The organism is Streptomyces sp. NPDC056452 (assembly GCF_042796085.1).
GTDB lineage: Bacteria > Actinomycetota > Actinomycetes > Streptomycetales > Streptomycetaceae > Streptomyces.
Window position 1 is genome coordinate 246,712 of record NZ_JBHTRI010000002.1, and the last position, 56,393, is coordinate 303,104.

Genomic DNA, 56,393 nt, shown 5'->3' on the forward strand with positions numbered 1-56,393 from the left:
GGCAACGGCCAGGTCCGCCCAGCGGTCGGCGACGCCGAGCGCCCCCATGTCCACGTGACCGGACCAGGTGCCGTCCTCGTGGAGCAGCGTGTTCGGTGCGCACGGGTCGCCGTGGCACACGACGAGGCGGTCGACGGGCGGGGGCGCGGACAGGTCCGAGGGCACCTGGATGCCTGCGCGCCGGGCGCGCGTCAGGCGGTCCTCGACGGACCAGCCGAAGGGGCAGTCGGCCACGGGCAGCCGTTCGTGCAGGGCCCGCAGCCCCGCACCCAGCGCGCGCACGGCGGTGCCGGGATCTGCCTTCCAGCGGTCGGTGACGGCGTTCTCGCCGGGAAGCCCGTGGGTGACGAGCCAGGCTCCGTCCCGGTCCGCTCCGTACTCGGCCACGCGGGGCACGGTCGTGAAACGGCGGGCCCACCGCAGGCGTTCCGCCTCGGCGGTCAGGTCCAGCCCGGAGCCCGCCGGAGCCCACTTGGCGAAGAGCCGGCCGTCCCCGTTGCCGATACGGAAGGTCAGCCCGCCCAACTCGTTCTGCCACACGGGCAGCAGGGGCCGGTCCCCGGCCAGGCCGGCGATGCGTGCAGGTACCCGAACGGGGGAGGGGGGTGGTCCTGAAAAGGCCATGACCCGATGGTCTCCTCCACCGCGCGGTCCGAGCGAGTGGATTTCCGGGAGCGGTGTCACCGGCGTGACCGCGGTGTGAGCACGTTCCTTCGCGCAACGCATTCCGAAAGAATTCGAAACTTTCGAAAATGAAGATCTTTGATTCTGATCCAGCAATGACGTCCTGCGTGACCATCATGAAATCGATGGACGTGATAGTGGCTATGACCTGGCAATACGATCACCGTACAAACTCCTCGGCCGATCGACTGTTTCGTAACTCATGCCGAAACTATTGACAGTTGACGAGGTCAGATCAACACTGAGCGCCGTCGGCAGACCTCAGATCGCTGTCGATCCGGGTCGACCACGACCCGTCACCGGGGCCGGGCCGCCGAACACGCAACGACCGGCCCCGTGTTCGGCCGGGCTGCGCGACACCGACGCGCACGTGCCGCCGTCGCCCGTTCACCGGCACCTGCGCGAGACGTGTCGTGCCGCCCGGCCCCAACGGCCTTACGAGGACGAGGAGGAAGTACGCACATGAACGACGCACCCGCACATGCGACGAGCCGCGCAAGCGGCCGCACCAGGTCATTCGGCCGCTTCAGGCTTTTCATCCGCAGTGCCTTCGCCGTGGCGATGGCCTGCGTGGCCGCGATCGCGCTGCCCGGCACCGCCAGTGCCGACACGGTCATCAACTCGAATCAGACCGGAACCAACAACGGCTACTACTACTCGTTCTGGACGGACAGTTCCGGCACGGTCTCGATGAACCTGGGATCCGGCGGTACCTACGGCACGTCGTGGAGCAACACCGGGAACTTCGTGGCCGGTAAGGGCTGGAGCACCGGCGGGCGCCGGAGCGTGACCTACTCGGGCACCTTCAACCCGTCCGGCAACGCGTACCTGACGCTCTACGGCTGGTCGACGAACCCGCTCGTCGAGTACTACATCGTCGACAACTGGGGCACCTACCGGCCCACGGGAACGTTCAAGGGCACCGTCTCCAGCGACGGCGGAACGTACGACATCTACGAGACGACGCGGACCAACGCCCCCTCCATCGAAGGCACCAAGACGTTCAAGCAGTTCTGGAGCGTCAGGCAGGCGAAGAGAACCGGCGGAACCATCACCACCGGCAACCACTTCGACGCCTGGGCCCAGAAGGGGATGAACCTGGGCACCTTCAACTACATGATCATGGCCACCGAGGGCTACCAGAGCAGCGGGAGTTCCAACATCACGCTGGGCAGCTCCTCCGGTGGTGGCGGTGGCGGCGGCGGTGGCGGTGGCTGCACCGCCGCCCTGTCCGCAGGTGAGAAGTGGAGCGACCGCTACAACCTCAACGTCGCGGTCTCGGGCTCCAGCAACTGGACCGTGACGATGAACGTCCCGTCCCCGCAGAAGGTCCTCTCCACCTGGAACACGACCGCCAGTTACCCGAGCGCCCAGGTACTGACGGCCAAATCCAACGGCAGCGGCAACAACTTCGGGGTCACCCTCCAGGCCAACGGATCCTGGACCTGGCCGACGGTCTCCTGCAGCGCCGGCTGACCTTCGGCAGAGCACACCCGTAACACCGCACCGGCGGGGCGGCGGCACCCGGCCGCCGCCCCGACCGGCGCACGCGGAGGGCGCCCGGGCACACTGCCCGCATGCGCATAGCCATGGTTGTGATGACGGTGCTCTTCGTGCTCAGCTCGGCCTCCGCGGTCAACTTCGCGCTCAGGGCACGTCGGTGGGCGGCCGCCGGGGTCCTCCTGCCGTCCGTCGGCCTCGCGGCCATCCTGCTCGGCGGAGTGGAGCGGCAGAGCATGTCTTTCTTCTGGCTGGGATGCCTGCTCGTCGTTGCCGGCTTCGGCGCGGAGGCCCTGGACCACCGGCGAACCCGGACCCCCGCGAAGTAGCGGCGGTCAATCCTGGGAGGCCGGGGCGGACAGGTGCGCGAGCTGGTGGTGGACGGCGGCGGTGGTGCGGGCTTCGTCGTCGGTGGCGAGGAGATCGAGCAGCGCGCCGCGGAGCACGGCCAGGGCCAGGGTGCGGCGGGTGACGCCGTCCCCGGTGCGGCGTTCGGATGCGGGCTGGCAGGCGGCCAGGACGTCGAGCCAGTCGTTCACGGTGGCGCGCGCGAAGCCGGCCCACGCGCCCTCGGGCTCGACGAGGGACCGGGCGTACGCCTCGGCCCACAACCGCAGCAGCGGACGGTGGTCCCCGGCGGCGAGCCAGGACCAGATCCGCTCCGCCGCTGCAGCCAGGCCGATGGGTTGCTCGGCGTCCCCGAGCTGCTCCAGAGCCGTCAGCTCGTCCTGGCGCGCCCGTGCCAGCAGTGCCCTGACCAGGCCGTCCTTGTTGCCGAACAGGAACATCAGGACGCGGGGGCTGGAGCCGACAGCCGCAGCGAGCGGGCGCAGGGAAAGGTCGGACAGACCGTGCGCGAGCGCGTACCGGTAGGCGGCTTCCAGCAGCTCGACCTGCCGGGCGGAGGGAACTGTCGCTTCCTGGGGCATGGAGGTAGCCTATCGTTACTGAAACAGTTGTGTCAGTGGCCCGGGTGCCGCCCTGTGGCCAGGAGAGGAAAGCCCATGTCGCAGCGGGACCATCAGCCGCACGTCGTTGTACGCCGCGCCGACCGCCCCGGGGATCTGGGCTGGGTGGTGATGACCCACGGTGAGGTCTACGACCGGCAGTTCGGCTGGAACAGCGACTTCGAGGCCCTCGTCGCCAAGATCGTGGCCGACTACGGCACCGGCCACGACCCGGCGAAGGAGGCCGCGTGGATCGCCGAGGTCGACGGCGAGCGCGCCGGCTGCGTCTTCCTCGTCGCCGGCGACGAACCCGGGATCGCCAGACTGCGCATCCTGCTGGTCACCGTGAAGGCCAGGGGCCTCGGCCTCGGTACCCGCCTGGCCGAGGAGTGCCTCGCCTTCGCGCGCGGGGCCGGCTACCGGCAGGTGACGCTGTGGACGAACGACGTCCTGGTGGCCGCGCGAAAGATCTACCAGGGCCTCGGCTTCACCCTCACCGACGAGGAGCCTCACCACAGCTTCGGCCACGACCTCGTCGGCCAGAACTGGACCCTCGACCTGCGCGCCCCGGCGGCCCGCTGAACCGTGGGGCGGACCGGTGCCGGCCCGGCGCGCCCGGCCGTCATCGGCGGGCTGCCGCCTCCGCGTAGCGGCTGGTGGGGCGCGGCAGTCCCAGGTGGCCGCGCAGGGTCGTGGCCTCGTACGCGGTACGGAACACACCGCGCCGCTGGAGTTCCGGGACCAGGCCGCGGGTGATCGCGGTGAGGTCGTGCGGCAGCGTGCCGGGCCGCAGCCGGAAGCCGTCGAGGCCGGCGGTGCGCCAGTCGAGCAGCAGGTCGGCGAGCTCGCCGGGCGTGCCGGTGAAGATCTCGGCGTCGGAGGCGAGTTCGGCGCCGGCCAGGTCGTCCAGGCGGGCCTTGCGGTCCGCGGCCGCGCCAGGCTCCTCGTCCAGGAAGACCAGGAGTTCCGCGAACCTGCGCAGAGGCCGGTCCCGGATGTCCCTGCCGGTGCGCTCCACCGCCTCGTCGACCTGCGCGAGGACCGCCGCGGTGCCCGCACGGTCGTGCGGGGTGACGTGGACGAGGTCGGAGCCGAGCGCCGCGAACTCGTACGGGGTGGAGGCGTGCGCGAGGCTCACCACCACGGGTTGCCCCTGCGGGGTCCGCGGCGTGATCGAGGGGCCCTTCACGCTGAACCGCGTTCCCCGGAAGTCGACGTGGTGCACCTTGTCGCGGTCGATGAAGCGGCCGGTGGGTGCGTCCCGTATCTCCGCGTCGTCCTCCCAGCTGTCCCACAGCCGCCGTGCCGCCTCCACCACCTCGGCGCCCTCCGCGAAGAGTTCGCGCAGCCGGGCGGCGATCAGCTCCGGGTCGCGTACGTCGTCGTCGGTGAGCCGAGGTGTGGTGCGGCGGCCGAAGTGGGAGGCGTCGGCGGCGCGTGAGGAGATCTGCGGGCGCCAGCCGGCACGGCCCTTGCTCGCGTGGTCGAGCGTGGCGATGCCGATGGCGAGGTGGAACGGTTCGGTGTGCGTGACGTTCGTCGTCGGGACCAGGCCGATGCGCTCGGTGAGGGGGGCGAGGTGGGCGGCGAGGAGCACCGCGTCCACGCTGCCCCTGACCTGGTCGGTGCGGTCGTCCGGCAGGTGGAAGGCGGCGGTCTGCAGTCCGAGGGCGTCCTCGAAGGTGACGAAGTCCAGGAGGCCGCGCTCGGCCTCGGCGACCAGGCCGGCCCAGTACGCGGGCGTGAGCAGCTCACCGGGCCGGGCGTCCGCCGCCCGCCAGGCGGCCGGGTGCCACCCCGCGCCGTCGAGGGCGACGGCGAGGTGGAGCGGGGTGCTGCCGGTCGTGCCGGTCACGAGGCCTCCTTCTCGTTGTCCACGGGCTTCCGGTCCGCGGGCCGTTCGGAGCGGTCGGGGGTGCTCAGGCCCAGGTGGTCCCTGAGCGTCGTCCCCGCGTAGTCCTCGCGGAACACGCCCTTCTCCTGGAGCAGCGGCACCACCCGGTCCACCAGGTCGTCGAGCCCGCCGGGGGTCAGATGGGGGACGAGGACGAAGCCGTCGGCGCCCTCGGTCTGCACGAAGTGGTCGATGGCGTCGGCGACCGTCCGCGGGCTGCCGACGAACGTCTGGCGGCCACCGACCTCGATGACCAGTTCGCGGATGCTCAGGTTGCGTTCCTCGGCGAGCTTCCGCCACTGCCGGGCCGTCTCGGCGCGGCCCTTGCGGAACACCGAGTGGCCCTTCAGGAAATGGGCGTCGTCCTCGGGCTCGATGACGGGCAGCGGCCCGTCCGGGTCGTACCCCGACAGGTCGCGGCCCCAGACCGCCTCCAGGTGGGCGATCGCGGTCTGCGGGCTCACCAGGTCGCGACTGACCTCGGCGGCGTACGCGACGGCCTCCTCGTCGGTGTCGGCGATGACGGCGTTGGCGGTGGGCATGATCTTCAGCTCGTCCGGGGTGCGCCCGTACCGGGCCAGGCGCCGCTTCACATCCCGGTAGAAGTCACGGGCCGCGTCGAGCTGGTTGTGCTTGCTGAAGATCACGTCCGCGTCGGACGCGGCGAACTCGCGGCCCGCGTCGGACTCGCCCGACTGGATGATCACGGGGTGTCCCTGCGGACCGGGCGGTGTCGTGAACCGGCCCGAGATGTCGAAGTGCGCCCCGTGATGGGCGAACCGGCCGGCCCCGGGACGTACGAACTCTCCCGCAGCCGCGTCGGCGCGAAGATCCCCGTCCGCCCAGCTGTTCCACAACTCACGTGTGGTGGCCAGGAATTCGGCTGCCCGGGTGTAGCGGTCGGCCTCGTCGAGGAAGCCGCCGCGGCGGAAGTTCTCGCCGGTGAAGGCGTCGTAGCTGGTGACCACGTTCCAGGCCGACCGCCCGGAGCTGAGGTGGTCGAGCGTCGCGAGCCGGCGCGCCACCTCGTACGGCTCGTTGAAGGTGGCGTTGACGGTCGCGGCGAGGCCGAGGCGCGTGGTGACGGCGGCCAGCGCGCTGAGCACGGTCAGGTTCTCCGGGCGTCCCGCGATGTCCAGGTCGTATACCTGCCCCTTGTGCTCGCGCAGCCGCAGCCCCTCGGCGAGGAAGAAGAAGTCGAACCTGCCGCGTTCGACGGTCTGCGCGAGCCGGATGAAGGAGTCGATGGAGATCTGGCTCCCGGACCGGGGGTCCGACCAGACGGTCACGTTGTGGATGCCGGGCAGCTGCGCGGCGAGGTGCACCTGCTTCTTTCCGGTGACGGGCACGGTGCGGTCTCCTCCTGCGAAGGTCCGGCTGTGGGTGGGGCCCTCAGAGCGTGCACGGGCCGGTGGCGGCGTGGACAGGCCAACAGGCCTTACTTCATGAGCTGTTCACGCCGTCGGGGCTGCCGCGGGTGTCACGGACGGCGTGGCGGGAGGGGCCGGGGAGACGTACCGCACCGTGTTCTCGAAGGCCACGCCGTGGCTCTTCACGTCGATGGCGATGCGGTCGCCGTCGGCGATCCGGAACCCGTCGTGGAAACTGGCCTCGTCGGCGCCCAGGAGCACGTAGTTGACCTGTCCGGGCCGCCGTACCGCGGGGAACGAGAACAGGTGTGACGCCATGTCCTGCACCCGGTAGTACAGGGCGTCGGCGCCGCAGTCGAAACTGCCCTCCCAGGCCGTCGCGCCGTCCCGCACGATGGTGACCCGCCCGGTGACCGTGCGCGGCGGCGGGCCGAGGAACAGCCACGGGGTGAGCGCGGTGTCGCACAGCTTGCAGTACGGGTTGTAGCCGGGGTCCTGGCGGTGCAGGCCGATGTCGCACAGGTCGTTGCCGAAGGTGTAGCCGGCGTAGTGGGGCGTGCCGTCGTCGTCGTTGACGTAGACCAGCGTGACCTCCGGCTCCTCGATCAGGGCGACCGGGGCTGCGGGCACGTCCAAGGTCTCGCCCGGCAGCCGCACCCAGTCGCCGAACCCCTTGAAGAACCACTTGGGCGGGGTGAACTCCCCGCCCTCGGGGGCGGTTTCGCCGTTCCACTTCTTCTTGTGCGTGCCCATGAAACCGCTCAGCAGCGCGTTGCCCGTGGCCGTCGGCAGCAGCGGCGGCAGCAGCCTCAGCTCCGGGTCGCCGACGGTGACGGTGACGGTTTCCGCGCCCTCGGTGAGGGTGGCCTTCAGGGCGGTCTCCGAACCGTCGGTCGAGAGGAAGGCGGCGGCGACCTGCCCGTCGGCCACCCGGTACAGGGTCTGCGGCGTGCCGTCCTCGGGCCTGCCGAAACCGACATGGCGTCCGCCGGCGTACGTGGCCTCGAACAGGACGGGGAGAACAGGGAGAGCGGGGGGAACGGACTGGGACATGGGGAATTCCTCCAGGGCTGAAATGGCCGATGTGGGCCGATGTGGGTGATGCGGGCTGACGCGTGTCAGGACCGAGGGGCGGCCGCGGGGGCCGGAGCGTCCGCGCCCGTCAGGTCGGCCAGGACCTCACCGACCCGGTCGACCGCCTCCCGTATCCACGGCAGGGCGAGCGGATCCGGCGCCGTCAGGGCGGCCCTGCGCCGCTCGTCGGAGTCGCCGTAGAAGCTGCTGGTCGCGGCTCGGATCCGCAGGGCGCGGCCGGGCTCCCCGAACGCGCTCGCCGGGAGGACGCCGACTCCGTACCGCTCGGAGAGCAGCCGGGCCAGGTCGTCGCCGCCGCGCACGCCGTGCCGCCGCGCCAGCCGGTCCCGCAGGGGCTCGAAGTCCGGGTAGAGGTAGCAGGTCGCGACGACGGGGGCCGGCTGTGCGCCCACGGCGGTGAACCGGCCGGCGACCGCGCGCACCACCGTCCCGTGCAGCCGACGGCTCGCCGCGATGTGCGCGGTGACCTCCGCCGGCTCCCCGAACGCGTACGCGGCCGCGCTCTGTACGGGCGCCGGCGGACTGGACCAGATCTGGCTGGCGACGGCGACGAGGCGGGTGTGCAGGGCGTGCCCGAGGTCGCTGTCCGGCAGCCGGGCCACGCCCGTACGCCAGCCGCCGAGCGCCAGGTTCTTCGTGAGGCCGGTGGTGACGACGGTCCGCTCGGGTGCGTGCGCCGCCGGGGACACGGCGGGCCGGGAGGTGTCGTACACGAGATCGCGGTAGATCTCGTCGGACACGATGACCAGGTCGAGCGCGCGGGCCGCGTCCGCCAGCCGCCGCACCGTGGCGTCCGACGCCACCGTGCCGGTCGGGTTGTCCGGCACCGTCACGACCACGGACCGGGGGTTCAGCCCGGCGGCCCGTGCGTCGGCGACCGCCTCGCGCAGCCGGTCCGGATCGGGTACGCCGCCCTGCCCCGGCAGGATGGGTACGGGGAGGGGGCACGCCCCGACGAGGCGGGCCTGCGCCGCGTAGCTGACCCAGCTCGGTACGGGCACGACCACGTCGCCGCCGATGGCGAGCAGCAGTCCGAACAGCAGCGCCTTGCTGCCCGGTCCGGCCACCACCAGCTCCGGGTCGATGCCCAGGCCGCGCCGCTCCCAGTACCCGGCGACGGCGGTGCGCAGCGCGGGACTTCCGGCGACGGAGCCGTACGCGTTCTCGCCCGCCGCCGCGGCCAGCCGGTCCCTCAGCGTGGCGAGGACGGGCAGGCCGATCTCGCCGCTCGCCATCGGCAGCACCCGTTCCCCGGCCCGGCGGCGCCGGGCCAGGGCCTCGTCGGCGGCGAGGGTCGCCGACATGGAGACCGGTGCGGGTTCGGGCATGACAGCTCCAGCGGTCGGGGTGGTGGGGTGAGGGGCCGGGGTGCGGGGCCGGTTCAGGGCGTCGCCGTGGCGTACCGCTGCCGGAGCTCCGCCTTGCGGACCTTGCCGGTCAGGGTCTTCGGGAGGGCGGTGACCAGCTCCACGCGGTCCGGCAGGAAGCGGGGGTCGTGGCCCGCCTCCCCGATGCGGGAACGGAGTGCGCCGAGCGACGGACCCGCCCCGCCGCGCGGGACCACGACGGCGCAGATCACCGTCTCGGCGCCCTCCCGGTCGGGCGGCAGGCCCACCAGCGCCGCTTCGACGGCGTTCGGGTGGCCGCCGATGACCGCCTCCAGTTCCGTCACCGGCGCGACCAGGCCACCGCGCAGGATCGCGTCGCGGGCCCGCCCGATGATGCGGATGCCGCCGCGGCCGTCGTCCCGTGCGAGGTCCCCGGTGTCGAACCAGCGGTCCGCGTCCAGCTCCGCCCGGAACGCGTCGTCGCGCCGGTGGTAGCCGAGCGCCAGCGACGCACCGCGCACCTTGAGGCGGCCGACGGAGCCGCTCCCGCCGCCGGCGCCGGACGTGTCGATGCGGGTCTCCATGGAGTCGATGGCGCTGCCGTTGCTGTGGGCCGCCCAGTTCTCGGGGTCCTGGGGCCGGGTGGTGGTCACGGGGCCGTTCTCGGACATGCCCCACAGCGAGTAGGTGCGCGCGCCCAGAGTCTCGTGGACCTCGTCGGCCAGTTCCTGAAGGACCTGGGCCGAGCCGATGACCACGTGCCGCAGGGTGCTCGTGTCGCGTTTCTCCGCCCGCTGCGACGCGGCCACGTCGGCGAGCGTGGCGGGCGGCCCGTACAGCAGGGTGGCGCCGTACCGCTCCACCAGGTCGAGCAGCGCCTCGTTGCGGCGTACGTCCTGGAAGGCGACGGTGCCGCCGAGCAGGACACCCGCGAGGACGCCCTGCGCGAACCCCGAGTAGTGGACGAGCGGTGTGGACACGGCCGCCACCCAGTCGTCCCCGGCCCCGAAGGCGTCGACGTATCCGCGTACCGCCGAGTGGACCGTGTTCTGACTGTGCAGGACGCCCTTGGACGCTCCGGTGGTGCCGGAGGTGAACAGGACCACGAACGGCTCGTCGGGGCCGAGTGCCCGGCCGTCCGGGACGGCGGCTCCCTCCTGCTCCTCCCGCGCCTCGGCCACGAAGTGGTCGTGGAAGGACCGCGCGCCCTCGGGCGCCGGGCCGTCGACCACCACCACGTGCTCGAGCGAGGGGAGGTCGTCCTTGAGCCGCGTGACGATCTCCGCCAGGGGCGTTCCCGACCACTCGGGGAGGGTGACGCAGACCCGGGCCCCGGTGAGGCCGAGGCGGTGGCGCAACTCGTCCGCGGGGCAGACGGGCGAGATCGGGCAGATGACGGCGCCGGTCCGGATGCAGGCGAAGATCAGCGGCACCATCTCCCACCGGTTGGGGAGCTGTACGGCCACGAAGTCGCCGCGCCGTACGCCCAGGTCGAGCAGTGCGTGGGCGAAGCGGTCCGTCAGGGCGTCCAGTTCCGCGTAGTCGAGGGTGTCGGTGCGGGACTCGGCGACGCGTCGGCCCGCGACGGCCAGCCGGTGCGGGTGCAGGCGCGCCTGCCGGTGCAGGTCGTCGAGGAAGGTCTCGTCCCGCCACCAGCCGCGGCGGCGGTACTCGGCCGCCCGCTCCTCGGCCGAGGAGGCGGCGGCCGAGGGCGGCGACGGTTCCGCAGCCGCTGCGGTCGTCGCAGCTGCCGTCGTCGCCGCGGCCGCCGGTCGTGTGGCCGCCGTGCTCATCGGAGGTCCTTCCGGCGGGCCGCGAGCAGCTCGGGCAGCGGGTTGCCCGCCCGGGCGGCCGCGATGTCCAGCAGGTCCCGGGTGTTCTGCCGTACCCGGTCGCCGACCCAGTCGAACACCCACGCCTTGCGTGCCTCGGCCGCGAGGTCGAACGGGACGACGCGGGTGACCGCCAGGGCGGCCGACGCGGCCCCGCCGATGTTGGCGATCACACCGGGGACCAGGGCGGCTCCCGAGGCGGCCACCTTCTCCTTCGCCGCGTCGCTGGAGGCGAGGTTGGCGCCCTCGACCACCAGGCCGGCCCGGAGACGGTGCGTGTTCTCGGCGGTGAGCGCGTACTTCTGCGCCGCCAGGACCAGCAGGTCCGCATCCACGTCCAGCCAGGCCTCCGGCTCGCCGGAGACGGTGACGTGCTGCGGCAGCCGGGAGCGGTCGATCCGCCCGAACTCGTCGGTCACGGCGACGAGATCGGCCACCGGCAGCCGGTCCGCGCTGATGGTGCCCTGCACGTCGGCGATGCCCACGACGATGTGCCCGCGCTCCTCCAGGAACCGCGCGACCGCCCGGCCCACCGCGCCGAAGCCCTGCACCACCACCCGGGCGGGCTCCGTACGGCCGCTCGCCTCCAGGGCGGTGATCGCGGCGACCCCGACACCGTGGCCGGTGGCGTCGATCAGGGGCTCGTAGTAGGTGCGCCAGTCGATCGGCATGTCCGGGGCGCCCAGCCGGTAGCGCGGGTCGTAGCCGGCCTCGGCGAAGAAGACGGCCCGGTCGGCGGGGGTGACGCCCATGTCGATGCCGAGGTGGATGCCGCCGTGCAGGAGCGGCTTGACGGTGCGGCCGAAGGTGCGGAAGGTCTCCTCCCGGTTCGTGCCGTCGGAGACGATGCCGGCCTTCGCGCCGCCGATGCGCAGGCCGGCGAGCGTGAACTTCTCCGTCATGTCGCGGGCGAGACCCGCCACTTCTTCCTCGCTGACCCCGGTCGTCATCCGGGTTCCGCCCATGGCCAGGCCGTCGACGAGCGTGTCGACGACGACCCAGCCCTTGATCGTGCCGCCGCTCCCGTTCAGGTGGACGGTGAACGCGGGAGCCTGCGGGTCTTCCAGAGCACTCATTGCCAAGTCCTTGTGGCCGTAGGTGGGAGGGGGAAGTCGGTGCGGAAGGGGCGGGTCACCGGTAGAGCTGCGCGAAGCCGCGCAGGATCTCCAGGCCGTCCTTGCGGAACTCCAGGTGGGCCTGGGAGCCGAGGATCCGCCCGTCGTCGGAGCGCAGGAACTCCACGGGCGCGTGCGCGGAGCGGCCGATGGCGCGGAAGCCGGGCGGGGCTTCCCGCAGGTAGAGGGTGTGCCGGTGGAAGACGGTGACCGTCGGTTTCACGTAGGTGAAGAGCGGCTCCTCCGTGTCGACCTGCGCCTCGTGGCCGCCGACCCGCTGAGGCCCCTCCGCGAGGTGTCCGCCGGCTGCGACGGCGATGATCTGCATGCCGCCGCAGATGCCGAGGACGGGGACGTCCGCGCTCCTGACGAGGTCGATGAGGGGCTTGTAGTGGTCACGGTCGTAGGCGCGCACCTTGGTGCCGCTCAGTACGATCGCCCGGTAGCGCCCGTCCAGCCGGGCGGGCACGGACGCCACGTCGACAGCCTCGGTCTGTGACCCCAACTCCTCCAGGCGGGACCGGAGTTGTTTCAGGGACAGGGTTCCGTTGTTGACGACGAGCACACGGGACCGCGTCATGTGTTCGCTCCTTGGGCTCGGGTGATGACGGTTCCGGTGCGGGCGTCGAGCAGGTGGGAGACGGGTGCGCTGCCGATGACGACCCGTTCCACACCGTGCTCCAGGGCCTCGCCCGCGGCCCGCAGCTTCTTGCGCATGCCGCCCTTCGCGCCCTTGTCGCGGAAGGCCGCCGCGGCCTGCGCGGTGATCCGGCGCACCGGCTCCCCGTCGATGAGCAGGTGCGCGACGTCGGTGACCAGGACCAGGTCGGTGGCGCCGGTGGCGCCGGCGATCGCGGCGGCGGCCCGGTCGGCGTCGGTGTTGACTTCCCGGCCCGCCCCGTTCCGGGCGAGCGGCGTGACGAGGTAGGCGTGGCGCGGCTGCAGGTTCTTCAGCGGTGCCGGGTCCACCCCGGTGATCGGGCCGACGAGGTTCTCCAGCTCGACGAGCTGCTTCTCCCGCCACCACCACTTCTCGCCCTCGCCGGCGTCCACCAGGCCGTCGCTGCCCAGCAGCCGCTCCGCGGTGATACCGCGCCGCTCCAGCCGCCCCAGGACGTCCTCGGCCAGCTCCGCGCTGACGGTCTTGATGTCCTCGATGACCTCGGGCGTGGTCCACCGGCTCTGGTTGCCGTACCGGTCGCGCAGGATCGCGGACGGTTCGCTGTAGCGGGGTCCGAGCTTCTTCAGGGGCTTGGACCAGCCGTGTACGAGGATCAGCGGCCGCTCCTGCCCGTGCCGGGCGAGATCGTCCCACCACGCGCCGTCGAGGTCGTCGAGGCAGCTGCCGCCGAGCTTCACCACGGTCGGGACACGGTTGTGGTGCTGCGCGCTCATGCGGGCATCACCGGCTGCATCGTCAGCCCCGTCTCCTCGGGCAGCCCGAACCGCAGGTTCACGGCCTGCACCGCCTGGCCGGCGGCGCCCTTGACGAGGTTGTCGAGTGCGGCGAGCACGACGATCCGGCCGCCCTCCTCGTCGTGCAGGGCCGTCACGTCGCAGAAGTTGGAGCCGAGTACGGCCTGCGGGTCGGGTACCGGGATCAGCGTCTCGTCGTGCCGCCGCACCCGGACGAAGGGGCGTCCCTTGTAGAAGCGCAGATAGGCCCGCGACAGCTCGCGCTGGTCGACCTTCTCGTCGGTGAAGACGTACGAGCTGGTGAGCAGGCCGCGCACATGGGAGACGCCGTACGCGGACATGGACAGGGACTCGATGGCGCCGGGCTTGCTCCGCTCCAGGAAGTCCCGGACCTCGGCGGCGTGCCGGTGGCCGGTCGGGGAGTACGGGGCGATGGCCCCGCTGCGGAACGGGTGCAGGTTGGAGGTGCGCAGGTGCAGGCCGCCGCCGCTGGATCCGCTCTTGCCGTCCACCACGACCGTCTTCAGGTCCAGGCCGAGGCCGAGTGTGAGCGGCGCCAGGCCCAGGGTGATCGCGGTGGCGTAGCAGCCGGGCAGCGAGATCAGCGCGGCGTCCTTCAGCTGGTCGCCGATCAGCTCCGGAACCCCGTACACGAAGCGGTCCGCGAGGTCGGTACGCCGTTTCACCTTCGGGTACCAGCGGTCGTGGAGCTCCGGGGTGCGGATGCGGAAGGCGCCGCTGAGGTCGACGACGGCCGGGATCCGGTCGGCGAACAGCGCGGCCAGCTCGGCCGAGACCGGTGCCGGGGTGGCCAGGAAGAGGACGTCGACCTGGTCGGCCACGGCCTCGGTCACGGGCTGCACGGTCAGGCCCTGGTCGATGCGCAGACCGGGGTGGAGCTGGGACAGCCGCCTGCCGATGTGGGAGGAGCCGCCGAGGAAGGCCAGCTCCAGGTCGGGGTGCTGAGTGATCAGCCGGATGAGATCGCCGCCGGCTAGCCCGGAGGCGCCGACGACTCCTGCACGGATCATGCGAGTAGCTCCTGAACGTAACGGCCGATGGCCGACGGGATGTCCGCACCGGTCGCCGAGGCGACCGCCCGGAAGCCGGGGGCGTGGTTGACCTCGTTGACGACGTAGCCGTCGGGGGTGCGGAAGAGGTCGACCCCGTAGATTCCGGGGCCGAGCACGGACACCACACCGTCGATGATCTTCGTGACATCGGGGTCGTGGGCGACGGCGCGGTTCTTGTTGCCGAGCGCGGCGTTGTTGCGCCAGTCGGTCCCGCCGCTCTCGAACTCCGCGGCGCCGATCAGCTCGCGCCCGACGACGAGGCAGCGCACCGAGCTGCCGCCGAGGTACGGCTCGACCACACAGGCCTGCTCGAAGGCGTGCCCGAGGTCCTCGACGTAGTCGTACACGGACTGGGCGGTGTCGGCGTGCCGGATCAGCGTGACCCGCTTGCCCATGCCGCCGAAGACGGGCTTGAGGACCACCGGCAGGGGCAGCTCGTCGAGGGCCTTCTCGAAGTCCTTGCGGGAGAGCACGAGCCGGTGGTCCGGCACGGGCACGCCCGCGGTGTGCAGGAGGGCGCGCAGGGCGGCCTTGTTCTCACAGGCGTGGATCGCGCGGGCGGTGTTCAGGGCGGGGACGCCGGCCGCCTCGGCGAGCGTGGCGATCAGTCCGCCGCGGGTGTAGCTGCGGCTGCGTACCAGCAGGGCGTCGTAGCCCTTGACGGACGGGGCGTCCGGATGGCCGAGGCACAGGGACTCGTCGTTGACCCAGTCGAGGCGGAGGCCGAAGGCCGGGGCCGCCTCGATCAGCAGGCGTTCCTCCCAGCTGACGCGGTCGGCGACGAGGGCGACGCTGCCGCCCATGTCACTGCCCCCAGTCGCGGAGCTGTACCTCGACCATGACCAGCGTCAGGTGGCCGTCCTTGATGTCCTCGACGCGGAGCGTGAGGATGCATTCGGGGCAGGAAAGGGTCTCGCCCTTCACGACCGGCGGCACGGTCAGGTCGGTCTCGCACTCGGGGCAGATGCCGGTGAGTGTGGCGGTGGACATGGTTCAACTCCGTAGGTCGTACGCGGGTGTCGGCTTTCGGGGGACCGGGCCGGACGGCCCGGGTGGGAGGGGGGCTCGCACCCCTGCGGGTGATGCGGTTCAGGCGGGCTGGAAGTCGATGGCGGCCTTGCGGATCGCGTCCCGGTCCAGCAGCGGGCGGCCGTTCCGCTCCTGCTGCTCGGCCAGCCAGGGCGTGAAGGCGGCGACGTCGACGAGGAGGCCCGAGTCGGCCAGCGCCCAGGTGACGAGGGCCGGTGTCAGGCGGCTGCGTACCCGCAGCTCGCGGGTGTTGCCCACAAGTTCGGCCGGGAGGGTCTCGTACGCTGCCGGGTGGCTGAGCTGGCCCGGCAGCTCGTACGCGAAGGCGTGCGGTGTGGTCGGCCCCGACTGGAAGGCGTCGCCGAGGCCGGCGCCCCTGAGCGCGACCCGCGACAGTTCGGTGAGGTGGCTCAGATCGAAGCGGGTGTCGCCATGGATGACGCGCAGTGAGGTGAGGAGCTCGGCCAGCGGAGCGTTGCCGCCGCGCTCGCCGATGCCACCTACGGTCGCAGAGACCCATTGGGCGCCCGCGCGGACGGCGGCGAGGGAGTTGGCGACGGCCATGCCGAGCATGTTGTGCGAGTGGATCTCGATCTCGGAGCCGTCGATCGCGACGAGGTCCGCGATCACCTCCTCCATCTGCCAGGGCGACAGGTACGCGACGGTCTCGGCGAGCCGGAACCGGTCGGCGCCGGCCTCGAAGCCCGCGGTGACGTAGGGGACGAGCCGCTCCTTGGGGGTGCGGGCGCCGTCCTCGCCGCTGAAGGTGACGTGGAAGCCGCGCTCCTTGGCCTGGGAGACCGCCGAACGGGCCAGCTTCTCGACGTACTTGGGGCTGTGCGAGTCGAGCTTCAGCCGGGCGTGCTGCTCGGAGGTGGGGATGGAGTACATGATGTGGCGCACGCCCAGGCGCTCGGCCTCGTCGAGGGCCCGCGCGACCTGCCGGCGGTCGCGTACGACGACGAGCGTCATGCTGCGCTCGGGGCCGACGGCCTCGTGGGTGGCGAGGACGAGTCCGGCGTCCTTGGAGTCCGGCCCGGACACCATGCCGACCTCGACGAGTTCGACGCCGGTGCGCACCAGCAGGTCCGCGATGACGGCGGCGTCCGCGGGGCCGAATTCGACACCTGCCATGTGTGCCGAGTCACGCAGGGTCGCGTCGGATATTCGGGGCAGCCTCGGCACTTTCTCAAGGCTTTCTGCTGCTGCCATTTCTTCACTCCTTGTTCCCGACAGGGTCTGTTTGTTCCCGACAGGGTCTGTTTGTTCCCGACAGGGTCTGTGATTCCGGCACGGATTGTGTTGTCGACAGAGCCTGTGGGTCGAATTCCTGGGGATTCGGCAGGCGCTGCTCCATACCCTCCGCCGCACGGCCGGAAAGGGCAAGATCGTTTGTGTCAGGGCTGTGTGGGGGACTGTCAGGGAATGTCAGGAGGGCAAGGGAGTGCAAGACCGTTGTGCGGCCGTCGACAAATCGGCGGCACAGGACAGCCATTGATGTGACCGGCGTCCTACTGTGCGGCCATGGATATCTTCTCGCTGCCCCGGCTCGGGGTCGTCGTGCCGCCGGAGAACCCCACCGCGGAACCCGAGTTCAACCACCTGCTCGGATCCGGAATGAACGTGTACACGTCCCGGTTCCCGGTGACTCCGGGAGTCGGCCTCAGGGCCATGCTGGAGACGTACAACGACGTGCTCCCCGGCATCCTCAAAAGCTTCGGCGGCATGCGCCTGGACGCCGCCGTGGTGGCGTGCAGCGCCTCGCACTACCTGTTGGACCCCGACGGCGACCGCGCGTTCTGCGCCGAGCTGTCCGAGCGTGCGGGCTTCCCCGTGCAGTCGTCGACCCAGGCCATCCTCGCGGCGTGCGATGCGCTCGGGGTGAACCGGCTGACGCTCGTCTCGCCGTACGAACCGTGGCTCACCGACACCTCCCGCGCGTTCTGGGAGCGGGCGGGGCTGGTCGTCGACGATGTCGTGCTCGTGCCGGCGGCGACGGGTCCGGACGGGGGCGGCCACTACGACCCGTACGAGGTGACGACGGGGACGGTCCTTGGGCACATACGGGAGCGGGAGATCCCGGCCGGCACCGCCCTGCTGTTCACCGGTACGGGCATGGGCACGCTGGGCGCCCTCGCCGAGCTCGCCCGGGAGCAGCCCCACCGGACCCTGCTGACCTCGAACCTGGCGTCGGCCTGGTGGGCACGGCGCGCGGTGGGGGGCGTGCCCGGTGCGGCGCACCCGCTGCTGCGGCTGCTGGAGCCCGCGGCCGCGTGACGCCGAGGGCCCCGGGTGACGCCGAGGGCCCCGGGGGCGGCGTCACCGCCCTCCCCGGGGCCCCTCGTGCAGGCGCCGACGGCTCAGCCGGTGGACGCCTCGGGCATGCGCCAGGCGTGCCCCATCCGATAGCCGACACCCCGGACCGTGTGAATCCAGCAGGGGTGGCCGAGTTTCGCTCGCAGGCTGCTCACATGCGTGTCGATGGTGCGGCTGGGGTGCCCCCAGCTGCTTCCCCAGACCCTTTCCATCAACTCCCTCCTCGTCACCACGGTTTCGGGGGTCGCGGCCAGGGTGTACAGCAGCTCGAATTCCTTCGACGTGACATCGATGAGCCGGTTGTGCAGACGCACTTCCCGGGTTCGCGGATCGATATGGAGAGGACGCAGGGAAATGGCGTCGAGAAGGGACGGTCTGGGGCGGGACCGGCGCAGCACCGCTTCGATGCGGGCGCTGATTTCCCGGAATCCCCAGGTTTTCACCACACAGTCGTCCGCGCCCGCCTTCAGGGCGAGAACACGCTCCAGTTCGTCGTCGGCATCGGTTATCGCAATCAGGGCTGTGTCATTGTCTTTCCGCAGGGACCGGCACAACTCCAGTCCGTCGATGTCGGGCAGGTCCAGGGAGAGCAGCACCAGGTCCGCGTCGGCGCAGGCTCGCAGGGCCCGCGCTCCTGTGCCGACGCCGCGGGCGGTGTATCCCTGCCGCCGCAGGTCGCTGACCATGGCTTCGGCCGCGGAGGCGTTCCGCTCCACCACGAGTACGTTCGTCACGAGTACCAACCCCTTCTCCCCGGCCCGTTGTCAGCTCGCGGCACCGGCGAGCTCGCCCGACGGCTCGGCCGGTTCGGGGGGCGGCGCGCCCGGAGCGGCGTACAGGTGCTGGTAGGCGTACGCGGCCGAGGCCATGGTCATGTGGTGGTGCCAGCCGGGGAAGGAGCGGCCCTCGAAGTCCAGGACGCCGAACCGTTTCTGTAGCGTGGCGACGGTCGACAGGGCCGCGGCGCGGCTGCGCGCGAGCCGCAGGACCTCCTCCACCCGCCGGTCCGTGAGCGTGGTGATCCAGTACCGGGCGGGCTGCCGGCCGTCCGGGTCGGGCCGCTCGAGGACGCGGTACGTGCGGGAGCCGCTCTCGTCACCGGCTCCGAGTCCCGGCAGCCGCACCGTGCCCGCGTACGCGTGGATCGGCACCGCTTCGGTGCGGCCCTGCGCGGTCCGCCGGACCAGTACATGGGTCTGCCGCGCGTGCCGCAGCTCCATCAGCTCGCCCACGGTGCTCACGGTGGGCGTGTGCTGGCCGGTGAGCACCAGCCGGTCCGGGTCCACCTCGCACACCACGTCCAGCCGTAGCCGGGCGAGCCCCGCGAGCACCCTGCACGCGTCGTCCCACCGTGTCAGGTCGAGTACCCAGGGGATACGGGGCAGTTGGGGCTGCGCGGACACGTCGGCGGCGTAGCCGAGGACGTAGGCGCCGGCGGGGCGTCCGGTCTCGGTCGCCGGTATGCGGGCGCGGCGTCTGCGTTCCCTGTCCGAGTCCCAGGCTCCGTCGAGCACGATGCTCCAGTCCACCGGGAAGCAGTGGGTGGCGGTGTCCAGGAAGAGGCCCATGGCGCGCTGGCAGTTGACGGTCTGTCCGGTTGCCGTGTCCACGCGCCGGTGCACGCCCACCGAGTGCTCGCCGCGTTTGGGGATGATGAGTTCGGCGACGGTCCAGGCGTGCGGTGTCGCACTCGCCGCGATCCGCCGGGCGAGCCTGCGGCGCACCGGCTCCCAGTCCCACGGGCTGGCGTTGATGAACCGGTGCAGCCCGTGTGCCGCGGCCGAGGGCAACGGCTTCGCCAGCGCCATGCGCCGCGGGGTCTTCTTGCCGGAGACATGGATCAGGGCCCACAGGTACAACTGCGCCCAACGGCGTTGCTCCGCCCGGCGGAACGGCCGGAAGATCTCGTCCATGAACGTCTGCATGCGCGCCCCATCGCCCGGCACGGCTGTGCGTAACTCCCTTGACGGCATGTAGCGCTACGCCCCTTCGATACTCGTATTCGCTCGCACCCAAGTGGATACATGGCACGTACGTACGAGGCGAAAGTACCGTCCGGGGAGTCGATTTCCTGGGTCGGCCGCCTATTCTGCAACTTCGCGCCCTGACCAGCGAAAACGCGGCCCGGAAGGGCGTGCGGGAGGGATTCGGGCGGGCAGCGGAAACGGCTCCACCAGTGGTGGAGCCATGACCCGAACCCGGTCGGTGAAGTGTCAAAACATCATGAACATCCGGGCGGCGGGGGACCGGCCCCGCGCGGGGCGGATCAGCTCGGGTCCGGGCCGACGTCCTGGGGCACCTGGCGCCTGGCGGGGAAGCCGGCGCCGCGTGCGTAGAGGACGACCGCGATCACCGGCAGCAGGAGCAGCAGGACGGTCCAGGGGAAGGATTCGCTGCCGGCCACGTCGAGCAGGACGCCGCCGATGATGCCGCCGGCCGCCATCGCGACGTTCCAGAGGGTGACGAGCATGGCCTGGGCCGCGTCGGCGGATTCACCGCCCGCGTCACCGACCGCGGTCTGCAGCAGGGTGGGAACCCCGCCCCAGCCCAGGCCCCACAGGACGGCCGCGACGTACACGAGTGCGGTCGTGTCGGAGACGACGGCCAGGAGTGCGGCGGCCACGGCGACGAGCAGGGCGCCGGCGATCGTGAGGCTGCGCAGCCGGTGCTGGATCTGGGCGCCGACGATCCAGATGCTCGCCAGCGAGGCGGCGCCGAAGACGAGGAGGACCAGGCCGGTGCTGTCGTCCAGGCCCAGGTCGTCGAGGAACGCGGCGATGTACGCGTACAGGATGGTGTGGGCCAGCACGAAGACGAGCGTGACGAACAGGACCGGGGTCACGCCGGGGATGCGCAGGGTGCGCAGCATCTTCGGCCGCTCGCCGCGTTCCTGCCCCGGGTGGTCCGGCACGGCCGCGAAGATCCACAGCAGGAGCACCACCGTGAGCGCGGTCATCGAGAGGAACGCCACGCGCCAGCCGAGCGCCTCGCCGAGGAAGGTCCCGGCGGGTACGCCGATGGAGAGCGCGACGGGAATGCCCGCCATGGCGATGGCGATCGCCCTGCCCTGCAGATGGACGGGCGCGAGACGCCGCGCGTAGCCGGCGAGCAGGGCCCAGGCCAGACCGGCCGCGACACCCGCGACGAACCGGGCCACCATCGTCAGCTCGTAGACGGACGAGACCGCTGTGACGGTGTTGGCCAGGGCGAATCCGGCCATGGCGGTGAGCAGCAGCCCTTTGCGCCGCCAGCCCGCGGTGGCCGCGGTCAGCGGGATCGCGGTCAGGGCGGTGCCGATCGCGTAGATCGTCACGGTCTGGCCGGTCGCGGACTCGCTCACCCGGAGGTCGTCGCTCATCGCGGTGAGCAGGCCCGCGGGGAGCGTCTCGGTGAGGCAGGTGATGAAGACGGCGGTGGCGAGGGCGAGCAGGGCGAGGAGCGGGAGCTTCTGCTGCTCCTGGCCGCCGCTCCTCGTTTCCGGTGCCGCGGCGGAATCGGCCGCGGTGTCGGGCACGGTGCTCATGTGGTGGACTCCGGATCTTCTGGGGGAATCTGGGAATCTGGGGACGTGGTGCTCCGGGTCACGGCGGGCCGAGGCCGCCGTCGACGGGGAGCCGGGCGCCCGTCGTGAAGGTCGCCTCCGTGGCCAGGAAGAGCGCCGCACGGGCCACCTCCTCGGCGGCGCCGAGACGGCCCATCGGCGGCAGGGGTGCGGCGTCGGCGCCCGGCGCCGCGATACAGCCCGGGGCCACCGCGTTGACGCGGATACCGCGTGAGACGAGCTCCGCGGCGAGCGCCGTGACGGCGACGGGGGACGGGGCGGGGGCCGTGAGCACGATCGCGCCGCCGTCCCCGAGGTGCCGCAGCAGCGGCAGCACGGTGGGGACCGCGTCGGCGAAGAGCAGATCGATGGCACCGTCGGGGCCGAGACCTGCCTCGACGGCGTCCGGGTCCAGGACGCGGGAGGCGGAGCCGAGTTCGGAGGCCGCGTGGACGCGGTCCTGCGCGGTGCGGGCGGTCAGCAGGACCGTCGCACCGCCTTCCACGAGGCGCTTGGCGATGGCCAGGCCGATGCCGGTGTCCTCACCGACGACCAGGGCCTTCCTGCTCGCGTACTTGGTCACGGCTGCCGCTCCTTCCCGAGGTGTCGTCGCCTGCCGGTGCGCGGTGCCGCCCGGTGGTCCGACTGTGCGCCGTGGCGCTTCGGGGAACCTTCGGAAGCGCTGACGGTCCGGCCGGCGAACCGCCCCGGGTGCGGGATCCCGGCGGCTCCGGGACGCGGGCCCCCGGACATGTACGGTGGCGCGTATGCGCTTTGGGGTGCTCGGACCACTGGCGGTGTGGGACGACGAGGGACAGGAAGTCAAGGTCCCCGAGGTCAAGGTCCGGGCGCTGCTCGCGGATCTGCTCGCTTGCGACGGCAGCCCCGTCTCCGCGGACCGTCTCATCCACGACCTCTGGGGCGACGAACCGCCGGGCAAGCCCACGGGTGCGCTGCAGGCCAAGGTCTCCCAGCTGCGCCGGGTCATCGGACGGGACCGGGTGGTCCGGCAGCCGCCGGGCTACCGGCTGCGGCTCGGCGACGGACCCGAGGAGGTGGACGCCGCACGCTTCCGCGCCCTCGTGACCCGGGCCCGCCCGCTGCGGGACCCGCGTGCCCGTGCCGCACTGCTCACCGAGGCCCTCCAGCTGTGGCGGGGACCGGCGTACGCGGACTTCGCGGACGAGGAGTTCGTACGGGGGGCGACGCAGCGCCTCGCGGAGCAGCGGCTGACCGTGCTGGAGGAGCAGGCGGAGGCCCGCCTGGAGGCCGGCGACCAGGTGCTCCTGGGCGGGGAGCTCGCCGACCTCGTGTCGCAGTACCCGCTGAGGGAGCGGCTTCGCGCCGTCCAGATGCGGGCGCTGTACGCGGCGGGCCGCCAGAGCGAGGCCCTCGCCTCGTACGACGACCTGAGGGCCCGGCTCGCCGGGGAACTGGGGGTCGACCCCGGACCCGAGCTCGGAGCACTGCGCCAGGCGGTGCTCCGGCAGGACCCGGTGCTGACACCCGGACCGACGGCCGACGGCACCGCCGACGTCGTCCCCGCAGGAGCGGCGGACCTGCCCACGGCGGTCCCGCACGCGCAGTCGAACCTTCCCGTCCCCCTCACCCCCCTGATCGGACGCAGCCGATCCCTCGCCCATCTGTCCCGGCTCCTCGGGCAGGCCAGGCTGGTGACCCTCACAGGCCCCGGCGGCGTCGGCAAGACGCGCCTGGCGGTGGCAGCCGCCGCCGCGGAACGGGACAGCGCGCAGGCCGGTGAACTCCCGGACGGGATCTGGTTCGTCGAGTTCGCCGGCGTTCGCGCCGGCACCTCCGCCGACCTCGCCCAGGTCGTCGCCGCCACCCTCGGCATCCGGGACGACGCCCCCTCCGCGCTGCCGGGCACCGGCACCGGCACCGGCACCACCTCCCCGCCGCACCGCCTGGCCGCCGCCCTCCGCGACCGCCGCACGCTGCTCGTCCTGGACAACTGCGAGCACGTCGTCGACGCCGCCGCCGAACTCGCCGAGCTCCTCCTGCGCACCGCCCCCGGCCTGCGCGTCCTGGCCACCGGCCAGGAGCCGCTCGGTCTGGCGGGCGAGGCGGTGTTCCTGGTCAAACCCCTCCCGACCGAGGACGCGGTCCGGTTGTTCATGGAACGCGCCGCCGCTTCCGCGCCCGGCTTCCCGCGCGAACCGGACGCGTCGGAGCGCGAGGCCGTCGCCGGGATCTGCCGCCGCCTCGACGGCATCCCGCTCGCCCTCGAACTCGCCGCCACCCGCGTGCACGTCCTGGGCGTACGGGAACTGGCGGCCCGTCTGAGCGACCGGTTCCGGGTCCTGACCTCCGGGCAGCGCGGCGCGCCCGCGCGCCAGCAGACCCTGCGGGCGGTGATCGACTGGAGCTGGGAGCTGCTCAGCGCGCCCGAGCGCATCGTCCTGCGCCGCCTCGCCGTGCACAGCGACGGCTGCGACCTGGACGCCGCCGAAGCGGTGTGCGCGGGTGACGGCGTCGCCCGGGACGAAGTGCTCGACCTCGTCACGCGGCTCGTCGACCGGTCCCTCGTCGTCGTGGTGGACGGGCCTATCGGGCCCCGCTACCGGCTCATGGAGTCGGTCGCCGCGTACGCGACGGAGCGGCTGCACGAGATGGAGGACCTCACCGCCGTACGCGACCGCCATCTGCGCCACCACCTCGCGCTCGCCGAGCGTGCCGAGCCCCGGCTGCGCGGCGCGGGACAGCGGTCCTGGCTGGCCCGTCTGGACGCCGAGGCCGGCAATCTGCGCGTGGCACTCGACGAGGCGGTGCGGGGCGCCGGCGCGGGCGAGGCGGACGAGGCGGTGCGGCTCGCCACCGCACTGGCCTGGTGGTGGCTCCTGCGGGGCCGTCTCACCGAGGCCCGCCGCAGCCTCCGGTCCGTCCTGGCCGCCGCCACCGAGGAAGCCCCTGCTGAACTCACCCTCCTTCACACCGCGTTCGCACTCCTCACCGGGGACCACGCGGCCGCCGGCACCGGTGTCGCTGCCACCGGGACCGCCGACGCCATCCCGGACCCCGTGCGCCGCGCCCGCGCGCTGTGGCTGTGTGCGTACGGCCTGTTCAGCGCGGGCGACACAGCCGACGGCGACGAGTTGAACACCCGCGCCCTCACCCTGTTCACCGACGCGGGCGACCGGTGGGGCACCGCGGCCGCGCTCGGCCTGCGGGCGACGCTCGCACTGGTACGCGGCGATCTCGCGGGGCTCGGCCGCGACGGCCTGCGCAGCGCCACGATCTTCCGCGAACTGGGCGACCCCTGGGGCGAGTTGCAGACCGTGTCGCCGCTCTCCGCGCTCGCCGAGATCAAGGGCGAGTACGAGGACGCGGCGCGCCGCCAGCACGAGGGGCTCCGGATGGCACGGGAGCTGGGTCTGGAGGCGGAGGTCTCGGCGCGGCTTTCCGGTCTCGGCCGGCTGGCGCTGCTCGCCCACGACTGGGAACGGGCCCGCGACCTGCACGAACAGGCACGCCGCATCGCCGCCGAACAGGGCTACAAGTACGGCGAGATCCACTCCGGGATGGGCCTGGCCCTCGGCGCGCGCCGCTCCGGCGACCTCGATGCCGCCGAGACGCACCTGCTGCACCTGCGCGACGGCTACGCCGATGTGTCGTCGGAGGCGGGCGACCACCTGGTCCTCGCCGAGCTCGGCTTCGTCGCCGAGCTCCGGGGCGACGCGCGCCGGGCCGCGGTCCACCACCTGCGCGGTCTGGACATCGCCCGCTCCCTCGCCGAGCCGCGCGCCCTCGCCCTCTCCCTGGAGGGCCTGGCCGGCGCTGCCGCCCTGCACGGCGAGGAGTCCGCCTGCTGCTCGGCCGTCCTCCTCGGTGCCGCCGCCGCGGCCCGCCGGCGCGCGGGAGCGCCGCTCCCACCCGCCGAACGCGCCGACGTCGACCGCATCACGTCAGCGGCACGGGCCGCCCTGGGCGCGTCCGCCTTCACGGAGGCGTTCGACCTCGGCGCCCGAATGGCCGCCGAGGAAGCGGTGCTCCACGCCCGGGCGGTTCTCGACCGGATCGCGGAATCACCGGACGCCTGTCCGTGACGGACTCCCCGGCGCAGGGGCCGGGTTCAGGCCCATCGCGCCAGCAGCGCACCGCAGTAGGTGTCGACGCCCATCAGCGGCGGCGGGGGCAGGGTGGGCTGGACCGCGCGTACATGGCGGGCCACTGCCGGGGACCACTGGTGCAGCGGCAGCCAGCCCGCGACGTGCGCCTGTTCGCGGTCGGTGCCCGGACGGCCGTCGCCGCCCACGTCGTGCAGGACGCGGGTGCGCAGCCGGCGGCGCCGGACGACGTGGGTGGTGAAGGTGGCTGCCACGGCGCGCATCTGGGCAGCGGTGAACACCGGTGGCAGTGCCGGGGTGTCGTGGTAGATCCGCAGGAAGTCGATGTCTATCAGGGCGTGGGTGACGTCCTCGGGAACGGTGACGGCGGCGTACGACGGCCGGTAGAGGGAGCCGTCCTCCGCCGGTGAGCCGGTGGCCGACCAGCCCGTGTACACCCGGCCGAAACTCGGCCAGTACGGCCATGTCGCCACGCCGTTCGTCACGGTCAGGTCGTCGCGCAGCGACCGCGCGATCGCGGCCGCGCGCTGGGTGAACTCCTCGTCGCGTGTGACGGCGGCCAGTTGGACCAGGGTGCGGCCCATCGCCAGGAACTCGTTCGTGGGGAGTTCGGCGCCCGCGAAGGAGACGGGCTCGTCGGGCAGCCAGCGGTAGAAGCCCCGGCCGTCGCCCGTGGTTCCCCACTGCTCGTCATGGGCGCGGACGGCCGTCACCGCGGCGTCGAGGTATCCGTCCAGCCGGGCGTGGACGGACGGTGCCACCGTGTCGGGCCGCTCCCGGGCGAGACGGACCAGCCCGGCCAGGGGGTAGGCGATCATCCCGGTCTGCGCGGCGAGCGCCACCACGGCGGGACGAGCGGTGTACGTGCCGGCACGGATCTGCCGGTGATCAGTCGTCAGCAGCCGGGCGGTGACGCCGCTGCGCTGCCTGTACGCCTCGTAGAGGGCCTGATCCGCGCGATCGGCGCACTCGGGGTCCAGGCTCAGTCCGTCGACCGTGAAGGCATGCTTGCGCGCGGATCCGGTGACCGTCAGCGTGAACCGGTCCCCGGGTTCGGGCTCCACGGTGACCTGCAGGTTGCGCGTGTGCGGTGGGCAGATGCTCACGTCCAGCGCCGGCCGGCCCCCGCTGTCCGGGACGGTGACGGAACAGGCGGTGAACTTCCCCGCGGTGCTCCACACCGGGCGGCTGCGGCCGCGGTGGTCCTCGATGCCCCGTACGTCGTCACGGGCGTCCAGGACCTGGTCGATCAGCTCGGCGAGACGTTCGGAGTACCGGGGGTCGCCGGTGCGCTCGGCCATCATCAGGTACCCCTGCATCCGCCAGGACGTTCCCCAGCCGATCACTCCCGCCTCGTTGTCGGCGGGTACCCCGGGCCCGGACACTCCCGTCAGGCCCTCCTCCACCGCGTGGAAGTAGCGCACGCCCTCCCGGTGCAGCCGTGATCCGCCTCTGCCCGCGACCTTCATTCCGCCCCCGCGAATCGTTCCTGCCCGGACCCGACGGCCCGCCGGCCAACGGCGGTGCTGACGGCCGGGGTTGATGTGACGGCCCCAACTGCCGAAATCCGCACGACCATACGGCCTCTTCCGCGCAGGTGACCCCGCCGATGCGCGAGGAACTGCCGACGCCTGTCCCGCGGGCACCCGGCCGCCGGAAGGGGTTCCCGCGCAATGTATTGACGCCCCGGCCGATAGCTCTTAACGTCCGTGGCGCTTGTTCGTAAATTTTATCGAAACTTTCGAAAAAGCCGACCGGAATGAGAGTCCTCCGATGAGATACCTGCGCTTCGCCACCGCTGCCCTCGCCACGGCCGCCCTGTCGCTGCCACTGGCGGCGAGCTCGGCCACGGCCGAGCCGTCCTCCGGCCACCGGGACGCGCACCACTCCCACGCCAAGCCCGACACACTGCGCCGGGCCGCTCCCGACGGGTTCTTCGTGGGCACCGCCGTGGCCGGTGGCGGCCACCACCTCGAGCAGGACTACCCGGATCCCTTCACCTCGGACAAGAAGTACCGGAAGGCCATGGGGCAGGAGTTCAGCTCGCTCTCCCCCGAGAACCAGATGAAGTGGGAGTACATCCACCCCGAGCGGAACCGCTACAACTTCCAGATGGCCGACGCCATCGTCGACTTCGCCGACCGCAACAACCAGGTCGTGCGCGGGCACACGCTCCTGTGGCACAGCCAGAACCCGGCATGGCTGGAGGAGGGCGACTTCTCCGACCAGGAGCTGCGCTCCATCCTGCGCAAGCACATCACCACCGTCGTCGGCCGTTACGCGGGCCGGATCCAGCAGTGGGACGTGGCGAACGAGATCTTCGACGGTGAGGGCAAGCTGCGCACCGAGGAGAACATCTGGATCCGCGAGCTCGGTCCCGGCATCATCGCCGACGCCTTCCGATGGGCGCACGAGGCCGACCCCAAGGCGAAGCTCTTCTTCAACGACTACGGCGTCGAGGACGTCAACGCCAAGAGCGACGCGTACTACGCACTCGTCAAGGACCTGCTCAAGCAGCGTGTGCCCGTGGACGGTTTCTCCTCGCAGGCGCACCTGAGCACGCGCTACGGCTTCCCGGGCGGCCTCGAGGAGAGCCTGCGCCGGTTCGGCAAGCTGGGCCTCGAGACGGCCATCACCGAGCTGGACGTGCGCATGGACCTGCCGGAGGGCGGTGTGCCCACCGACGCGCAGCTGCAGCAGCAGGCCGACTACTACCAGCAGGCCCTGTCGGCGTGCCTGGCCGTGAAGGACTGCAACTCCTTCACGATCTGGGGCTTCACCGACAAGTACTCCTGGGTCCCGGTGTTCTTCGAGGGAGAGGGCTCCGCGACGGTCATGACGGACGACCTCACCCGCAAGCCCGCCTACTTCGCCCTGCAGTCCACCTTGAAGGAGGCGCGGGAGCGCTGACTGCTCCCGACCCGGTGAACGTGGGCGGTCGACCCGCCCGTCGAAGGGTCCTCCGGCTACGGAGTGCGGCTGAAGGACCGGCGGTAGGAGCGGGGCGGAACTCCCCGGCGCCGTACGAACTGTGAGCGCAGGACGGCGGCGCTCCCGAAGCCGACCAGGCGGGCGATCTCCTCGACGGGCAGGTCCGTGGTCTCCAGGAGCTCCTCGGCACGGCTGAGCCGCAGGCCGAGGAGCCAGGCGTGGGGGGTGGTGCCCGTCGAGGCGGCGAAGCGGCGGGCGAAGGAGCGCCTGCTCATCAGGCACCGGCGGGCCAGCTCCGCCACCGGAAGCGACTCGTGGAGGTGCTCGCGGGCCCAGGCGAGCACCTCGGCGAGCCGGTCGTCGTTGCAGTCCTCGGGCGCCGGGGCGGCCAGGTACTGGGCCTGTCCACCGTCGCGGTGGGACGGCAGGACCAGGTCCCGGGCGATGGCGTTGGCCGTGGTGGCGCCGTACTCCCGGCGCAGGAGGTGCAGGCACAGGTCGAAACCGGCGGCGGCTCCCGCACCCGTGACGATCCGGCCCTCGTCGATGTACAGGGCGTCGGGTTCGACGGTGATGTCCGGGTGGCGGTCGGCCAGCAGGCCGGTGAACCGCCAGTGCGTGGTGGCGCGAAGCCCGTCGAGCAGCCCGGCCGCGGCGAGCGCGAAGGCGCCGACGCAGTGTCCGGCGACCAGTGCGCCGCGCTCGTGCGCGGAGGTCAGCGCATCGAGCACGGCGGGTCCCGGCGGTGTACGGAAGTCCGCCCAGGGCAGGGCGATCACCAGGTCGGCCGCGGCAAGCCGGTCCAGGCCGTGCTCGACGACGACCGGGAGCCCGACATCGGTGCGGATCCGTCCCGGCCGGTCCGTGCACAGGGCGAAGTCGAAGCGGGGCAGGTCCTGGCCGCGCGCGTCGAACACCTCGGAGGCGATGCCGGCGCCGAGCATCCCGACACCGGGCGGGGCGTAGGCGGCGACGGTCACGAAGGGCGGCATGCGGGCAGTCTGGCACGATTCACGCGATCGGTGGCAGTACGGCCACTCGTGAAGAGGGGCGCCGGCGCGAAGACTTGGGGCCATGACAGACGCACCGCTCGGCCGCAGCGCCACGTACAGCATCCTGACCACCGGCTACACCCTCTCCACCGGACCCGGGGTGGCCGCCACCGTCTCCTACATCAGCGACGGGGGACTTCACGTGATCGTCGACCCGGGCATGGTGGCCGGCCGCGAGCGGATCCTCGGGCCGCTCGCGGAGTCGGGAACGGGCCCGGACGACATCACCGATGTCGTGCTCAGCCACCACCATCCGGACAACACCATGAACGTCGGCCTCTTCGGCCGGGCCCGCGTCCACGACCACAAGGCGATCTACCGGAACGACCAGTGGACCGACCGTGACGCCGAGGGCTACGAACTGACCCCCTCGCTCAGGCTGATCCGCACCCCGGGCCACAGCCGCGAGGACATCACCTTGCTGGCAGGTACGGACGCGGGTGTGGTGGCCTTCGTCGGGGACCTGTGGTGGCGCCCCAACGGCCCGGTGGACGACCCGGTCGCCCCGGACCAGGAGATGCTGCTGGCATCCCGGCTCCGGGTACTCGCCGCCGCCGACCTGATCGTGCCCGGCCACGGCCCCGCTTTCCCCGCCGACGACACCGCACCGCGCTGACGGCCGTCCAGGAAGCACGAATTCTTCCGCACCGGGTGGGATCGTTTTACCTGTATTCAGAGGCGGTAATAATTCGATTTCCCATGCAGATGGAATTCGAATTGTTGCCGGGATCCGCTCATTGAGTTGCTTTCCCGGACAGGACCGGCGTGCTGCGGCAACGTAAAGAACCGGCCCTGTATCCCTTGCACGTCCGCGTGAGGCGAGGGAAGGCTGGAGACAATGGTCGGGCGCAGGGATTTCCTCAAGGCCGGTGCCGCGGGGGGTGCGGCCATGCTTTCCACAGGCTGTTCCGGGAACGCGGGCGAATCGTCGACGGGGCACGGGACAGGGGCCGGTCACGGGACGGGGCACGGGACAGGGTCTTCGGACGGCGTGCCGCAGACCCCTCCGCTGAAGAAGTACGTCGACCCGCTGCCCAGACCGATGACAGCCATCCCGGATCCTTCCGTCTATCCGGGCGCCGACTACTACGACATCACGATGCGGAAGGGCTCGTGGCAATTCCACCGGGATCTCGATCCGGCACCCGTATGGGGTTACTGGGCCGCCAACCCTCACGATCGCGACAAGCCCATCGGCATGGGCTATCTCGGGCCGACCATCAACGTGACCAAGGGCCGCCCGTCCGTCGCCAAGTACCGCAACGAACTGCCGACCACCCATCTGTTCCAGTCCGTGATCGACGCCATTCGCGGCGGGGACCCCCAGCTCGCCCCGAGCCCTCCGCCTCCGTACAGGAGCGAAGCGCCCTTCCCCAAGAACATCAACGTGTGGAACGTCGTGCACCAGCACGGCGGTTTCACGGCGCCGCAGTCCGACGGCATGCCGCACCAGTCGTACAGCCCGGACGGCTTCCACGCCGATCACTACGCCACGCTGGAACCCGACCGGGTCAAGCGCAACGAAGCGATCTTCGGCTACACCAACCACGAGCGCGCGACCATGCTCTGGTACCACGACCATGGCATGGGGATGACCAGCCTCAACGTCTACGCGGGCCTGGCCGGTCTCTACCTCGTCCGTGACCCCGCCGACGTGAAACTCGGCCTGCCGCGCGGCGAATTCGAGGTCCCGCTCATCCTGCAGGACCGGACCTTCCACCGGGACGGCTCGCTCGCCTACACGATGACCCAGAGGGAGGGAGAGGACACCCCGGTCGTCAACGGGAAGGCGTACCCGTACCTGGCGGTCGAGCCGCGTCGCTACCGGTTGCGCATCCTCAACGCTTCGAACGAGCGCTTCTGGCGGCTGAGGTTCGACGTCCCCAGGGACGTACTGCCCCAGCCCACCCTGCCGTTCTGGCTGATCGGCACCGACGGCGGCTTCCGAGCCCCGCTGCCGATGCTGAACTTCCTGATCGGTCCGGCCGAGCGGTACGACCTGATCGTCGACTTCAGCCGGATGCCCATGGGCACGGAGATCACGCTGACGAACTACCACGCGCCTGTGCACTACCCCGGTGTTCCGGGCCTCGGACCGCAGATCTCGGAGATCATGCAGTTCCGGGTCACCGAACCCCTGTCCGGGGGTGCGGACAGGACGACACCGCCCAAGAAGCTCGAACTGCCGGCGGTCACACCCATCGAGCCGGAACCGGACACCCGTCGGCGGCAATGGGTCGTGTACCAGCACAAGCTCTTCAGCACCATGACGTTCAACGCGATGCCGTTCATGGAGCCGTCCCAGGACTTCATCAAGGCGGGATCGTCGGAGATCTGGGAATACATCAACACCAACCACGACGCCCACCCGATGCACGTCCACCTCATCAACTTCCAGGTGCTGAACAGGCAGCCGATCGACGCCGTCGGATACCAGGCGGACTACGAGAAGTGGATCGACGGGGGCCGTGAACCGGAGGACCTGCCGGTGCTGGCGAACTACTTCACCGGCCCGCCGATTCCGCCGGCCCCGGACGAGGCGCTGTCCTACAAGGACACCGTCAAGTCCTATCCGGAGACGGTCACCAGGATCATCATCCAGGACTTCACCCCGCCGATGGATGCGATCGCGTCGATTCCGGGCAGCGGTACGACCCTGCCGGCGACGTACATCCACCACTGCCACCTGCTGGAGCACGAGGACGACGACCTGATGCGCCCGTGGACGATCGTCGCGGACGGCGAGCACGAGGCCGACGACACGGGCGGCCACGGCCACGGCAAGGGTCCGGGACCGGCACCGACGGCGTGAGACGTGGGGCAGGTGTTCACGTCCAGGATCTTCGGAAGGGCGACGGCACGGCTCGGCATCGATCAGACTGAGGTTCGGGCGGGCGCGAGCGGACGCCCGGACGCCGGGACGCAGTTGGATACGGGGGATGCACATGGATGTGCCCATCGGGTCCGAGGAGTGGCCGGCGCGCAGTCTGCTGGGGATGCTGTCGCCGCCGGCCCGGCAGGAGCTGCTCGGCCTGGGCACCCGGTCACGGTTCGACGCGGGTGACGTGCTGCTCAGCGAGGGGGCGGACGACCAGCACGTACTGCTGCTGCTGTCAGGCCTGGCCAAGGTCACGGCGACGGTGGAGAACGGTGAGGGTTCGCTCCTCGCGGTCCGGGCCGCCGGGGACACGGTCGGCGAGATGGCCCCGATGACCGGCGCCGCGCGCTCCGCGACGGTCACCGCCTGCAGCCCGCTGACCGCCCGGAAGGTGCCGGGGCAGGTACTGCGGGGACTGCTGCTGCGCCGCCCCGAGGTCGCCCTGGCCCTGACCGCCATCGTCGCCGACCGGTTGCGCTGGGCGAACCGGCGGCGGCTGGACTTCCGCGGGTATCCGGCGAAGGTGCGCCTCGCCCGGCTGCTGGTGGAACTCGCCGTGTCGTACGGAACGGCCGGGACCGGCGGCGTGGTGATCGGCTGCCGGCTGACACAGCCCGAACTGGCGACCCTGATCGGCGCCGCGGAGACGACCGTCCACAAGGTGCTGCGTGAACTCCGCGACGAGGACCTGCTGGTGACCGGCTACCGTTCCACCACCCTCCGGGACCTGCCCAGGCTCAGGAAGCTCGCGGACCTGGCGGGCGAAGGGTCGCTGTAGGGCCTGTCCGGCGGATCGGATTCTGCCGGACAGGCCCCGGGCCGGAAGGCCTCAGCGCTTGAGCGTGAAGGTGAAGTCGCTCGAGAGCTTGCCGCTCAGGCGGACCGTCGACACGAGGTTCCCCTCGGCGAGCAGTCTCCCGGCCTCGGCCCGCGCAAGGCCGAAGCCCTCGGCGATCAGCCGCACCGGCCGCACGGGGATCCGCGCCGCGAAGCGGACCGAGACCTCGATCGCCTCACCCTCCGGCTGATCCGGCCGGTCCGGCGCCCCGCAGTCGAGGCGCCAGGCGTCGTCCCAGTCGAGGGCGATGCGGTTGCGGCGCCGTACGACCGGGTCCTGGAGCAGTTCGGCCGCCAGGCCGGGGTCGTTGCCGTGCAGCAGGTTCAGGAGCTCCGGCCGCACGGAACGTACGTGCGTCCGCTCCAGGACAGTGAGTTTGGTGGTGTCCCCGCATTCCGTGCACAGGGCGAGGAGCCAGGCGTCGAGGAGCTTGTGGTTCGCGTTGACGCGGAATTTGCCGCTCGCCCGGAAGCGCCCGGAGGCGCACCTGTGGCAACGGCGGAGGACTATCGGCAGGCAGGTGGGCACAACCACCCAGGTTCTGGACACAGAAGTACACCGGTTCAGTGAGAGGACCGCAGCGAAAAGGAGCACGGCGCACAGGTGCGACGCGCGACGGATCAGCGCTCGGGGGGTCTCACTTGGTGTACAACGGCACGTCCTTGACGGGGCGACTGCGGGCGCAAGGACGGTATCGGGGCACGGGGACGGGGCTCCACCGATTTTCGGGCGGGCGGCGATGCCGCGGGCGGGCAGCGATGCCACAGGCGGGCGGCGATGCCCCGCGGAGGGCGCCCGCACACCCGGTGCGCCCCGCGTCCACCGAGCCGGTGTCAGCCCAGGACCGGCAGCAGGATCACTCCCAGTCCCGCGCTCACGCCCATCACGGCCGTACACACCACCGCCCTCGCCAGCCAGCGGTACTTGCGTACGGCGACGCGGGCGAGGAACCGCACGGTGTGCGACAGTTCCCGGCGGTCCGCGGCCTCGTCCGGGGCCGCGCCGTCGGCGGGCAGGATGTCGGGGCCCGATGCCAGATGGACGAAGCTGTACCGGTTGACGGCCGTTGCCTGCAGCACGCGGGGGCTCAGCGTCACCGCCAGGCTCACCGCCCCGCCGATCAGGCCGCAGACGAACAGGACCAGCAAAGCTCCGGCGAACACACCGCCCGCGCCGCCCTGTTCACAGGCGCGCACGGCCTGTCGGCTCCACGTTCCCGCCGTGCCGGCCAGCGCCGCCTGCGCCGCTGCCAGGATGCCGGCCTTCGTGTCCGCGTGCTGGTGGGTCGCGTGCAGAGCGGTGAACATGTACTGCGCAGGGCGGCTGTCGGTGACCTGCACCGTTGGTGCCACGGAAGTCGCCTCCTCCGGTCGACGGGGTGTGTTCCGTCCAGTAGGGGGCGAACGACGCGGCCGAACCAGTCACTTCTGTGGGTTCTCGGAACTTCGGCAGAAGTCACAGATCCCGGCAATCCGTATTTCCACGGGGTTCACACCGGTGCGCGGGTGTACCACTTCAGTACCGGTGCCCGCTTTCGGGGGAGCGGGCGCCGGTACCTTCCGCGGGAGGCCGCGGAGGGCTGCCGGGCAGTCCGGCCGGAATGTGGTGACTCCGTTGATTTCCAGGGAGTTCGAGTGAAACGGCATCGTCCCCCGGGGAGCACGTGTAGCCCGGGAGGTGTCATGGCAGGGAACGGTCTCGATGGGCGGGGTGGCATGGGAGATTTCGAACGCAGGCTGCTGCTGACAGTCGATGCGGAGGGGTACGGCCGCGCCGACGTGGTGACGCAGCGCGAGTTCCAGGAGGCGATCACGCGGCTGTTGGGCGAGGCCGCCGACGCCGCACGGCTGGACCGCGAGGGATGGACGACGCAGCAGGGCGGGGACTCGGTGTTCGCGGTCCTGCCCGCGGAGGCCTCCGAGCCCGTCCTGGTCGACGTGTTCATGCGCAGCCTGGATGCGGGCCTGCGGGTCTTCAACCGCAACCGGAATCCGCAGGCACGGCTCAGGCTCCGGGCGGCGGTCCACTTCGGCCCTGCCTCGCCGGGTGCCAACGGTTTCGTGGACACGGCCCCGGTCGAGATCGCCCGTATCCGCGACTCCGCGGCCCTGCGCACCGCCCTGAAGGAAGCACCGGAGGCCTGCCTGGCCGTCGGGGTGTCGGCGACCGTCTTCCGTGACGTCGTGCGGGGGGAGGCGCACACCACCCTCCGCAAGGACGAGTTCCGACAGGTGCGGGTCAAGGAGAAGGAGTTCCGGGGGAAGGCCTGGATCTGGGTACCGGGTGCTGTGGAGGGGCTACGGCATCCGAAGGGGCCCACCACTGCCGCTTCGGACCTCGCTCCGGACGACGTGGACGAGGTTCCCGAAGGCGGACAGCGCCACGCGACCGAGGTGCGGGGCGACGTGGTCGCGGGTGAGGTGGCCGGGGAGGCGGTCGGGGTGCGCACGGACCAGCGGTCGGGCAGATTCAACGGCACCGTCAAGGTCGATCGCGTGGCGCCTTCCGGCACGGTGGTCGGGGTGGACATCCGCGGCGCCGGCGGTGAGAAGTGAGCGCCGGCAGGGCCGGGAAGGGCCGGGCCTTCGAGGACGTGGTCCGTGCCCGGACGGAGGCGGACTTCGTCGAGCGCGACTGGCTGTACGCCGAGATCGAGCGGGCCCTGGACTCGGAGCGCGGTCAGTACGTCCTGGTGACGGGCGAGCCGGGCGCGGGCAAGACCAGCCTGCTCGCCGGAATGGCTCGGGCCCGTCCCGACCGGCTCCGGTACTTCTTCAGACGGGACAGCCGGATCGCCCTCACCGGCGGTGACACCCAGTCGTTCCTGCTGACCATCGGGCACCAGCTCGCGCGGGTGCGCCCGGAGCTCTTCGACCTGGATTCCCTCTCCGTGGTGGTCAAGCAGCACATCGATGCCGTCGAGGCCGAGGGCCGCGTGGTCGGGATCAGGATCGAGGACCTGAGGGTGTCGCCGTTCCGGCGCACCGCCACCCTGAAGGTCGAACAGGACATCGAAGACCTGGCGGGCGAGGCCGTAGCCGTCCAGATCGGCACGGCGCACCTGGAGCCCCGTCTGCTGGACCCCGACAACCTGGCGCACCTGGCGCTGATCGGGCCGGCACAGGTACTGGCCGCACAGGATCCCGAGGCCAGGATCGTCATCCTGCTCGACGCACTGGACGAGATAGCCGACGACGACACCACCGAGCCCAGGAAAGGGCTCCTGCACTGGCTGGCCCGCTCCCCCGAACTGCCCGCCAACGTGAAGGTGGTCATGACCGCCCGTCCGCACTCCGGTCTCCGGCTGTTCCGGGCGGCCCGGGAGGAGCGGCTCACCGAGGTGGTCGTCGACGCGGGCTCACCCCAGGTCGTCAACGACCTGCGCGTCTACGCGGACCGCGTCCTGGAGACGGACGCCGTCATCGCCATGGAGCAGGCCAGAGGCCACCTGCCGGGCAGCGCGAAGCGGCACGCGGTCAAGAGGGCCGCCGGCAACTTCCTGTATCTGGCGACGTACGCACGGGCGCTGAACGAAGCGGTCGCGGGACAGGACGGCGAACTGGTCGACAAACTCCTGGTCTTCAGCGGCGTACCGGGCAGTCTCCCCGGGCTGTACGGGTTCTTCGTGGAGCTGGCCCGCGAGGAACTCACCCCGTGGCCGAGGAACAGGGCCGGTGAACCGGCCGGCTGGGAGGGGGTGGGCCTGCCGGTCATCGGCGTGCTGACGGTGGCGAGGGAAGCGCTGACGGAGGACCAGCTCAGCGCACTGTCCGGCACGCCCGTACAGGACGGACCCGCGCGGAAGGTTCTGGAGAGCCTGCGGTGGCTGCTGGACCGCAGAGACGATCGGATCGCCTTCTTCCACACCTCGATCAGTGAATTCCTCGCGGGGGAGGAAGCCCGGACGAAGCACCCGGAGTGCTGGGTCGACGAGACCGAATGGCACGAACAGATCGTGCGGCACTACCGCGCCGATGCGGTGAAGTGGGAGGAGGTGGACTGGACGGAGGTGGACCGCTACGGCCTGGTCCACCTCGCCACGCACCTCCTCAGGGCCCGGCCGCGCAACTTAGACGAGGCGGTCGACCTGGTCTGCCCCGGCCTGCGTCGGGCTGTCAGAGCGGAGTTCGGAGCTCATGGCAGGTTCCTCGAACTCGTCGACAGCGTCGCCCACCACATCGCGGACAGCGCACCCGTGGGCTCCGGACTGCCCGCGCTGATGTACCTCGGCGTCGTACGCCGGCAGGCCGCCCAGTCAGGCAACGCACTGCCGACACGGGTGATCGGCCTCCTCGCCCGGACGGGCCGCCGCCAGGAGGCCCTGGAGTACGTGGCGGGGATGACGCCCTCGTCGCAGCAGTTCACCGCCGTCACGGAGATCCTGAAGTACGCGAATCCCGGCTCCGGCGAGCCCCCGTACGAGGAACTGCTGGACCTCCTGGTCGAGTCCGTGCTCACCATTCCGAGGCACGGCAACGACCACTACCGGGGCACGGACGCGAAGGCCGCGGCGGAGACAGCCGCGCAGCTCCTCGCACCGCACGATCTCGAACGCGCACTGCGGCTGTGGCGGCACGGCCGGGACTGGTCGGAGCGGGCGTCCCGCCCCGAGGAGGAGCCGGACGCCGTGTACCGGGCCGCCGCCGTCGCCGAGCAGGACGTGGACAGGGCCCGTGTCCTCATCGGCAGGATCCGCGGGGACCGCTGGACGGACTACCTGGACCTGGCCGAGCGCGCCGACGCCGGACGGGCCACCGAGCTGCTGTGGGCGGCCGAGAGGTCCTTGGACACCCTCGGGCCGGCGGTACGGGTGTCGGCCCTGTCGAGACTGGCCTCCGCGTGGGCGCCGCACGATCCGGACACCGGTCGACGGTTCCTCGCCGAGGCGCTCGCGCAGGTATTCGATGCGGGCGACGAAGGGCAGCTCGCTCCCGAACTGACCGGGGCCGCGACCGCGTTGAGCAGCATCGCTCCCGATGCCGCCCGTCTGCTGCTGGCCCGCCTGGACACGGTCGTCGTCAACGGCATCACCGAACGCGCCCTCCTCGACGCTGCCGGCCTGTGGACCCGCTGGGGGTGGCCCGGACGGGCGCGGGCTCTCGTCGACCGGTGCCTCGCATGGTCCAGCAGCCCATGGGCGGAGCTGTCCGCCAGGAAGGCCCTCGGGCAGTCGGACCGGGCGGAGGACCTGCGGCTCATCGAGAAGGTCCATGCCGACGTCCCCGAGCCGCCGGCCGATCCGACGGCGTACGGATGGGCCGCGCGGCAGAGGGAGGACGACCTGAGCGGTGTGGTCCGGCGCATGGCCGAGTACGACCTCGCCAGGGCGGCGCAGATGGCCGGAGGTGTCGCAGGTTCCTTCACCCGGTACGAGCTGCTCGCCGACATCGCCCACCTCCACCTCGACCGGGGCGAGGCTTCGCAGGCGGCCGCGCTCCTGGAGGAGGTGCTGCGGAGCGTCGAGCAGCCGGCCCCGCTCCGGGGGAGCGGCGGTGCCGGTACGGGCTTCACGACCGCGTCGCCCGAATCGAGTGCGCCACCCGCCAGGAACCAACTGGAGAAGGCGAACATCGGTGCGGTCATGGGCATGTTCAACCTGAGCCATCATTGGGCCGCCCGCGCGCGTGGGCACTTCTTCCGCGAACCGGTGGACGTGGTCCGCGCTGTCGAGCTGGGGCCGTCCGGCAACACGGCCAGAGCGATCCGGAGTCTCGCGGGGCGGCTGGCGCACCGGGACCTGGACCGGGCGGGCGCCCTCGTACGGGCGATCGCGGATCCCGGAGAACGGGCCATCGGTTTCGCGGAGCTCCACCGGGCCGCGCACGGCCCCGACAGCAGCGATTCCCACCACGGCCCCGAGGCGGACGCGTTCGCCAGGGAGATCGACCGTTCACTCGACGAACTGCCGCGGCACCGGTGGACGGTCGGCCCCGGCGACGACTCCGAGCAGCACAAGGCGTGGGCGTACGCGCGCCCCGACATCCGCGTCCGCTTCGAGCTGGCCGTGCGCGCGCTGGGATGCCGGAAGGCGGACATGCAGGGGCTCCAGGGACTGACCTTCCTGGTCCACGTACAACGGCACGCCATGCTCTCGTGGGCGTCCAAGGTGTTCGCGGCCGACATGATCCGGCGGCAGCGGCCCCATCAGATCTTCACGGAGACCCATCTGGAGAACCTCGCCCAGAAGCTGGACCAGAGCGATGAGATAAGCCTGAGCAGGGTCGCCGCAGCCGCGTACCACGAGTTCCGGATCGCACGGGAGGTGCCCGGATACACCTTCCACGCACCGAAGGTACGCATCGACGACCCGATCTACGCGGCAGCCGTGGACCTCGTGACCCCCGCACCCGGCGCCGCCTTCCTCAGCCCCTCTTTCACACGACGGCTCCGGGGGCTGCTGGACACCGGACCGCTGCCCGCGGCGGCCGATCTGGTCGCCTTCGCCGCGGAGGCAAGGCCCGAGAACAGGGACGAGATCCGTGCGCTGGCCGCGGAGGTCGCCGCGAAGGCCCGTGACGGTTCCGCGACCGGCGTGGACGCGCTGGCGGCCCTGGCGGCGTCGCCCGTACTCGGCGACCTGGTGGATCCGGTCGGCCTCCTCCACGAAGCGGAACGCTGCACGTTCGGCTGGCCGGGCGAGCACTGGATTCCCGGCGATGTCGTGGTCCGTCTGTTCCCCGTGCTGCTGGAGCGCGCGCCGGCCGTCGCGCTGCGCAGGTTCTACGGGGTCGTCTCGGCGGACTGGTCCTTCGCCATGGGGCTGCTGGAACGCGGGGCGGACGCCCTGATCGACGCACTGGACACCGACCTGGCCGCCACCTTCGGCTCGGCCGTGGCCCGCGCGCTCGCCTGCACCTCTCCCGACGGCACTGCACCCGATGTGGTGGACGGTGTCCGTCTGGCCCGACTCGTCGCCACCGGCGACGCGGCCGACGGGCGGGCATCATGACGCGTCCCGTCGACCCGGCGGTGGAACAGGCGCACACGGACGTCCTGGACCTGTTCCTCAGCAATCCCGCCGCGGACCCCATCGGGCTGGAGGCGGTGTGCCGCGCGGCCCGGGACCGGCTCGCGCTGCTGCCGGCCCTCGATCCGCACGATCCGCAGACCTGGAGCTCGTACGCCCTGATCACGAGGGACGTACAGACACTCCTCGGCTATCTGCGCGAGGCCGAGGTCCCGAGCAGCGAACCGGAGCACTTCCGCTCCCTGCTGATCCGTGTCCTCCTCTACCTCTACGAAGCGGACCGAGCGGCCCCCGGCGCCCTGCTGGCGGAGATCGTCCACGGCGACTGGGAGGCACGGCTCGGTGAGTCGCACACCGACACGCTCAGGGCCGCCGAACGGCGTGCCGCCTGCCTGCACGCGGGCGGCGACTCGGAACGGTCGCGGCCACTCTTCGAGAGGATCCTCGTCCTGCGGACGAGGATGCTCGGCAGCACCGACCCCTCCACCCTCCTCGCGTCCTGCAATCTGGGCGCCTGCCTCAACCAGCTCCAGGACTACGAGGCGGCGTTCGAGCTGAACCGCGTCACCGCACGGCTGTGTGAGCAGCGACTCGGCAAGGACGACGGAACGACTGCCCTGGCCACGGGGAACCTCGCCGGCAGCCTGTTCGGACTCGGCGAGTACCGGAAGGCTCTGGCTCTCTACCGGGACATCCACCGGCGGCACCTGCGGGCATCGGGTGCGGACTCGCTGGCGGCGCTTCGCGCGGAAGGGAACGTCGCCATCGCCCTCCACAAGCTCGGGGACCACGAGGCGGCACGCGCCGTCAACGCGGACCTGCTGCCGAAGTTCGAGCGCGCGGTCGGAAAGGACCACTCGGCCACCGAGCAGACGCGCAGCCGCCTGGAGATGAACCTGCGGGCGCTGGGGCGCAAGGAGGAGGCCGACGAGGTCCACGGAGGAATTCCGGACTTCTGAAGGTCCCGGCGGCTACTGCGACGGGTTGAGCTTGCGGAAGTACGTCCAGCTCGTCTCGTTCGGCTCGCTCCACTTCTCAGGGGCCCGGGCGAACTCCGGCTGATGGGCGGCGATGTAGGAGCGGGTCCGCTCGGGGACCTCGGCGTACGAGCCGAGCTTGCGGCCCCGGCAGTGGAAGGTGAGCCCGCCGGGCTCCTGGCCGCGGGCCATCCACGGGAGCCACGGGGACATCCGGGTCCACGACATGGTGGCCGGGACGCTCGGAGCCGGGCCGGCCAGGTCGGCCCGGTCGGCAAAGAACTGGAAGAGCTCCAGTGCCTTGTACGTGTCGCCGGCCGAGTGGACGGGGTACTGGGAGACCGGCAGCGGCGAGGGGTAGGCGAGCGGGATCTCCAGGCTGAAGCAGAGCTGTCCGCCGAGCTCGGTCGTCGGGATCGGGAAGGGGCGCCACTTCTGGTTCGCCGGGTCGTTCCAGACGTGCACCACGGGCAGGTCCTGCCAGGTCTCCAGGATCTCGCGGGTGGCGGGGTCCAGGTAGAAGGCGGCCTCGCGGGTGAGCAGTTGACAGGCGTCGGGTCCGGCTTCGGTGTCCTGCACCAGGCGGGCGACGTTGAGCCCTTCGAAGCCGAAGACGCGTTGGTAGGGCTGGTCGGGGGCCCAGGAGTACACGTCTCCCGACCACCAGTACGTGACCTCCTCGCCGTCGAGCGAGGCGCGGGTGCGGGCGAAGTCGCGGAGCAGCTCTGCGGGTGTCGTCATACGGAGTACTCTGCGCGACATCCGCCCCGGCGGGGCAGGAATCAGCCGCAGCGAAGAAGCCCCGGGCCGTCGGCCCGGGGCTTCTTCGACGACGGGGTGCTGTCAGTCCTCCCGCCGCTCCGCATCCTCCTGCAGGTAGGCGGAGATCATGGCGAGGTCGTCGGCGATGTCCAGCACGCCGTTGACGTCGGTCGTCGGGGTGGAGGCGCCGTTGACGCCGGCGAAGAAGACGTCGAAGCGGCCGTTGCCCTTGTCCAGGTAGCCGGCGATCGTGATGGCGCCGACGGCCAGGCGGTTGTTGAGGGCGTCAAGACCGACGGCGGCGCCGGTCTTCGCGAACACCTTGCCGCGCGCGGGGCAGTCGGTGCAGTTCTCCGCCAGCAGGCCGTCGACGCCGAGGATGGGCAGTGCGTTGCGGAAGACCTCGGCCTCGGGGGTGTGGTGCCAGTACGTCAGGATCTGCACCACGGCCGTGGGTGTGGTCCGGTCGACGGGGTTGCCGCCCCGGCCGTCGAGGAGCTGGACCTGTTTGCGGTCGACGCCCGCGCGGTCCAGGAAGTCGGCCAGCACCGGGAAGCCGTCCATGCAGTCCTGGCTGCCCTTCGCGACGGCCATCAGGCAGATCGCGAGGTTCCCGCCCAGGTTGTGGCTGACCTTGAAGATGAGTTTGGCGTACTGGGAGTAGGGCGGGGAGGTGTACTGGGCCACGCGCGGCCGGCCCTCGTACCCGTCGGGCAGCCGGCCCACCGGGTTGGCTCCCGTCGGGTCGGCGGTGACCTTCACCCCGGCCCGTCCGAGCGCCTCGATCAGCGCGGTGCGTCCGAAGGCCGCCGGGTCGGTGATGGGGGAGACCTTCAGCGCGGGTTCGGAGTCGGCTGCGATGGTGCCGGACAGCTTGATCCGGGTGCCGTTCTCGGAGGTCGTCACGTCGATGTCCGTCGGCTGCCCGGCTGCCACGGTCCTCACCGTCGAGGTGACCCGGTACGGGGCGACCTTCGGCCGCCAGTCCAGCCGCGCGGGCGCGCCGGGGCGGGCGCCGGGGGTGGACAGCAGGTCGATGAGGTTGTCGTTGATGATCAGCGGGGTCGGGACGGGGATGAAGACCGGCTCGGGCTGGAAGAGCCGGTTGTCGACGATCACGTTCCCGTTGACGCGGGTGATGCCGGAGCGCCGTACCTGCTGGGCGATCCGGTTGATCCCGGCGAGCGGGTTCTCCGGCGTGAGCGTGGCGCCGGGGAAGTCGTTGGCGTACGTGTGGTCGAGGTCGGTGTAGTCGACCGTTCCGTCGGGGCGGGTCCTGCCGCCCATGGTCAGGTCGCCCTGGGCGACGAGGTCGAGATCGCCGTTCAGCGTGCTTCCGCGGCGATCGCCGACCGCGTAGACCGGCGTCCTGAACCGGTGGTCGCCACCGAGGGTGTCCCACGCCCCGGAGGTGCCGAACAGCTTGGCCACCGACCCGGGGATGAAGAACTGCTCGGCGAACCGGCTGTGGACGACCTGCCCGCTGTCCGGGTCCTGCTGGAGCAGGCCCCACTGGGCGTTCGGGTAGTCCGGCTTCCCCATGATCTCCGTGATCCGCGGGTCGAGCCGGTCGGAACCGTCGTCGTCGGGCGACGGGGCCGCCTGTGCTGCCGCGCTCGACGTCAGGGCCAGGAGCAGCAGGGCACAGCATCCGGCGACCACACGACGCCGAAAAGATCCGAAACTCTCTCCTCGCACTGCAGCACGCACCGTTCGTCTCGGCAGTTTCCTGTCCATGGGCTCAGGTATGGCCCCCGACGGGCGCCGGATACGGGCGGCGCGAACGGTAGTCACCCGAACGGCACGGCGCATTCGTCGAAATGCGCAGCGAACGCCTGGCCGGGGCGGCCGGCCGGCACGGCCGCGGCCGGTTCCCCGCCGAAACGGGGACGCCGAGCCTGTCCCGGTGGGGCCCGAGCCGCACACGGGATACGCGCACACCAAGGGCTAGGGTCGCCGGGTGAGCCGAATCGCCAGGAACGCCGAGGGCGCGGGGCCGTTCACGACCCGGCTGACCTGGAGCCTGAGCGATGGGGGCACCGCGGTCTGGGAGTCGCGACGGGCACGCAAGCGCGGCCTGCTCACCGTGCGGGCGGCAGGCGAGTCGACGGCCCGCTCCCGAAGGGCGGAGAGCGGATCGGTCGCCCGTCTCGGCAGGCTGAACGCCATGGCGGCGGGTGCGTTCACCGTCGGTGGATGCCTGTTCGCCTCCGGGGCCGCGGTGGGCCAGTTCGGCACGGGCGGCCTGACGAGTGCCTGGATCTACTTCGCCGGCGGCCTGTTCTTCAACACGGGCGGCTACGTGTCACTTCTCCAGGCGGTCAACGCTCCCCGCCAGGACGGCGGTACCGGGGCGCTCGCCGCACGCCGCTGGAGATGGTGGAGCTACGAGCCCGGCCGGATCGACTGGCTCAGCACCTTCCTGCTGTTCGCCGGAACCCTCGTGTTCGGGATCAACCTGCTGAGTTCCCTGCTGCAGGGGCTGTCGGTGCAGCAGGTGAACAGGCTGGTCTGGGCCCCTGACATGGTCGGGTGCACCCTGTTCCTCCTCTCGGGGCACCTCGCCCTGGCCGAGGTCTGCCACGGACGGCCGGGCATCCGTGCGCACGACCTCGGCTGGTGGATCGTCGCGGTCAACCAACTCGGATCCGTACTCTTCCTGGTAGCGGCGCTGGCGGACTTCACCCGCCCCGCGACGGGAAGCGTCGTGAACCTCGACATCGCCAACTGGGGCACCCTCACGGGAGCACTCTGCTTCGCCGTCGGAGGGGTGCTCCAGTTCTTCGAGCGTCCCTGATCCCCGACGCGCGAGCCACCCTCCTGCAATGCCTCACCACGCCTCCGTGTCGTCGGCCTCCTGCGGCGAGGGCGCCGGCCGTGCCGTCCCGCCGGCCTTCGACCGCATCCGCATCGCGAGCAGCGGGAGGACGAGTACGGAGATCATCCCGGCGCCGACCAGCGACGCCGCCTCGTCCGAGCCGAGGAGGTCCTGATCGACGCCGATGGTCGTGATGGCGACGACCAGCGGCAGGCATGTCGAGGCGAACAGGGAAAGGGCCACCCGGTCCGTACGGCCGAGATCCTTCGGGGCGAGCACGAACACCGGGCCGCCGCGCACCAGCAGGACCAGCAGCAGGAAGACCGGCACCAGCAGCAGCGCTTCCGGGTCGTGCAGCAGGGCGTCCAGGTCGAACTCGATGCCCGTGACCACGTAGAACAGGGGCACGAGGAAGCCGAAGCCCATCGCCTCCACCTTGCCGAGGACCTCCTCGCTGCTCGCGGGAGCCGCACGGTGCAGTACGAGACGGGTGAGGACACCGGCCGCGAAGGCACCCAGCAGCACGTCGAGGCCGAAGACCTCGGCGAGGCCCAGCATGCAGGCGAGCAGCAGCATGACGAACCGGACCGCGAACTGACCACTGCTGTGCAGGGTCCGTTCGGTCAGCCGGGCGAACCAGGGCGGCCTGGGACGCAGCGCCCAGAACACCGCGCCGGCCGTGATCGCCCCGAACGCGGCCAGCAGGGCCGCCGACTCGGCCGGCCGGCGTCCGCTGAGCAGCAGCGCCACGGCGACGACGGGGCCGAACTCGCCGACCGCCCCGAACGCCGACATCACCGTTCCGAACCGGCCGCGCAGCTCCCCCCTGTCCCGCAGCATCGGCAGGACGGTGCCGAGCGCCGTGCTGGTGAGCGCGGTGCCGATGACGAACGCCTCGAAGATGTCACCGCCGCTGATGAGGACGGCCAGTCCGATGCCGAGGGCCAGGGAGACCAGCCAGGACCACAGGGAACGGCGCAGGGTGTCGCCGCGGACCGCCGCGAACTCGATCTCGTACCCGGCCAGGAAGATCAGCATGGCCAGGCCGAGGTCGGCGAGTGTGTCGATGACGTCGTCGGTGTGGGCCCAGCCCAGGACATCGGGGCCCATGAGGATGCCGAGGGTGATCTCGAAGATGACCAGGGGGACGCGGATCCACCGGCCCGTGGCGTGTACGAGGACGGGTGCCAGGACGGCGGCTGCCATGATCAGGACGAGTGTGCCCGGGTGGGTCACGGCGCACCGCCGTGTCGCGGGCTCACGGCGTGACCATGGCGAAGCCGGGGGACATCGTCTCTCCCTTGTCCACGGTGTGCGGAAGCCGTTGGCGCACCGTCGCGCACGCCTCCTGCCACTCTCGCCCGCGTGGCAGGAGGGGACGACCGGATGTAGGCCGTCAGGGGGAACGACCTCCCGGCGCCTTCAGGTCGTCACACGCGCTTGGTGTGCCCGTCCAGGATGGCCCGCAGCCGGTCGACGCCCCCGGGCTCCTGCACGGCCCGCTTGGGCAGGACGTCCAGGCACATGATGTTGGGGTCCCGGCTGAGCAGGACGAAGTGGCCGGCCGTCTCCCGGTAGCCCTGGAAGAGGGACCACTTCTGGGCCAGTGTGCTGTGGTCGTTGCGGCAGGTGATCCCGTCCGGAGACACGGTGGCGTGGTACTCGCCCTGCCATCCGACGAGGCGCTGCACGTGGGCGGCCTGTAGCCGCGGGTACCCCCACACGACCAGGACGACGAACAGGAACAGAACCGTCGAGACCACGTCGATGCTCCCGCGGCCCACGGCGGAGAGCAGCCATTGCCCTGCCCACAGCACGAGGAACACCCACCGCAGGACAAGGCCGGTCCGCTTGATCCGCTCGCGGACCCGCAGGCCGACGAGTGTGTCGGCAGCCTGTGGCACGTACGCCAACCGGACCGCGGTCCGTCCGTCCATCACGCCGTCAGAGGCGCCCGCGCTGTTGTCGGTTCCTTCGGTGCTGCTGCCCTCGGTCATGATTCCTCCCCCGTACGAAGACCCGCGGATACTACCGTCCGCCGGTGTCTTCCGGCCCTCGGCGGACAGGGCGGGCCCGGCAGGTCCGGGCCCGCCGCAGGGTCAGGACCTGACGAGAGTGATGTCGGTGCTCTGGAAGGCGGAGACGCTCACCGGGTAGTCGTGGTCGTCCGCCACGGCCAGTCCCCGGAGCACGGCGGCGCCGGGCTGGAAGGAGGCGGTGGGGTCGATGTTGCTGGGGAAGGACGTGGTCCACGGAACGGGGGCGCCGGGCTCGCAGACAACGATCAGGCCCTCGTGGGAGCCGGTCGCCGTCGTGCGCTTCTGCGTCTGGTAGGCGCTGACGTTGATGCTGATGCGGGCCGGCTTGTTGCAGGTGGCCGTGCCGCCGACGGTGATCTCACCGGTGCGGGTGGCCACGGCGCCCGTGGTGTCCAGTTGCACGCCGATGGCGAGTTCCGCGGGCGGCTCGGACATACGGGCATGGAGCTCCCCGCGCACCGGCAGGGTGGACCCGCTGCAGTACCGCTCGAAGGTGGCGTCGACCTCACGGATGTAGCCGTGCGGACCGTAGGCGATGTGCGAGACGGTGAAGGAGCCGACGCCGCTCTCGCAGTACCTGTCGGTCACGCTGAACTGCAGCTGGGGGTCCTCCGGCTGCGCCTCGGGCCAACTGCGGGCGTTGGAGTAGGTGGTTCCGGCCACGAGCTTCTGGCCGTAGGGGGCCGACATGGACAGGGCCCAGCGCTCGCCCTCCGGTGTGACGACCGTTGCGCCCACCGCGGACTCGGAGGTCGGCCCGGAGATGTCGAACATCTCCGTCGTCTCAGGGGTGTAGGCGTAGGACTGTCCGCCGGAGATGTACTCGCCCGGCTCGCCACTGAAGCTGAGCGATCCCGTCACCGCTTCATGGGCCTGCGCCGTGCCTGCGAGAGGGGCCACCGTCACCGCCAGTGCGAAAGCCGCTGTGAGTACGGTCGCCGTGCGGGCAACGCTGCGAACCAGCGCGTTGCTTCTCATCATGATGCTCCCTCGTAGGAACCCGCCACATGGGCGGTCTGTCGTACCCAGCGCATCCCCTCCGCGAAACGTCACAGGTGGGGCCGCCACCCCGGGTGTCACCTGCGGGCGATGACGTCTCCTCAGTGACGCTTCTTCGTCCCCCAACGCAGAGATGAGGGGGCAGGTTCAACGGGGTGCCGGTACGGAGAGGGAAGTGTGGGGGCGTACGACGCGGAGCTCGGTGCTGCGGTTGAGCGAGCTCAGCAGGGGGACGAGGAAGGGTTCGCGATCGCGTACCGGCTGGTGCAGCCGGGCCTGATCGGCTACGTCCGGGGGCTGGTCGGCGACGACGCCGAGGACGTGGCGTCCGAGGCCTGGCTGGAGATCTCGCGCGACCTGGGCCGTTTCCGCGGCGACGGGGCGGGATTCCGGGGGTGGACGGCGACGATCGCCCGTCACCGTGCTCTGGACCATCTGCGCAGGCAGAAACGGCGACCGCGCACCTCACTGCTGGAACAGGACATGCTGGAGATGCCGGGCCGGCACGACACGGCCGCCGCTGCTCTCGAGAAGCTCTCCACGGAGCAGGCTCTCGAACTGATCGGCAGCTTGCCGCGCGACCAGGCGGAGGCCGTACTGCTGCGCGTGGTCGTCGGGCTGGACGGTCCGGCGAGCGCGCGGGTGCTGGGCAAGCGCGCCGGGGCCGTGCGCACCGCGGTGTACCGAGGACTGAAGGGACTGGCGGACCAGCTCACAAGGGCCGGAGCAGGTGGTGTGACGCCTGGGGCACGGCGCACGCTGAAGGATGAGACATGAACCCCGAACGGGAAGACCCCCGGCCTCCGGAGCTGGAGGCGCTCCTCGACGCGGCGAGCCGCCCCGGCACCCTCGGCCCGGCCGCCGAGGAGAAGGCGCTCCGTGCGTTCCGCGCGGCGCGTGAGAACGGCGTGCACGCGGCGCCGCCGATGTGGCGGCGTCGGCGGGACGACTGGCGGTCCGACGTCGAGCGTCGGCGGCCACGGTCGCTGAAGGTGCTGCTGGCGGGTGTTGTCACGGCGGTGGCACTGGGCGGGGTCGCGGTGGCGGCGGGGGTCGTCCCGTCGCCGTTCGGCGGTGGCGCGGAGCCGGAGCCCGGGCAGAACGCGCCCACCGTACCCGGCGCGGGCGAGGCATCGGCCGATGAGGGGAACGGGGGGCAGGCACCGGAGCGTCCGGCGATCCCCTCCCCGTCGTCCGCCTCGCACGAGCCCCCGAGGGAACGCCCGGGCACGGCGCAGGACACCGCCGCGCACTGCCGCGTCTACCTGGCGGCAGTGCAGGGGCGGGGCAAGGCACCCGGGGACGCGGCGATCACCCGGCTCGAGGAGGCGGCCGGCAGCCGGAAGGCCGTACCGGGCTACTGCGAACGGTTGCTGGAGGGCGAGCAGAAGGACAGGACCGGGGCGAAGGCGACCGAGAAGAGTCCGTCGCATCCCGGGAAGCCGGCGACGAAGGGTGTACAGGTACCGGCCGGCCCCGGCGCGACACGGGACTCCGGAGCAGGATGACGGGTCTCGGCCCTGCGCCTGTCGTCTGCCCGGTTACGGGGTGACGATCGCGAAGTCCGGGTCGAATTCGTCGAGGAGCCCCGCGTAGGCGTCGAGGGCGGACGTGTCTCCGTCGAGTGCGATGCGGCCGGCCTCCGCGAGCTTCGCCGCGGCAGCCGGCCGAAGGACGGCGCCGACCACGGCTTCCTTCGGGCCGCTGACCGTGACCTGCGGGTTCTTCGAGGCACCGCGTCGCGCGTTGAGTACGCCGTTCTTGACCCACATCGTCCAGGTCTCCCCCTTGTCGGTGAACACGAAGTCGATCCGGACATCGGCGTGGGCGGCCTTCTCACCGATCACGTGGACCGCCGCGTAGTCGAAGAGGATGTCGAACGGCATGGCCAGGACCATGTCCGGGCTCACGGTGGTGAACTGCGCGGGGACGACGCCCTCGCGGAGCTCGCGGGCGGCGGTCAGGAAGATGTGGCGCCACTGCGGGCCCTCGGCCTGGTAGCCCATCTGCTCGTAGGCGTCGGCCTGCAGGTTCCTGGCCTCCCGGTCGTCCGGACTGGCGAAGACCAGCGGGTGCAGGACCTCGACCGCCCACCGGTACTCCCCGGCCTCGACCGCGCGTCTGCCCTCGGCCAGCAGGGCGTCCGCGCCGACCAGCCGCACCCACTTCTGGGAGGACTCGACCGGGGGAAGAGGGTGCAGCGAGACCGGGTCGCCGTCCCACATGCCCAGTTCCTTGGTGAAGACCGCTCGCACATCGTGGTGGAGGGTGCCGTGGTAGTCGCGGTTGAACCACTTGCGCCCCAGTACCTCGGGCAGCTGGACGGCTTCGGCGGCCTCCAGCGGCGTGCAGCCCTTGTTGGCCAGCCTCAGCGCCTGGTCGTGGATGTACTTGTAGGTGTCGCGCTGGGACTCCAGGAAGGCGACGACTTCGGCGTTGCCCCACACGGGCCAGGTGTGCGGTCCGTAGTGGACCTCGACCTCGTCGCCCCAGCGCTCCAGGGTCTCGTCCAGGTAGCGGGCGAAGTTGCGGGCGTCGCGGGTGCGGGCGCCGCGCAGGGTCTGGATGTTGTGCAGGGAGTGGTTGGCGTTCTCCGCGCAGGTCAGGGCCTTCAGCTCGGGGATCCAGATGTGCATCTCCTCCGGCGCCTCGGTGTCCGGTGCGTAGAGGAACTCGAAGGTGAGGCCGGAGATCACCCGCTGCCGGCCGGTCTCGGTGATCGGGTCGGTCGGGGAGATGTACGTGATGGTCTTGGCCCCGGGGGCGGCCACCGCGATGCCGCACGAGCACACCTGGTGCGGGTCGAAGTCCAGGAGCGCTCCGAAGGCGTAGCTTGCCCTGCGGGTCATCGCGTTGCCGGCGACGATGTTCTCCCCGATCGCGAACTTGTCGAACGAGGCGATGGTGCCCGGCGCGATGACCGGCACCTTCCCGGATGCGACGTCCGCCTCGTCCACGATGCCCTTGACCCCGCCGTAGTGATCGACGTGTGTGTGGGTGTAGATCACCGCCGCGACCGGCTTGTCGGCGACGTGCTCGCGGAACAGGGCCATGCCCGCGCGCGCCGCCTCCACGGAGGTCATGCAGTCGATGACGATCAGCCCGTCGTCGCCCTCGACGACGGTGAGGTTCCCGGTGTCGGTGTTGCGGACCTGGTAGAGCCGGTCGACGACCCGGTAGAGCCCGGGTTCGCGGATGACCTGGGACTGCCGCCACAGGCTCGGGTTGACCGTCGGGGGTGCCGGGGCGTCACCGGCCAGGAACGCCGTGCTCGCCGCGTCGAAGAGGACCGAGCCGTCCTCGCGGTTGACCTTCCCGCCCGGGATCGGCGCGACCAGGCCCCGGCGGGCGGTCTCGAAGTCCTCACGGTCGTCGAGCGCGTAGAGAGACGCAGCGTTCCGGTTCGCCGCCACGGTGGCCGGACTGGCTTCCTTCGGGGCGTACGGCATCGTTCCTCCGGTCGCTGTCACAACGGGGCCGTCCGAGGGGGCGTGCTTGTCCTCCCGGAGAACCTCACACGCGGCCCGGCACCCCGCAACACGAACACTCGGCGTGCGAGGCCTTCCGCCCCCTCCGCCCCCTCCGCCCCCTCCGCCCTTCCGTCCGGCCGGACGCGCTGGTCGGACCGGGCTGCGGGACCTCCGCGATCAGCGGGCCGGGCCGTTGCGTCCCTCGTCTGTCGCGGAATCCCTGTGTTTGTCGCCGACTGCCGGTGGATTCGTCCTCGGTCGGTAACAGGGGCAGCTTGTACGGGCGTTCGTATGTCTTCATGGGCGCACGGCATCGGCGGAGACAACAGAGGGCGGGCGGACATGGCAAGGCACAAGGGAAGGGGATGGAACGGCAAACTTCTCGCGGCGGCACTCGGGGTGACCACCTTGGCCGCTGTCACCTCGGTGTGGACGGCGCAGGCGGACCCCGCCGGAGAGCGCCGGCCGCAAGCGCGTGTCGCCCAGCCCGTGGCCAAGGTGGCGGCGGACATCGCGCACGCCTCGGACCGTGGCCCCCAAGGCGTCAACATCACCATTGACGACGGACCGGACCCGGTCTGGACGCCGCAGGTGCTGGAACTGCTGAAGGACAGCGGTGTGAAGGCCACGTTCTGCATGGTGGGCACGCAGGCCCAGGCGCACCCGGACCTGGTCAAGGCGGTCGTGGCGGACGGGCACCGACTGTGCAACCACACCGTCTCGCACGACACCACCATGGACAAGAAGTCCGAGGCCTACCAGTCCCAGCAGATCCTGGATGCCGAACGCATGATCACCAAGGCGTCCGGGGGCGTCCGTCCGCAGTACTACCGGGCCCCGGGCGGCGCGTTCACCCCGTACAGCCGACAGCTCGCCGCGTCCCGGGGCATGCGCCCGCTGGGCTGGAACGTCGACACCAAGGACTTCGAGCATCCCGGTGTGGACGCCATGGTCGCCACCGTCAAGAGCGAGATCGCCAACGGGCCGACCGTCCTCTTCCACGACGCGGGAGGGGAACGCTCCGAGACCGTGGCCGCCCTGCGCGAGATCCTGCCGTGGCTGAAGCAGCAGGGCTACTCCTTCGGCTTCCCCGTGCGGTGAGGGAGACCTGCCCGCACTGACATCGAGCCCTGCCCGCCGGCACGATGTCAGGATCAGTTCCCGTCCGCGCCCGGCGCGGGATCATCAGCGGACGTCGGTGCCCGCGCCGTCTGCAGCCGTGCGGTGAACTCCTGCTCCCGTCCCGCGAACTGCGGGTATTCGTCGGCGAAGTGGTGCCACTCGACTCTTGTCCAATGGACCACCGGTCGCTACCTTCTCGTGGGAAAGCGCTTGCTGTGGCGTGGTCACCGCTTTTGGAAGTGGGATGTATGCCCCCTGTTGTCACCATCGCTGTTGTCGGTGCCGGAGACCGGGGGACCGGTCACGCCGGCTGGGCGCTGGCGCATCCGGAGCGGGCCAAAGTCGTTGCGGTGGCCGAGCCACGGAAAGTCAGGCGCGACCGACTTGCGGCAGACCACGGTCTCGACGCCGGGTCGGCAGTGGACGACTGGCGGGCGCTTGCAGCCCGTGGGCGGATCGCGGACGCGGTGTTGATCTGCACGCTGGACCGTGAGCACGTGGATCCGGTCCTGGCGTTCGCCGCGCTCGGCTACCACATCATGCTGGAGAAGCCGATGGCGCTGACGGAGGACGAGTGCCGGCGGATCGTGGGCGCGGTGGAGACGGCCGGAGTAACTCTCGCGGTCGGCCACGTCCTGCGCTACACGCCCTACACGCAGGCCCTCAAGCGCATCGCCTCTTCCGGCAGGCTGGGCGAGATCGTCAGCGTCCAGCACCTGGAACCGGTCGGCTTCTGGCATCAGGCGCACTCGTTCGTACGGGGCAACTGGCGGCGCGAGGACGAGGCGACGTCCATGCTGATGGCGAAGTCCTGCCACGACCTGGACTGGCTGCAGTACGTGCTCGGCCAGGCGCCGGTACGCGTCTCCAGCTTTGGACGCCTCTCTCACTTCCGCCCGGAGAACAAACCCGACGGTGCTGCTGACCGCTGCCTGGACTGCGCAGTGGAAACCAGTTGCCCGTACTCGGCCAAACGCGACTACGGCCACCAACTCGCCCGTGGCGAGCACATCTGGCCGCTCAGCGTCGTGATCGACGAGTTCACCCCTCAGGCCCTGGACACCGCGTTGAGGGAGGGCCCCTACGGGCGGTGCGTGTACGCCTGCGACAACGACGTGGTCGACCACCAGGTGGTGGCAATGGAGTTCGCCTCCGGGGCCACCGGCACGTTCACCATGACCGCGTTCACGGAACAGGCAGACCGTCAGACCCGCATCTTCGGAACCCGAGCCGAGCTGAGAGGCGACGGCAGACATCTCCGGGTCTACGACTTCCTGACCCGCACCGAAGATCTCATCGAGCCCGGCGCCGAAGGGACGATGGATGCCGCCGGCGGCCACGGAGGCGGCGACGCCGGACTGATGGACGCTTTCGTCGCTGCCGTCGCCACCGGAAACCCGGACCTGGTGAAGTCCGGCCCGCAGGAATCTCTCACCAGCCACCTGACCGTGCTGGCCGCCGAACGCGCCAGGCACAACAACACCGTCGAGACCGTACGACTGACGGACACGGGGAACTGATTCGAGAACGGGCCGACCGGCGGACAACGATCCGGCAGCAGGAGTGCCGAAGCCCCGGCCTGCTGCCTGAGGGGGCACGCCTTCGTCTTGAGCGGCCCGGGTCGAGGTGGGTTTGTCCTGTTCGGGCATGAGGGATGGATCGTCCATGCTCTCGTTGCCCGTGTCTTCGCGCCGGGAGTCCCTGCGCCGACAGTTCTCCGCCGACAGCTACGTCGCCCTGCCCGGGCTCATCAGCCCTTCGGGGTTGGCGGCGCTCGGAGGGGAAGCGCGCCGACTGGAGTCCGACGCGGTACGGCGGGACTTCCGCATGCCCTGCATGGCGGACAGCCCCCGGCACATGACCACGCTCGGCGGACACCAGATCGCCGACGCTTCACCGCTCATCACGGGTCTCTACGAGGAACGGGAACTGATGCGGCTCCTGTCCTCCCTCCTGGGCGAGACGGTCGTCGCCGTCCATGACCCCGTCGAACGGCACGTCCTGAACGTCCTGCACCGTCCGGGCGACACCCACGGCGCGCACACCGACGACTACCCGCTCGCCCTCGTGCTCTTCCTGGAGGCCCCGCCGCACCCCGCCGACGGCGGACTGCTGGAGTTCCACCCCGGCAGCGACCTCGACGGCCTCGACGCACCCGGCGCCCGGCTCGTGCACCACCGGCCCGGCGACGGCTACCTCCTGCGGAGCGACCGCACCGCCCACCGCGTCACCCCGCTCGGGCGTCCGGGGCTCCGGCGTACGGTGCTCAACTTCGCGTACACCACGCCGGGCCGCCAGGGAACGACCGCGCCATCCGCCTCGCTCCTCTACGACTGAGGCGAACACCCTGTCCCGGTGTCGTGCGTGGTCTCAGGCCGCGGGCCACGGCGGGGGCACAGCCGCGAGCGGCCGCCGGGCACTCCGTCCGGCCACGTACCCCCCGATCCCCAGGCCCGTCCCTACCAGGGCCAGCAAGACCCCAAGGACTCCGAGCGCCCCCGACGCCGCCGGCGCGGCGAAACCCTTGTGCACGCGCCCGAGCACCCCGGAGGCCGCGACGCTGCCCGACTGCTCGTCGAGGAAGAACCGCGAGTCGTTCGAGTTGCCCCTGTGGTCGCCCAGCAGGAAGAGCCGCCCTTCCGGCACCCGCACGTCGTACGGACCGGTCGCCGGGTTCACTTCGCCGCGCATCAGATACGGCTCGTCGACCGGCTTGCCGTTCACCTTGATCCGACTTCCGTCGCACACCACGTGATCGCCGCCCATCCCGATGACCCGCTGCAGGACCGGACCGCCCACATAGCGATCGGGCACATCGACGAGTACGACATCACCCCTGCGTACCTCGCCCGCGTCGATGCCCTCGATGACCAGCCGGTCGCCCTGGCGGTACGTGGGCTCCATCGCCTCGCTCATGACGGTGGCCCCCTGGAAATGCGTGAAGAAGTACCCGATGCCTCCCACCGCCAGGAGCAGCCCGAGTGGTACCAGTACCCAGGCCGCGACTCTCAGCCCTCTGCCCGCTCCCCGCTGATGCATGAACACCCTCCCTCGAAACGCCCTGGACCGGGCGGACCAGCAGAGGCTAAGCGGTCCCGGAACGGAGGCGCGCCTCACCCCCCACGGCCGCCCAGGTGGGTGGATCCGGGGACCTGTGCGGTCTCGGCCGGCGCAGGGAGCGGTCACGGTGGGGGCTGCTGACCCCCGCTCAGCACCTCCTACTAGAGTGCGATGCTTGTTCGATTCGCCGAGAGGCGGAGGGGGAGGGGTTGTGGGCACACAACTGAGGGACACTGCCGGGCAGTTGGCAGCGATTCTGTGGCGGGAGCACACCGTGTACCGGGAGCGGTCCGGCGGTGTGGTCATCCGGGGTGAGCATGTACGGCGTTGGATCAGCCTCGCTCCGGCGGGCGGCCGGGACGAGGTCCTCGTACGCGCGGGGCGCATCCTGGACGGCGGGACCACCGCTCCGGCGCGTTCGGAGGCCGTGGTGCCCCTCTCCGCCGGTACGGGCGTGCTCGCAGCGACCTGCCGACGCCTGCTCGCCGAAGCGGCGGCCGATGTGGCGCCGGTCGCTCCGGGACGGGCAGGGCCCGGGGGGTCCCGTGGGTCCCGTCGGTCCGGGAAGGCCGCGCGGCCCAAGAGCAGCGGGAAACACACCAGTTTCGGCTCGTGGGTGGTCCTCGTCTGCATCGCCGGTGTGATCGCGCTCTACGTCTACAGCACCGCGATGCACGGCTGACCGGCAGGGCAGGGACACTTCGGCCTGGTCGCAGGGGAAGGGGCCAGGCCGCCGGCGTCAGGGCGAAGCGGCAAAGTGCAAGACCCCGGGCCTCTGGCCTGGGATTGCAGAGGGTCTCGGACCTGACTCGACCGCCGTCACACGCTTGGACGGCCGCGCTCGGGTCCGTCGGCCGCGGCTGCCTGTCGGTGTTGAGTCCGATGGCGCGGAGACCTGTGCCTTGTCAGCTCGGGGTCAAGGGTCAGTAGGGTCGGCGAGTGATCAATATGGTGGTGCGTGGGGACCGGGGAAGGGCCGTGGCTCGTGCCCAGGGTGGACTGGAATGGACGGACCTCCTCCCGGCGCTCGATTCGGTGAACTTCCCGATGTTGTGGGCGCTGAGTCCCTACGGGGATGCTGTCTTCAACGAGCGACAGGTTCCGCTCCTGCTCGAGGAGCTCGATCGACTTCCCGAAGCCTACGGAGGTGCCTGGGTGGACCAAGCCCGTGACTTGTGCCAGGTAGTTCAGAGCGGGACACATCGATACCTCTGGTTCGTCGGCGACTGACCGTGATCCCGAAAACCGTCGCGGC

General features: G+C 71.3%; 49 protein-coding genes (1 of these 49 running past the window's edge). 19 read left to right on the top strand and 30 right to left on the bottom strand.

Annotation, left to right across the window (positions count from 1 at the left end; all coding sequences use genetic code 11):
* Window positions 1-624, bottom strand: the 5' portion of a protein-coding gene (locus ACFQ6X_RS03485; protein WP_383175186.1) for a phosphotransferase. 120 nt of this gene lie to the left of the window's left edge; 624 of the gene's 744 nt are visible here — the first part of the coding sequence; its start codon is at window positions 622-624; the stop codon falls past the left edge of the window.
* A 621-nt stretch (window positions 625-1,245) separates the two neighbouring features.
* On the opposite strand from ACFQ6X_RS03485, the gene ACFQ6X_RS03490 reads away from it, so the two are divergent.
* On the top strand, window positions 1,246-2,160 hold the full coding sequence (locus tag ACFQ6X_RS03490; protein ID WP_383175400.1) for a glycoside hydrolase family 11 protein: 915 nt from the start codon (window positions 1,246-1,248) through the stop codon (window positions 2,158-2,160).
* A 101-nt stretch (window positions 2,161-2,261) separates the two neighbouring features.
* Window positions 2,262-2,513, top strand: a complete 252-nt coding sequence (locus ACFQ6X_RS03495) for a hypothetical protein (protein ID WP_383175189.1) — start codon at window positions 2,262-2,264, stop codon at window positions 2,511-2,513.
* 6 nt (window positions 2,514-2,519) lie between these two features.
* Here the strand turns inward: ACFQ6X_RS03495 and ACFQ6X_RS03500 are convergent, their stop codons facing one another.
* A complete protein-coding gene (locus tag ACFQ6X_RS03500) occupies window positions 2,520-3,113 on the bottom strand; it encodes a TetR/AcrR family transcriptional regulator (protein WP_383175192.1) in 594 nt (197 codons plus the stop codon).
* Window positions 3,114-3,188: 75 nt separating this feature from the next.
* Between ACFQ6X_RS03500 and ACFQ6X_RS03505 the strand changes: the two genes are divergently transcribed.
* Window positions 3,189-3,713, top strand: coding sequence for a GNAT family N-acetyltransferase (locus ACFQ6X_RS03505; protein WP_383175195.1), 525 nt, complete (start codon window positions 3,189-3,191; stop codon window positions 3,711-3,713).
* Window positions 3,714-3,753: 40 nt separating this feature from the next.
* Here ACFQ6X_RS03505 and ACFQ6X_RS03510 read toward each other — a convergent pair whose 3' ends face one another.
* The 12 genes from ACFQ6X_RS03510 to ACFQ6X_RS03565 form a co-directional block, all read right to left on the bottom strand.
* Complete coding sequence (locus ACFQ6X_RS03510; RefSeq protein ID WP_383175198.1) at window positions 3,754-4,986, bottom strand: LLM class flavin-dependent oxidoreductase; 1,233 nt, start codon at window positions 4,984-4,986, stop codon at window positions 3,754-3,756.
* Window positions 4,983-6,374 carry an NtaA/DmoA family FMN-dependent monooxygenase gene (locus ACFQ6X_RS03515; protein ID WP_383175201.1) on the bottom strand — a complete coding sequence of 464 codons (1,392 nt, stop codon included), beginning with the start codon at window positions 6,372-6,374 and terminating at the stop codon, window positions 4,983-4,985. The genes ACFQ6X_RS03510 and ACFQ6X_RS03515 overlap by 4 nt, the downstream gene beginning before the upstream one ends.
* Before the next feature lie 105 nt (window positions 6,375-6,479).
* Window positions 6,480-7,448, bottom strand: a complete 969-nt coding sequence (locus tag ACFQ6X_RS03520; RefSeq protein ID WP_383175204.1) for a fumarylacetoacetate (FAA) hydrolase — start codon at window positions 7,446-7,448, stop codon at window positions 6,480-6,482.
* A gap of 65 nt (window positions 7,449-7,513) precedes the next feature.
* Window positions 7,514-8,818, bottom strand: coding sequence for a pyridoxal phosphate-dependent aminotransferase (locus tag ACFQ6X_RS03525; protein WP_383175207.1), 1,305 nt, complete (start codon window positions 8,816-8,818; stop codon window positions 7,514-7,516).
* Window positions 8,819-8,871: 53 nt separating this feature from the next.
* A complete protein-coding gene (locus ACFQ6X_RS03530; protein ID WP_383175210.1) occupies window positions 8,872-10,611 on the bottom strand; it encodes an AMP-binding protein in 1,740 nt (579 codons plus the stop codon).
* Entirely contained in the window at window positions 10,608-11,726 is a 1,119-nt protein-coding gene (locus ACFQ6X_RS03535) for a Glu/Leu/Phe/Val dehydrogenase dimerization domain-containing protein (protein ID WP_383175214.1), read from the bottom strand. Before ACFQ6X_RS03535 ends, ACFQ6X_RS03530 begins: the two co-directional genes overlap by 4 nt.
* 55 nt (window positions 11,727-11,781) lie before the next feature.
* The gene (locus ACFQ6X_RS03540) at window positions 11,782-12,345 is read right to left on the bottom strand and encodes a type 1 glutamine amidotransferase (protein WP_383175217.1); all 564 of its coding nucleotides are present in this window, start codon (window positions 12,343-12,345) and stop codon (window positions 11,782-11,784) included.
* Window positions 12,342-13,160 carry an acetylglutamate kinase gene (locus ACFQ6X_RS03545; RefSeq protein ID WP_383175220.1) on the bottom strand — a complete coding sequence of 273 codons (819 nt, stop codon included), beginning with the start codon at window positions 13,158-13,160 and terminating at the stop codon, window positions 12,342-12,344. The genes ACFQ6X_RS03540 and ACFQ6X_RS03545 overlap by 4 nt, the downstream gene beginning before the upstream one ends.
* Window positions 13,157-14,212, bottom strand: a complete 1,056-nt coding sequence (gene argC, locus ACFQ6X_RS03550; RefSeq protein ID WP_383175223.1) for an N-acetyl-gamma-glutamyl-phosphate reductase — start codon at window positions 14,210-14,212, stop codon at window positions 13,157-13,159. Before argC ends, ACFQ6X_RS03545 begins: the two co-directional genes overlap by 4 nt.
* Window positions 14,209-15,057 (bottom strand): RimK family alpha-L-glutamate ligase, encoded by an 849-nt coding sequence (locus tag ACFQ6X_RS03555; RefSeq protein ID WP_383175226.1) that lies wholly within the window; start codon window positions 15,055-15,057, stop codon window positions 14,209-14,211. Before ACFQ6X_RS03555 ends, argC begins: the two co-directional genes overlap by 4 nt.
* A 1-nt stretch (window position 15,058) precedes the next feature.
* A complete protein-coding gene (locus ACFQ6X_RS03560) occupies window positions 15,059-15,244 on the bottom strand; it encodes a lysine biosynthesis protein LysW (RefSeq protein WP_329209387.1) in 186 nt (61 codons plus the stop codon).
* A gap of 99 nt (window positions 15,245-15,343) precedes the next feature.
* Window positions 15,344-16,495 (bottom strand): isopropylmalate synthase, encoded by a 1,152-nt coding sequence (locus tag ACFQ6X_RS03565; RefSeq protein ID WP_383175230.1) that lies wholly within the window; start codon window positions 16,493-16,495, stop codon window positions 15,344-15,346.
* 312 nt (window positions 16,496-16,807) lie between these two features.
* Here ACFQ6X_RS03565 and ACFQ6X_RS03570 point away from each other — a divergent pair, with 312 nt between their 5' ends.
* Window positions 16,808-17,560 carry an arylmalonate decarboxylase gene (locus ACFQ6X_RS03570; RefSeq protein WP_383175233.1) on the top strand — a complete coding sequence of 251 codons (753 nt, stop codon included), beginning with the start codon at window positions 16,808-16,810 and terminating at the stop codon, window positions 17,558-17,560.
* A gap of 83 nt (window positions 17,561-17,643) precedes the next feature.
* Here the strand turns inward: ACFQ6X_RS03570 and ACFQ6X_RS03575 are convergent, their stop codons facing one another.
* The 4 genes from ACFQ6X_RS03575 to ACFQ6X_RS03590 all read right to left on the bottom strand — a co-directional run bounded on the left by ACFQ6X_RS03575 (window position 17,644) and on the right by ACFQ6X_RS03590 (window position 21,723).
* On the bottom strand, window positions 17,644-18,333 hold the full coding sequence (locus ACFQ6X_RS03575; RefSeq protein ID WP_383175236.1) for a response regulator transcription factor: 690 nt from the start codon (window positions 18,331-18,333) through the stop codon (window positions 17,644-17,646).
* Window positions 18,334-18,363: 30 nt separating this feature from the next.
* Complete coding sequence (locus tag ACFQ6X_RS03580) at window positions 18,364-19,524, bottom strand: transposase (protein ID WP_383175239.1); 1,161 nt, start codon at window positions 19,522-19,524, stop codon at window positions 18,364-18,366.
* A gap of 341 nt (window positions 19,525-19,865) precedes the next feature.
* Window positions 19,866-21,122, bottom strand: coding sequence for an MFS transporter (locus ACFQ6X_RS03585; RefSeq protein WP_383175242.1), 1,257 nt, complete (start codon window positions 21,120-21,122; stop codon window positions 19,866-19,868).
* A 58-nt stretch (window positions 21,123-21,180) separates the two neighbouring features.
* A complete protein-coding gene (locus ACFQ6X_RS03590) occupies window positions 21,181-21,723 on the bottom strand; it encodes an SDR family NAD(P)-dependent oxidoreductase (protein WP_383175244.1) in 543 nt (180 codons plus the stop codon).
* A 184-nt stretch (window positions 21,724-21,907) separates the two neighbouring features.
* Between ACFQ6X_RS03590 and ACFQ6X_RS03595 the strand changes: the two genes are divergently transcribed.
* Window positions 21,908-25,204 carry a BTAD domain-containing putative transcriptional regulator gene (locus ACFQ6X_RS03595; RefSeq protein WP_383175247.1) on the top strand — a complete coding sequence of 1,099 codons (3,297 nt, stop codon included), beginning with the start codon at window positions 21,908-21,910 and terminating at the stop codon, window positions 25,202-25,204.
* Window positions 25,205-25,230: 26 nt separating this feature from the next.
* On the opposite strand, the gene ACFQ6X_RS03600 is transcribed toward ACFQ6X_RS03595, so the two are convergent.
* Entirely contained in the window at window positions 25,231-26,694 is a 1,464-nt protein-coding gene (locus ACFQ6X_RS03600) for a hypothetical protein (protein ID WP_383175250.1), read from the bottom strand.
* Between the two features lie 304 nt (window positions 26,695-26,998).
* Here ACFQ6X_RS03600 and ACFQ6X_RS03605 point away from each other — a divergent pair, with 304 nt between their 5' ends.
* Window positions 26,999-28,135, top strand: coding sequence for an endo-1,4-beta-xylanase (locus ACFQ6X_RS03605; protein ID WP_383175253.1), 1,137 nt, complete (start codon window positions 26,999-27,001; stop codon window positions 28,133-28,135).
* 56 nt (window positions 28,136-28,191) lie between these two features.
* Here the strand turns inward: ACFQ6X_RS03605 and ACFQ6X_RS03610 are convergent, their stop codons facing one another.
* Window positions 28,192-29,148 (bottom strand): GlxA family transcriptional regulator, encoded by a 957-nt coding sequence (locus ACFQ6X_RS03610; protein WP_383175256.1) that lies wholly within the window; start codon window positions 29,146-29,148, stop codon window positions 28,192-28,194.
* 82 nt (window positions 29,149-29,230) lie between these two features.
* Between ACFQ6X_RS03610 and ACFQ6X_RS03615 the strand changes: the two genes are divergently transcribed.
* The 3 genes from ACFQ6X_RS03615 to ACFQ6X_RS03625 all read left to right on the top strand — a co-directional run bounded on the left by ACFQ6X_RS03615 (window position 29,231) and on the right by ACFQ6X_RS03625 (window position 32,864).
* Window positions 29,231-29,824, top strand: a complete 594-nt coding sequence (locus ACFQ6X_RS03615) for an MBL fold metallo-hydrolase (protein WP_383175259.1) — start codon at window positions 29,231-29,233, stop codon at window positions 29,822-29,824.
* A gap of 222 nt (window positions 29,825-30,046) precedes the next feature.
* Window positions 30,047-32,020: a multicopper oxidase family protein gene (locus ACFQ6X_RS03620; protein ID WP_383175262.1), complete on the top strand. Its 1,974-nt coding sequence runs from the start codon at window positions 30,047-30,049 to the stop codon at window positions 32,018-32,020.
* 133 nt (window positions 32,021-32,153) lie between these two features.
* Window positions 32,154-32,864, top strand: a complete 711-nt coding sequence (locus tag ACFQ6X_RS03625; protein ID WP_383175265.1) for a Crp/Fnr family transcriptional regulator — start codon at window positions 32,154-32,156, stop codon at window positions 32,862-32,864.
* 51 nt (window positions 32,865-32,915) lie between these two features.
* Here ACFQ6X_RS03625 and ACFQ6X_RS03630 read toward each other — a convergent pair whose 3' ends face one another.
* Window positions 32,916-33,473, bottom strand: coding sequence for a DUF1062 domain-containing protein (locus tag ACFQ6X_RS03630; protein ID WP_383175268.1), 558 nt, complete (start codon window positions 33,471-33,473; stop codon window positions 32,916-32,918).
* Between the two features lie 284 nt (window positions 33,474-33,757).
* The gene (locus ACFQ6X_RS03635; protein WP_383175271.1) at window positions 33,758-34,276 is read right to left on the bottom strand and encodes a Pycsar system effector family protein; all 519 of its coding nucleotides are present in this window, start codon (window positions 34,274-34,276) and stop codon (window positions 33,758-33,760) included.
* A gap of 363 nt (window positions 34,277-34,639) precedes the next feature.
* Here ACFQ6X_RS03635 and ACFQ6X_RS03640 point away from each other — a divergent pair, with 363 nt between their 5' ends.
* The 3 genes from ACFQ6X_RS03640 to ACFQ6X_RS03650 are packed head-to-tail and all read left to right on the top strand — an operon-like array spanning window position 34,640 to window position 40,850.
* Window positions 34,640-35,479, top strand: coding sequence for a hypothetical protein (locus tag ACFQ6X_RS03640; RefSeq protein WP_383175274.1), 840 nt, complete (start codon window positions 34,640-34,642; stop codon window positions 35,477-35,479).
* Window positions 35,476-39,873, top strand: a complete 4,398-nt coding sequence (locus ACFQ6X_RS03645; RefSeq protein ID WP_383175277.1) for a hypothetical protein — start codon at window positions 35,476-35,478, stop codon at window positions 39,871-39,873. Before ACFQ6X_RS03640 ends, ACFQ6X_RS03645 begins: the two co-directional genes overlap by 4 nt.
* Complete coding sequence (locus ACFQ6X_RS03650; protein WP_383175280.1) at window positions 39,870-40,850, top strand: tetratricopeptide repeat protein; 981 nt, start codon at window positions 39,870-39,872, stop codon at window positions 40,848-40,850. The genes ACFQ6X_RS03645 and ACFQ6X_RS03650 overlap by 4 nt, the downstream gene beginning before the upstream one ends.
* Window positions 40,851-40,862: 12 nt before the next feature.
* Here the strand turns inward: ACFQ6X_RS03650 and ACFQ6X_RS03655 are convergent, their stop codons facing one another.
* Together ACFQ6X_RS03655 and dacB are read right to left on the bottom strand one after the other, a co-directional pair.
* Window positions 40,863-41,609: a DUF1838 family protein gene (locus ACFQ6X_RS03655; protein WP_383175283.1), complete on the bottom strand. Its 747-nt coding sequence runs from the start codon at window positions 41,607-41,609 to the stop codon at window positions 40,863-40,865.
* A gap of 102 nt (window positions 41,610-41,711) precedes the next feature.
* On the bottom strand, window positions 41,712-43,292 hold the full coding sequence (gene dacB, locus ACFQ6X_RS03660; RefSeq protein ID WP_383175286.1) for a D-alanyl-D-alanine carboxypeptidase/D-alanyl-D-alanine-endopeptidase: 1,581 nt from the start codon (window positions 43,290-43,292) through the stop codon (window positions 41,712-41,714).
* 298 nt (window positions 43,293-43,590) lie between these two features.
* Between dacB and ACFQ6X_RS03665 the strand changes: the two genes are divergently transcribed.
* The gene (locus ACFQ6X_RS03665; protein ID WP_383175289.1) at window positions 43,591-44,427 is read left to right on the top strand and encodes a hypothetical protein; all 837 of its coding nucleotides are present in this window, start codon (window positions 43,591-43,593) and stop codon (window positions 44,425-44,427) included.
* A gap of 33 nt (window positions 44,428-44,460) precedes the next feature.
* On the opposite strand, the gene ACFQ6X_RS03670 is transcribed toward ACFQ6X_RS03665, so the two are convergent.
* The 3 genes from ACFQ6X_RS03670 to ACFQ6X_RS03680 all read right to left on the bottom strand — a co-directional run bounded on the left by ACFQ6X_RS03670 (window position 44,461) and on the right by ACFQ6X_RS03680 (window position 47,468).
* Entirely contained in the window at window positions 44,461-45,684 is a 1,224-nt protein-coding gene (locus tag ACFQ6X_RS03670) for a cation:proton antiporter (RefSeq protein ID WP_383175292.1), read from the bottom strand.
* Window positions 45,685-45,878: 194 nt separating this feature from the next.
* Window positions 45,879-46,445: a YcxB family protein gene (locus ACFQ6X_RS03675; RefSeq protein ID WP_383175295.1), complete on the bottom strand. Its 567-nt coding sequence runs from the start codon at window positions 46,443-46,445 to the stop codon at window positions 45,879-45,881.
* 102 nt (window positions 46,446-46,547) lie between these two features.
* Window positions 46,548-47,468: a hypothetical protein gene (locus ACFQ6X_RS03680; RefSeq protein WP_383175298.1), complete on the bottom strand. Its 921-nt coding sequence runs from the start codon at window positions 47,466-47,468 to the stop codon at window positions 46,548-46,550.
* Window positions 47,469-47,663: 195 nt separating this feature from the next.
* On the opposite strand from ACFQ6X_RS03680, the gene ACFQ6X_RS03685 reads away from it, so the two are divergent.
* Window positions 47,664-48,263, top strand: coding sequence for an RNA polymerase sigma factor (locus tag ACFQ6X_RS03685; protein ID WP_383175301.1), 600 nt, complete (start codon window positions 47,664-47,666; stop codon window positions 48,261-48,263).
* Window positions 48,260-48,994 (top strand): hypothetical protein, encoded by a 735-nt coding sequence (locus tag ACFQ6X_RS03690; protein ID WP_383175304.1) that lies wholly within the window; start codon window positions 48,260-48,262, stop codon window positions 48,992-48,994. The genes ACFQ6X_RS03685 and ACFQ6X_RS03690 overlap by 4 nt, the downstream gene beginning before the upstream one ends.
* Window positions 48,995-49,027: 33 nt before the next feature.
* Here the strand turns inward: ACFQ6X_RS03690 and ACFQ6X_RS03695 are convergent, their stop codons facing one another.
* A complete protein-coding gene (locus tag ACFQ6X_RS03695) occupies window positions 49,028-50,935 on the bottom strand; it encodes an alkyl/aryl-sulfatase (RefSeq protein WP_383175307.1) in 1,908 nt (635 codons plus the stop codon).
* 363 nt (window positions 50,936-51,298) lie between these two features.
* Here ACFQ6X_RS03695 and ACFQ6X_RS03700 point away from each other — a divergent pair, with 363 nt between their 5' ends.
* Window positions 51,299-52,057, top strand: coding sequence for a polysaccharide deacetylase family protein (locus ACFQ6X_RS03700; protein WP_383175310.1), 759 nt, complete (start codon window positions 51,299-51,301; stop codon window positions 52,055-52,057).
* Window positions 52,058-52,110: 53 nt separating this feature from the next.
* On the opposite strand, the gene ACFQ6X_RS03705 is transcribed toward ACFQ6X_RS03700, so the two are convergent.
* Window positions 52,111-52,260, bottom strand: coding sequence for a hypothetical protein (locus tag ACFQ6X_RS03705; protein WP_383175313.1), 150 nt, complete (start codon window positions 52,258-52,260; stop codon window positions 52,111-52,113).
* Between the two features lie 66 nt (window positions 52,261-52,326).
* On the opposite strand from ACFQ6X_RS03705, the gene ACFQ6X_RS03710 reads away from it, so the two are divergent.
* Entirely contained in the window at window positions 52,327-53,598 is a 1,272-nt protein-coding gene (locus ACFQ6X_RS03710) for a Gfo/Idh/MocA family protein (RefSeq protein WP_383175316.1), read from the top strand.
* Window positions 53,599-53,743: 145 nt separating this feature from the next.
* On the top strand, window positions 53,744-54,415 hold the full coding sequence (locus ACFQ6X_RS03715) for a hypothetical protein (protein WP_383175319.1): 672 nt from the start codon (window positions 53,744-53,746) through the stop codon (window positions 54,413-54,415).
* 33 nt (window positions 54,416-54,448) lie between these two features.
* On the opposite strand, the gene lepB is transcribed toward ACFQ6X_RS03715, so the two are convergent.
* A complete protein-coding gene (gene lepB, locus ACFQ6X_RS03720; RefSeq protein WP_383175322.1) occupies window positions 54,449-55,117 on the bottom strand; it encodes a signal peptidase I in 669 nt (222 codons plus the stop codon).
* Window positions 55,118-55,391: 274 nt separating this feature from the next.
* On the opposite strand from lepB, the gene ACFQ6X_RS03725 reads away from it, so the two are divergent.
* On the top strand, window positions 55,392-55,820 hold the full coding sequence (locus ACFQ6X_RS03725; RefSeq protein WP_383175403.1) for a hypothetical protein: 429 nt from the start codon (window positions 55,392-55,394) through the stop codon (window positions 55,818-55,820).
* Window positions 55,821-56,393 lie beyond the last annotated feature (573 nt).

Excerpts from the sequence above, each read along its gene's own strand:
- ACFQ6X_RS03490 (WP_383175400.1), top strand. The coding sequence starts at position 1,246 with ATGGCCTGCGTGGCCGCGATCGCGCTGCCCGGCACCGCCAGTGCCGAC.
- ACFQ6X_RS03495 (WP_383175189.1), top strand. The coding sequence starts at position 2,262 with ATGCGCATAGCCATGGTTGTGATGACGGTGCTCTTCGTGCTCAGCTCG.
- ACFQ6X_RS03500 (WP_383175192.1), bottom strand. The coding sequence starts at position 3,113 with ATGCCCCAGGAAGCGACAGTTCCCTCCGCCCGGCAGGTCGAGCTGCTG.
- ACFQ6X_RS03505 (WP_383175195.1), top strand. The coding sequence starts at position 3,189 with ATGTCGCAGCGGGACCATCAGCCGCACGTCGTTGTACGCCGCGCCGAC.
- ACFQ6X_RS03520 (WP_383175204.1), bottom strand. The coding sequence starts at position 7,448 with ATGTCCCAGTCCGTTCCCCCCGCTCTCCCTGTTCTCCCCGTCCTGTTC.
- ACFQ6X_RS03525 (WP_383175207.1), bottom strand. The coding sequence starts at position 8,818 with ATGCCCGAACCCGCACCGGTCTCCATGTCGGCGACCCTCGCCGCCGAC.
- ACFQ6X_RS03530 (WP_383175210.1), bottom strand. The coding sequence starts at position 10,611 with ATGAGCACGGCGGCCACACGACCGGCGGCCGCGGCGACGACGGCAGCT.
- ACFQ6X_RS03535 (WP_383175214.1), bottom strand. The coding sequence starts at position 11,726 with ATGAGTGCTCTGGAAGACCCGCAGGCTCCCGCGTTCACCGTCCACCTG.
- ACFQ6X_RS03540 (WP_383175217.1), bottom strand. The coding sequence starts at position 12,345 with ATGACGCGGTCCCGTGTGCTCGTCGTCAACAACGGAACCCTGTCCCTG.
- ACFQ6X_RS03545 (WP_383175220.1), bottom strand. The coding sequence starts at position 13,160 with ATGAGCGCGCAGCACCACAACCGTGTCCCGACCGTGGTGAAGCTCGGC.
- argC (WP_383175223.1), bottom strand. The coding sequence starts at position 14,212 with ATGATCCGTGCAGGAGTCGTCGGCGCCTCCGGGCTAGCCGGCGGCGAT.
- ACFQ6X_RS03555 (WP_383175226.1), bottom strand. The coding sequence starts at position 15,057 with ATGGGCGGCAGCGTCGCCCTCGTCGCCGACCGCGTCAGCTGGGAGGAA.
- ACFQ6X_RS03560 (WP_329209387.1), bottom strand. The coding sequence starts at position 15,244 with ATGTCCACCGCCACACTCACCGGCATCTGCCCCGAGTGCGAGACCGAC.
- ACFQ6X_RS03565 (WP_383175230.1), bottom strand. The coding sequence starts at position 16,495 with ATGGCAGCAGCAGAAAGCCTTGAGAAAGTGCCGAGGCTGCCCCGAATA.
- ACFQ6X_RS03570 (WP_383175233.1), top strand. The coding sequence starts at position 16,808 with ATGGATATCTTCTCGCTGCCCCGGCTCGGGGTCGTCGTGCCGCCGGAG.
- ACFQ6X_RS03580 (WP_383175239.1), bottom strand. The coding sequence starts at position 19,524 with ATGCAGACGTTCATGGACGAGATCTTCCGGCCGTTCCGCCGGGCGGAG.
- ACFQ6X_RS03585 (WP_383175242.1), bottom strand. The coding sequence starts at position 21,122 with ATGAGCACCGTGCCCGACACCGCGGCCGATTCCGCCGCGGCACCGGAA.
- ACFQ6X_RS03595 (WP_383175247.1), top strand. The coding sequence starts at position 21,908 with ATGCGCTTTGGGGTGCTCGGACCACTGGCGGTGTGGGACGACGAGGGA.
- ACFQ6X_RS03600 (WP_383175250.1), bottom strand. The coding sequence starts at position 26,694 with ATGAAGGTCGCGGGCAGAGGCGGATCACGGCTGCACCGGGAGGGCGTG.
- ACFQ6X_RS03605 (WP_383175253.1), top strand. The coding sequence starts at position 26,999 with ATGAGATACCTGCGCTTCGCCACCGCTGCCCTCGCCACGGCCGCCCTG.
- ACFQ6X_RS03610 (WP_383175256.1), bottom strand. The coding sequence starts at position 29,148 with ATGCCGCCCTTCGTGACCGTCGCCGCCTACGCCCCGCCCGGTGTCGGG.
- ACFQ6X_RS03615 (WP_383175259.1), top strand. The coding sequence starts at position 29,231 with ATGACAGACGCACCGCTCGGCCGCAGCGCCACGTACAGCATCCTGACC.
- ACFQ6X_RS03620 (WP_383175262.1), top strand. The coding sequence starts at position 30,047 with ATGGTCGGGCGCAGGGATTTCCTCAAGGCCGGTGCCGCGGGGGGTGCG.
- ACFQ6X_RS03625 (WP_383175265.1), top strand. The coding sequence starts at position 32,154 with ATGGATGTGCCCATCGGGTCCGAGGAGTGGCCGGCGCGCAGTCTGCTG.
- ACFQ6X_RS03640 (WP_383175274.1), top strand. The coding sequence starts at position 34,640 with ATGGGAGATTTCGAACGCAGGCTGCTGCTGACAGTCGATGCGGAGGGG.
- ACFQ6X_RS03650 (WP_383175280.1), top strand. The coding sequence starts at position 39,870 with ATGACGCGTCCCGTCGACCCGGCGGTGGAACAGGCGCACACGGACGTC.
- ACFQ6X_RS03655 (WP_383175283.1), bottom strand. The coding sequence starts at position 41,609 with ATGACGACACCCGCAGAGCTGCTCCGCGACTTCGCCCGCACCCGCGCC.
- ACFQ6X_RS03675 (WP_383175295.1), bottom strand. The coding sequence starts at position 46,445 with ATGACCGAGGGCAGCAGCACCGAAGGAACCGACAACAGCGCGGGCGCC.
- ACFQ6X_RS03680 (WP_383175298.1), bottom strand. The coding sequence starts at position 47,468 with ATGATGAGAAGCAACGCGCTGGTTCGCAGCGTTGCCCGCACGGCGACC.
- ACFQ6X_RS03690 (WP_383175304.1), top strand. The coding sequence starts at position 48,260 with ATGAACCCCGAACGGGAAGACCCCCGGCCTCCGGAGCTGGAGGCGCTC.
- ACFQ6X_RS03695 (WP_383175307.1), bottom strand. The coding sequence starts at position 50,935 with ATGCCGTACGCCCCGAAGGAAGCCAGTCCGGCCACCGTGGCGGCGAAC.
- ACFQ6X_RS03700 (WP_383175310.1), top strand. The coding sequence starts at position 51,299 with ATGGCAAGGCACAAGGGAAGGGGATGGAACGGCAAACTTCTCGCGGCG.
- ACFQ6X_RS03710 (WP_383175316.1), top strand. The coding sequence starts at position 52,327 with ATGCCCCCTGTTGTCACCATCGCTGTTGTCGGTGCCGGAGACCGGGGG.
- ACFQ6X_RS03715 (WP_383175319.1), top strand. The coding sequence starts at position 53,744 with ATGCTCTCGTTGCCCGTGTCTTCGCGCCGGGAGTCCCTGCGCCGACAG.
- lepB (WP_383175322.1), bottom strand. The coding sequence starts at position 55,117 with ATGCATCAGCGGGGAGCGGGCAGAGGGCTGAGAGTCGCGGCCTGGGTA.